Raw genomic sequence first — 57671 nt, forward strand, 5'->3', positions numbered from 1 at the left:
TTATTTTTCTATTCAGTCCTACCGATTTTACGAAACACATATACAGGGATAAAAAGTGTGAACGGCAATTTATTGGAGTCGGGAAAAGGAATCGGTATGACTGCATGGGAACAGATCCGCCTCGTGGAGCTGCCGCTGTCGGTTCCGGTGATTATGGCAGGAATCAGGACATCGGCGATTTATTTGATCGGCTGGGCGACTTTGGCATCTTTCATCGGCGGCGGCGGTCTTGGCGACTATATTTTCATCGGGCTTAATTTGTACCAGCCGGAATATATCATCGCAGGCGCCGTACCGGTTACGCTTCTCGCCATGATAACCGACGCTGTATTATCACGGACGGAACGAAAAGTGACGCCGAATGGGCTAAAAGGGCTGAAAGAAGTTTCATAAGGAGTTGGAAGAATATGATCATGACATATGTCAGGAGAATACTGATCGCCGCGTCTTTCATCATGCTCAGCGCCTGCGCGCTCCCAGGACTAAAAGGAGACGCCGGACAAACGATAAAGATCGGGGCGCAAAGCATGAGTGAATCGGAAATCATCGCAAGCATACTCGCTCAGCTGATCGAACACAACACAGGTTTACAAACGGAAACGATCAAAAACCTCGGGTCCAATGCGGTGCAGCAGCAGGCTTTACAAAAGGGCGAAATCGATGTGGCGGCAACCCGCTACACAGGGGATGCCTTAACGGGAACGCTGAGGATGAAGCCTGAAAAGGATCCGGAAAAGGCGCTCAAGCTGACGCAAAAGGAATTTGAAAAACGGTATCAAATGAAATGGTTTGATTCGTACGGGTTTGATAACACCTATACGTTCACCGTGACACGGGAATTGGCGGAAAAACATCACCTTGAAACGATATCCGATTTGAAAAGGGACGCATCCCATTATAAGCTTGGCGTCGACAACTACTGGATGAAAAGAGAGGGAGACGGATACAACGCTTTTATGAACGATTATCGCATCGCATTCGGCTCCACGTATCCGATGCAGATCGGCCTTGTCTATGACGCGGTAAAAAACGGGAAGATGGACGTCGTTCTCGCGTATTCGACAGACGGGCGGATTAAAGCGTACAATTTGAAAATGTTAAAAGACGATAAACGGTTTTTCCCGCCGTATGACTGCTCTCCCGTCGTTCCCGAGAACGTGCTGAAGGAGCACCCGGAGCTTGAAGGCGTTATCGATAAGCTGATCGGAAAAATCGACACGGAGACGATGCAGGAACTGAACTATGAGGTTGACGGAAAGCTCAAGGAGCCGTCTGTTGTCGCCAAGCAGTTTTTAGAAAAACATCACTATTTTGAGTGAAACGGAGGGATCGATGGCAATGGATGTCTTGCAGCAGCTTGGCATGTATTATGCGCATAACGGCGGCTATGTTCTTGAAGAATGTTACAGGCATTTTCTGATGTCAGCCTACGGCGTGCTGATTGCGGCAATTGCCGGCATTCCGGCGGGAATTTTCATCGCCCGCTATCAAACATTGAGCGGCTGGATTTTTACCGTAACGAATGTGATTCAAACGATTCCGGCACTGGCGATGCTCGCCGTTTTGATGCTTGTGCTTGGCCTCGGAGCGAATACGGTGATCGTCTCGCTGTTTCTCTATTCGCTTTTACCGATTATCAGGAACACTTATACTGGGATCAAAAGCATTGACCACGCCTATTTAGAAGCCGCAAAAGCGATGGGCATGACGAAATTGCAGGTGCTTCGGATAGTGGAGCTTCCGCTTGCCTTGTCCGTCATCATGGCAGGTTTGAGAACCGCGCTTGTCATCGCGATCGGAATAACGGCAATCGGAACATTCGTCGGGGCGGGCGGTCTTGGCGATATCATCATCAGGGGATCGAATGCAACAAACGGAACGGCGATTATTTTGGCGGGGGCGATCCCGACCGCCCTCATGGCGGTTATCGCCGATCTTCTCATGAGCTGGCTGGAACGGACACTTTCCCCGCTTAAAGGAAAACATTAAATGCAAAAGGATGATCTTAATACCTTCACAGGATCATCCTTTTGCGTGATCATAGCAGCTCCGCTATTGCGGCAGCGGTTTTCAAATCATCGGGAAGCGGGGCTTTGACGGTCAGACGTTCACCGCTGATCGGATGGGTGACGCTGATTTCTGCGGCGTGCAGCGCCTGCCTTTTCAGGAGGCCGGTTGAGCCGCCGTACAGCGCGTCTCCTGAAATGGGATGGCCGATATGGGAAAGGTGAACCCGGATTTGATGGGTTCTGCCCGTTTCGAGCCGCAGCTCGCACAATGAGACATCGTATTTTGGCCGGTAGCCTTTTACTTCATAATGGGTAACGGCCGGCTGTCCTGTCGGGGATACCCTTCTTCTGACAGGATGGTATCTGTCCCTTCCGATCGGGTTTGCAATGGTTCCTTTTTTGTTTTTGAAGGCGCCTTCCGCTATGGCGATATATGTTCTTGCCAGCTCTTTCCTTTGCAGCTGTTCGTCCAATAGTGCGTGGGCAAGGCGGTGCTTGGCGAATACGACCGCCCCGCTCGTATCTTTATCAAGGCGATGGACATGGCGGATTTTTCGTTCCGCACCGTATGTTTGATCGTAGAATGCGACAAGATTGCTGAGCGTTCCTGTCTGCCCCTTTTCGTTAGGATGCGTCGCCATGCCAGGGGGCTTATTCACGATCAGCATATGTTCATCCTCGAATAAAACGGACAGTTCGCCGTACTCGGGAATAACGCCGCTGTCTTCTTCTTCTCTAAGATCGATGTCGATTCTGTCCCCCTTTTTCAGCCGCACGTTGTCAGATACCGCTTTATGATTGATTTTTATTTTTTGATTGACGGTCCAATATTGAATGACCGGCTTGGAAGCTTTCGTTTCCCGCTTCAAAAACGTAAACAAATGGACGCCGTCGTGGCGGCTGTCTGCAAGGAAAGTCAAGCCGCGATATTGTTGGTTCATTTTTACTCTCCTTTCTGTCTAAAGCCTTTCAGCCGTCAGGAAACACTTACCTTCACAGCCCCGGGTTTTTGTATGCTATTCTGTTTGAAGAGATTTCAACAAGGGATGAAGGGTGATACATATGCGCATTGTGAAAGCAGCAACAGAAGAACAGGAAATCTATATTGAAGAACTTGTCTCAGAGCTTTATCAAGTATTTCCGATTTACTTTAGCAAACAACAATTGAAAGAGCTGAAACAGCAGGGTGTGCTCGATTTTAAGGAGCATGTATACAAGGGGACGCTCGATGAAGCATTTCAGATCATCACCAGCCTGCAGCTGATCCACACATTGCTTACAAAATCGAAACGACAATGGGTATTAAAAGACCGCGAGCTTTTTGATAAAAACAGCCGGAAGCTCAATACTTGCGGCCTGCACTTTCCGTTAACATCGTCCGACTTCCATATCCCGCACAGTGAAAAACAGGAATTGCTGATGTAATGAGCTTTCCCCCAGGGGAGAGCTCTTCTTTTTTATGAAAAGACTATAAAGGAAAAATACGAAAAACACAAGGATGGTTTCAACTTCCTTTGTAGCCTGTTCGTTGTCTGTGCATACTAACAACCGAAAGGGGTGCAGTCTATTGAATAAAGTCAGCAATGCGATGTCAAAGCAGGTGGTGACGGTTTCATCGAATCAGACGGTAAAAGAAGCGGCGGAACTGATGAGCCGGCATAATGTCGGAGCGATTCCGGTCGTTGACCAGGGTGTATTGAAAGGGATGATCACTGATCGCGACATTACGCTCAGAACCACGGCTCAAGGCCAGGACGGCCAGACACCGGTCTCTGATGTCATGACGACGGATGTTGTATCAGGCAATCCGAACATGAGCCTTGAAGAAGCGTCACACCTTATGGCACAGAGTCAAATCCGGCGTCTGCCGATTGTGGATAACAATCATTTAGTCGGCATTGTCGCGCTTGGGGACCTCGCGGTAAACGAGTTGTCAAACGAGTCTGCGGGACAGGCGCTCACGAACATTTCCACTCCGACTCAAACGCAATAAAGCAAAAAGAGCTTGCCGAAATGAGCAGGCTCTTCTTGTGTTTAACATAACATTTTTGAATGCTCCGGGCTTTTCAAGGGAAAGTAAGAAGGATACAATTAGTGTGCAAACAGGCAAAAGGAGTTGGACAAAGCACGATGATAAAAGCAGTGATCTTTGATTTTGACGGCCTTATTTTAGATACAGAAACACACGATTATGAAGTGCTTCAAGAAATTTTTGAAGAGCACGGCTCAGCTCTTCCGATGTCGGTATGGGGGAAGGTGATCGGAACGGCTGCAGGCTTTCAGCCTTTTGTTTACCTGGAAGAACAGGTGCAAAAGAAGCTTGATCAGGAAAGGCTGGAAAGCTTGCGGAAAGAACGCTTTTTGAAACGGCTTGAAAGCGAAAAAGCGCGCCCCGGAGTCGAGGCCTACTTGACGGCGGCAAAAGAACTCGGACTAAAAATCGGCCTTGCGTCAAGCTCTGATTATAAATGGGTATCACAGCATTTGAAGCAGATCGGCCTGTACGACGATTTTGAATGCATCAGAACGGCCGATGACGTTGAGGAGGTCAAGCCGAATCCGGAGCTGTACTTGCAGACAGCCGAGTGCCTCGGCGTACAGCCTGGGGAATGCCTCGCTTTCGAGGATTCCGTCAACGGATCGATGGCGGCAAAGCGCGCTGGAATGAAGTGTGTCATCGTGCCGAATAAAGTGACGAAAAGCCTGCTGTTCGAGCATTATGATCACCGCCTTGAATCGATGGCGGAAATGGAGTTGGAACAGCTTATCAAAAAAGTGTCTGATCAAGCTTAGCCAAGCGAGAGGAGGAAGAGACGTGTCTGAAAAATTGGATCTTTCCCGTTTTGAAAAAAAGATCGTCATCCGCAATATCGAAGAAAAAGACATTGAAAGCATCATTGAGCTTCAGGAGCTTTGTTTTCCGGGGATGGTTCCTTGGAAGCGGGAGCATCTGGAAAGCCATCTTCAGTATTTTCCGGAAGGGCAGTTCTGTGCGGAGCTTGAAGGGGAAGTGATCGGCTCCTGCTCCAGCCTCTTGATCAATTTTGACGAATATGACGACCGTCATACATGGCAGGATATCACAGATGACGGCTATATTACGAATCACAACCCCGACGGCCTGAACATGTACGGCATTGAAGTGATGGTTCATCCCGAATACAGAAGAATGAAAATCGGCCACCGCCTTTATGAAGCGCGAAAGGATCTGGCGAGGCGGCTCAACTTAAAGAGCATCATCATCGGCGGCCGGATTCCGAACTATCACAAATACGCCTCTGAGATGACGCCGAGGCAGTACGTCGAACAGGTCATTCACCATCAGATTTATGATCCGGTGCTGTCGTTTCAGCTGCTGAACGGCTTTACGATGATGAGGATCAATCCGAACTATCTGCCGGATGACAAGGCATCGAGCAAATATGCGACATTGATGGAGTGGAATAATGTCGACTATATGCCGCAAAGCAAACGCTACTACAAATCGGCCTTCCCGGTAAGGATTTGCGTGATTCAATACGAAATGAAGCAGATTCATTCGTTTGAAGAGTTCGCCAACCAAGTCGAGTACTATGCAGATGTCGCATCAGACGCGGTAGCCGATTTTGCTGTTTATCCGGAAATTTTCACGACGCAGCTGATGTCTTTTCTTGAGGAGCGTTCCCCGAGCCTTGCCGTTCAGCGGATTACCGAATATACGGAGGATTACATCAGCTTGTTCACAGACCTTGCCGTCAAATACAACGTCAATATTATCGGCGGCTCCCATTTTGTCGAAGAGGAAGGGAAAATCTACAACATTGCTTATCTATTCAGAAGAGACGGCACGATTGAAAAGCAATATAAGCTTCATATCACGCCGAATGAACGGAAATGGTGGGGGATCAGCAGGGGAGACGAGGTGCGTGTGTTTGACACAGATTGCGGAAAGATCGCGATTCAGATTTGCTATGACATCGAGTTCCCCGAGCTTGCCAGAATCGCAACGGAAAAAGGCGCGAAGATCATCTTCACGCCCTTCTGTACAGAAGACCTCCAAGGGTATTTGCGCGTCAGATACTGCGCTCAGGCGAGAGCTGTGGAAAACCAAGTGTACACCGTCATTTCCGGGACGGTCGGAAACCTGCCGCAAACAGAAAACATGGATATTCAATATGCGCAATCGGCGATTTTTGCGCCTTCCGATTTTGAATTTGCAAGGGACGGAATCGTCGGCGAATGCAATCCGAACATTGAAATGGTCGTCATCGGCGACGTCGATCTGGAAATTCTCAGAAGGCAGCGCCAAGACGGTACGGTCCGTCAGCTGAAAGACAGACGCCACGACATTTACCGGATTCATTATAAAAAATAACGTGTGAACAGCCGGCACCCTAGTGGCCGGCTTTTTGCGATTGACTTTCTGTTTTGTTTTTCATATATTGGATGTATGTGAAGGAGGTGGAAAAGATGAATCAAACTGGTAAGCGCATGACAGACGTGCAAGCCCACTTGTATATTTGTCGCGCAATTTTTTCCGGAGAATGCGTATTACGGGATCAGTCTGCCCTTTTTTACACATTCATGAGGAAAAAATACCAGTGAGAGACATCTGCCCACAATCGGATTTTAACTGCTTTTTGATCTTGACGGCAGCATGTTAGCTCTGCCGTTTTTTTTATGGCCGGATGTCTCTTCGCGAAACGGAGGAAGAGATTCATGGCAGTATGCAGTGTACAAAACGTGACACAGTCATATGGAGGACATGCGGTTCTCAGCGGAGTGTCATGCGAAATAAAACAAGGCGAACGAATCGGTCTGATCGGCCGCAATGGGGAAGGGAAAACGACGCTGTTGAGGCTGATGAGCGGGCAAGTGAAGCCTGATGAAGGACTTGTCACATGGAAGAAGGGAATATCGGCCGGTTTGCTGAAGCAGTCGGCGGCGCATGCCGGGGAACAAACGGTAAAAGAGCTGCTGTTTGATGTGTTTGCTTCATTATGGAATATACAGAACCAGCTGTCTGCCATCGAACGGCGGCTGGCAGAGGAACAAGACGCGGAAACACTCGAACGGCTGCTTGAACGCTATGGTGCGCTGCAGGACGAATTTCAGCAAAAAGGCGGTTACGAGATCAGCTCGCAAATCGAACGCGTCGCCGCCGGCTTGAAGATCAGCCGTCTGCTTGATGCAAAATGGCGGGATGTAAGCGGAGGAGAGCGGACGAAAGTCGGCTTGGCGAGGCTTTTGCTGTCGTCTCCCGATCTGCTTTTATTGGATGAGCCGACAAACCATTTGGATCTGGATGCGGTCGAATGGCTCACAACATTTGTCAAACAGTACAAAGGGACGGCGGTCATCGTTTCTCATGACCGGTATTTTTTGGATGATGTCGCAACGTCCATTTTTGAAATCGACCAGGGAGAGCTTCACGTATACCAGGGGGATTATTCCGGGTATACGATTGAGCGCGAAGAACGCCTGATCAGAGAGTTCCAGCATTATCAGGACCAGCAAAAAAAGATCAAAAAAATGAAGGAAACGATCAAGCGTCTGAAGGAATGGGCAAACAGGGCCAATCCTCCAAACGAGGGACTGCACCGCCGCGCCAAAAGCATGGAAAAGGCATTGGCGCGCATCGATGTTCTAAAAAAGCCCGCACTCGACCGAAAGAAAATCGATCTCGCCTTCAAAATGAACGACCGAAGCGGAAAAGACGTCGTCAAGCTTGAAAATGTGAAAAAGCGCTTTGGAAAACGGGAGCTGTTCAGCGGGTTGCACATGCATGTCCGCTTTCAGGACCGCGTTGCCATCGTCGGCGAAAACGGAAGCGGCAAAACGACGCTCCTTTCGATCATCAGCGGTACTGCGCCGGCTGACAGCGGCGAGGTGCAGCTTGGGAGCAGTTTGTCTGTCGCTCATCTGACCCAGCATGTCTCGGAAATGAATGAAGAGCACTCCGTCCTGGCTGAGTTTCGCGATCAAGTCACTGCGACCGAAGGCGAAGCCCGAATGATGCTGGCGAAGTTTTTGTTTTACGGACACTCCGTGTTTAAAAAAGTGAAGGACTTAAGCGGAGGAGAGCGCATGCGCCTTCGCCTGGCCCAGCTTGTCCATCAGCATCATAACGTGCTGATCCTCGATGAACCGACAAACCATTTGGACATCGAATCAAAAGAAGTGCTCGAAGAGGCGCTCGCCCGATTTCAAGGGACGATTATCGCGGTTTCCCATGATAGATATTTTCTGGACAGGATGTTCAATGTCACGTATTGGCTCAGCGGCGGCCGGCTGACGCGATATGAAGGCAATTATACGTTTGCGAGGGAGAAGCGGCGGAATGAAGGCGAAGATTGAGGAGAGAATGGCGGAGCCTGAATCGGCTCCGCACTTTCCATTGGCTGTTTTTGGTCATTCGTTCCATCTTCCCATTATGATCGTATTGTGGTATTTGCCGTCAGAAAACATTTTGTCATTTTTTAGGATGTCTTCTATCTCAAAACCGTATGTTTGATAGAGTTTAATCGCTTTCTCATTTGTTTCTAACACTTGAAGAGCTATTTTTTTGATTCCACTCGCGTCTGCCCAAAAAATAGATTGCTGCAATAGATTTTTCCCGATGCCGTATCCCCAAAAATCCTTTAACACGCATACCCCGAATTCGGTCTTGTGCGAGAATCTTTTCAAATCTGTTCCTTCGCACCTTGAAAAACCAACGGTCCGGCCTTGAACTTCCGCTACCAAAAATAAATTCCGGGCTTTTTTGCATCGGTTTGTATGATTTGTTCAAACCGCGGCGCATCGATGAACGCTTCTCCTTTTTCCCTGTCCAAATTTTCGGTTTCCCCGTCGATTCGCATCCTTAATTCTGATAATGCTCCTGCGTCTTTTTTTGGCGGCTGACCGAATCGTATAATGCATTCCTTTAACATAAAAATCCCGTTCGCTCATGACCATGGCGGGCTCCCTTCCATTTGATACGCTTATTCTGCTATATTGAAAATAGAGAGAATATTCTTTATCATTAAACATATCACTGAAAGCGGTTTATACATAAAAAGAAGGTGCATCATGGAATTTCTACTCGTTTTGCTCCCTGTTTTCGGAGTATTTGCCATCGGATATGCCGGGCAGAAGCTGCTTGGCTTTGACATTCAAAACCTGTCTAAAATGTCCCTTTATTTAATGTCTCCTTTTTTGGCGTTTGATACGTTTTATGAAAACAAGCTGACCATGGATTATTTGTATATGTCCGTTTTTGCCCTGGGCCTTTGCATCGCTTTGATTCTATTGGTCTATCTCATCTCCTATATGTACAAGTATTCCAATCAGGAACGCTGCGCCCTTATTTTGTCGTCAGCCTTCATGAATTTATGGGACGCCCGTCGTTTTGCTCGTCTACGGTGCAGCCGGACTTGACATTGCCGTTGTGCTGATGGTAATCCAGCAGCTCGTCATGAGTACGATCGGACTCTATTATGCGGCAAAAGGGAGCTCTGAACAAGACGGCTTTAAAACGGTGATGAGCAGGGTGACGCGGATGCCTGTCGCCTATGGGGCGCTGCTCGGAATCGCACTGCAGCTGAGTCATATTTCGATTCCCGAACAGTTCATGACGGCAATTAAATTGGTCGGGGACGCCGCGATTCCGACGATCATGATTATTCTCGGGATGCAGCTCGCGGCGATTTCGTTTAAACATATCGAATATCGAAAAATCTCTTACTCGCTTTTGCTCAAGCTCATCGCATCGCCGCTTATTGCTTTGGGATTTGCCCTTATCCTTCCTGTCAGCGATTTGGTCAAACAGATCATGATCCTGTCGGCGGCCATGCCGACTGCTGCGAATACAACGCTGATGGCCGTTCAATTTGGAACAAAACCGGAAATCGTATCAAGCGCGACCTTTATCAGCACGCTGCTCAGCATCGGCACGCTGCCTGTCGTACTGTGGATGCTTTCCGTATGGGTCTGACCTGAATGTTTCAGGCGGCCCTTTTTATCTTTGAAAAAGGAACTGCATTTCCGATGAAGAAATGAAATACATATAAAATGGTATGGTTTTTTAGATCATGAAATGGGGTGGACAAATGACGGTACAGGAAAATCGCGCGGATCTCAAAGCGAAGGATCAAAAATACCTTTGGCACGCCATGAGCGGGACGGCTTCCGATCCTGCCCGGCTTGTCGTGAAGAAAGCCGAAGGCGCCTGGATTACGGACATTGACGGCCGCCGTTATTTGGACGGAATGGCCGGGCTGTGGTGCGTCAATGCCGGCTACGGCAGAAAAGAGCTTGCAGATGCGGCGTATGAACAGCTGCTTGAGATGCCTTACGCCCCGTTGACGAACACTCATGTTCCCGCCGTCCGGCTGGCTGAAAAGCTGAATGAATGGCTTGGCGGAGATTATGTGATCTTTTTTTCCAACAGCGGTTCTGAAGCAAATGAAACGGCTTTTAAAATTGCGCGCCAATATCATCAGCAAAAAGGGGAACACGCGAGATATAAGTTCATTTCCCGCTACAGAGCCTATCACGGAAACACGATGGGAGCGCTCGGTGCAACCGGACAGGCGCAAAGAAAGTATAAATACGAACCGCTCGGCCAAGGATTCATCCATGTACAGCCTCCTGATCTGTACCGCAACCCTGCTGATCGCGATACGCTTGAAAGCGCTGAAGACATTGACAAGGTAATGATGTGGGAGCTTCCTGAAACAGTCGCCGGCGTAATCATGGAGCCGATCATTACCGGAGGAGGCATATTGATGCCGCCTGACGGGTATATGGCAAAAGTCAAAGATATATGCGAAAAGAACGGCGCGCTCTTGATCTGTGATGAAGTTATTTGCGGATTCGGGCGGACGGGCGAGCGGTTCGGCTTTATGAATTACGGCGTAAAACCCGATATCATCACAATGGCCAAGGGGATGACGAGCGGCTATCTTCCGCTTGCGGCAACGGCCGTCAAACGGGAGATATATGAAGCGTACGCAGGTGACGGCCCTTATGACCGTTTCCGCCACGTCAATACGTTCGGAGGAAGCCCGGCCGCTTGTGCATTGGCGATCAAAAACCTTTCCATCATGGAGGAAGAGCGCTTAATCGAGCGGTCGCGCGTGCTTGGCGAAAGGCTGCTCAGCGAGCTGAAGGAGATGGAAGACCGTCCGAAAGTCGGGAACGTCCGCGGTAAGGGGCTTCTTGTAGGGGTCGAACTCGTAAAGGATAAACAGACGAAAGAACCGGCCGATTTGGCGGACGTGAACAAAGTGATCGGGGAGTGCAGACAGAAAGGATTGATCGTCAGTAAAAATGCGGATACGGCGGCCGGATACAACAACGTCATCCAGCTTGCGCCCCCTCTCAGTCTGACGGAAGAAGACCTTTCCTTCATCATCGGCGTGCTGAAGGAAAGTCTGTGCCGTTTAGCTTAAAAGACGCGGGCGGCCGTCAGTCGGCCGCCGGCTTATAAAGGCACTTTACGCGTCTATGACGAGGGCGATTTTTCCGAACTGCTCTCCTTTCGTCATCCGGTTAAAGGCATTGCGTGCATCTGACAAAGGATACGTCTTATCGATGATCGGCCGAAGCGAATGGCGCTCCATAAACCGAAGCATCCCGCGGAACTCCTCAAGGCTGCCCATTGAAGTGCCGATGATGCTGAATTGCGGGAAAAAAAGCGAACGCAGCGGAAGTTCAATGCTGTCTCCGGAGCTTGCTCCAAAATTGACGATCCGTCCATTCGGCTTCAGAATGTCAAAGTATTTCGGAAATGTCGCCGGTCCGATACTATCAAGGACAAAATCGACTTTTTCCCCTTTGAGGCTTTCGTTCCAATCGCTGCTGCTGTCAATCGCGCGATCTGCGCCGTGATTCAGCGCTTCCTTTCTTTTTTCTTCGCTGCGCGACGTGACTGTGACCTGTGCGCCTGCCGCCTTGGCCATGAGCAGAGCGTATGTGGCCACACCGCTTCCGATGCCGGGGATGAAGAGGTGCTCGCCTTTTTTCAGCCGGCCTTTTGTGAAAAGAGCCCTGTAGGCGGTCAGCGCTGACAAAGGCAAGACTCCGGCTTCTTCCCAGGTAAGATAGGCCGGTTTTGGAAGGACGTTTTTTGCAGAGACAATTACATATTCTGCAAAGGTTCCGTCAGAAGGCCCGCCGAGAATGTCGGGAACTTGCGGGACGGAATCCGTGAATTCCCAAGTGATGCTCGGATTGATGATAACCTCAGCGCCTGCTGCGAGACCTGATACACCCTCGCCGGTTTCTTCGACTATGCCCGCCCCGTCAGATCCGGGAATGAAAGGCGCATCGCCTTCCTTTCGCGAGCGGAAGAGAAAAATGTCGCGGTGATTGAGTCCTGCCGCTTTCACCTTGATTTTTACTTCCCCGTATCCGGGGGATTGAACGGCTGCGTCTGTCATTTTCAATCCCGCAAGACCGTCCGTACCGCTATGGATGATCGCTTTCACGAAAATACCCCTTTCTTTTCTCAAATGATGGTAACATTATGGCTTGGCAAAGGATGAATGTAAAATGTTCTGCCTGGGGAACGATTAAACATAACAAGGGGATTGCAATAGAGGGGAATTTCCTTTAGTGTAATACAGGATGCAAACGAAGAAGGAGATGGAACATGAGTTTTCACGATCAGCAAATTTTACCGGCGATTCGCAATATGAAGCAGTTTGACATTTTCCTGGACAGCCCGTTTTTATACGGCGTTCTTCTTGATATTCACCTTGGACGGCTGGGAGGCGTGATCAGCGCGGCGAGGGCCAGGGGCAAAAATATGTTTGTTCACGTTGATTTAATCCAAGGGATTAAGCATGACGAATACGGAGCTGAATTTATTTGCCAGGAGATGAAGCCGGCCGGCATTTTATCAACGAGATCAAGCGTGATCGCCAAGGCGAAACAAAAGAAGGTGTATGCGATTCAGCGGATGTTTTTAATCGATACGAGCGCCATGGACAAAAGTATTGAACTGGTCAAAAAACACCGGCCTGATTTTATTGAAGTCCTCCCGGGGGTCGTGCCTGAATTGATCAGGGAAGTAAAAGAAAAAACAGGAATCCCGATATTCGCGGGCGGCTTCATCCGCTCCGAGAATGACGTGAAAAACGCCTTGGAGGCTGGGGCGTCCGCTGTAACAACGTCCGATACAGAGCTGTGGAAAAAGTATTGGATCTGAGCGAAAATAATGAAAAAATATTGACAACGCTTTCATTATACGATACGATCGTACCAAGTTGATACATTGTGACGGAGACCCGGAGACCACAGCAGTTCTTTACCTTATGTAAAGAAGTTTTGCTGTGTTTTTTTATGGTCTTTTAGACACAGTGAAAACTTATATTTATAAAGACTGATTTTCTTAGGAGGGGTAGCCTTGACAGCATTTTGGGGGGAAGTTATCGGAACGATGCTGCTCATCGTCTTTGGCGCAGGAGTTTGCGCCGGCGTAAATTTAAAAAAATCACTTTCTCATCAATCGGGATGGATCGTCATCGCATTTGGCTGGGGGCTTGGCGTGGCCATGGCCGCATATGCCGTCGGCAATATCAGCGGAGCCCATTTAAATCCGGCCCTAACATTGGGACTGGCGTTTGTCGGCGATTTCCCTTGGGAGCAAGTGCCTGCCTATATTTGCGGACAAATGCTTGGCGCTTTTTTAGGAGCCGTTCTCATTTTTCTTCATTATTTGCCGCATTGGAAAGAAACAGATGACCAGGGAGCGAAGCTTGGGGTGTTTTCGACAGGGCCGGCCATTCCAAATACATTTGCCAACCTGTTCAGTGAAACATTCGGTACATTTATTCTCGTACTCAGTATTTTGACTATTGGCGCAAATAAATTCACCGAAGGGCTGAACCCGCTGATCGTCGGTTTTTTGATCGTGGCAATCGGCCTGTCGCTCGGAGGAACGACAGGGTATGCGATTAACCCGGCGCGTGATTTGGGTCCGAGAATCGCCCATTTTGTCCTTCCTATACCGGGAAAAGGAGGCTCCAACTGGCGCTACGCATGGGTGCCAGTCTTCGGACCGATTCTCGGAGGATCGTTCGCCGGCGTTTTTTACAATGCCGTGTTTAAAGGGCACATGACAAACACATTTTGGATTGTAAGCGCTGCAGTAGCTGTGGTATTGTTAGGTTTCTATATATATTCGAAAAAGCAAACGGCAGAGAAATCATTTAATTTGTAACTTAAGGAGCAATAAGGGGGAGCTAAAATGGAAAAGTATATTTTATCTCTTGATCAAGGTACGACAAGTACAAGAGCGATAATTTTCAACAAAGAAGGAAAGATTGTGCATACCGCGCAAAAGGAATTCAATCAATATTTCCCGAATCCCGGCTGGGTTGAACACAATGCAAACGAAATCTGGGGGTCCGTTTTGGCCGTCATTGCTTCAGCGCTTTCTGAATCAGGAATTCAAGCCGGACAAATCGCCGGCATCGGCATCACAAACCAGCGGGAGACAACGGTTGTCTGGGATAAGCATACAGGTCAGCCCGTTTACAATGCGATCGTCTGGCAATCGCGGCAATCAGCAGACATTTGCGAGGAATTAAGAAACAAAGGATATGAAGACAAGATCAGGGAAAAAACGGGTCTGTTGATCGACCCTTATTTTTCAGGCACAAAGGTCAAATGGATTTTGGATCATGTAGAAGGAGCGCGGGAAAAAGCAGAAAACGGCGACCTGCTCTTTGGAACGATCGATTCATGGCTGATCTGGAAGATGTCGGGCGGCAAAGCTCATGTGACCGATTATTCAAATGCTTCAAGAACGCTGATGTTCAACATTTACGATTTGAAGTGGGATGATGAACTGCTAGACATTCTCGGCGTTCCGAAATCGATGCTTCCCGAAGTCAAGCCGTCTTCCCATGTGTACGCCGAAACCGTCGATTACCATTTCTTCGGGAAGAACATTCCGATTGCAGGGGCGGCAGGCGATCAGCAGTCCGCGCTGTTCGGGCAGGCCTGCTTTGAAGAAGGCATGGTCAAAAACACATACGGAACCGGCTGCTTTATGCTCATGAACACCGGCGAAAAAGCGATTAAGTCAGAGCACGGCCTGCTGACGACGATCGCCTGGGGCATTGACGGAAAGGTTGAATACGCCCTTGAAGGAAGCGTATTTGTCGCAGGCTCCGCCATCCAGTGGCTTCGCGATGGGCTGAGAATGTTTAAAGATGCGAAAGAAAGTGAAACATATGCTGTAAAAGCACAATCTGCTGATGGTGTATATGTAGTTCCGGCATTCGTCGGCTTAGGTACGCCGTACTGGGACAGCGACGTTCGCGGCGCAGTCTTCGGTTTAACCCGCGGCACGACGAAAGAGCACTTTATCAGAGCGACGCTCGAATCCCTCGCATATCAGACGAAAGATGTGCTCGATGCCATGGTGGAAGACTCGGGAATTTCGGTCAAAACGCTGCGGGTAGACGGCGGCGCCGTGAAAAACAACTTCCTGATGGAATTCCAGGGAGACATTCTTGATGTACCGGTCGAACGTCCGGAAATCAATGAAACGACAGCCCTCGGATCAGCTTATCTGGCGGGGCTTGCCGTCGGCTTCTGGGATGACCGTTCAGAGATTGAAGACCAGTGGAAGCTGGATAAACGATTTGAACCGAAAATGGAGGAAGAAGAGCGCGAAAGCCTTTACAGCGGCTGGAAAAAAGCAGTTAAAGCAGCTAGGGCTTTCAAATAAGCAGCGAGTATGTTACAATGAATGCAAGTTAATAGAAACGGTTGGAGAAGAGGAGAGACCACAGGCACCAAAGCAGTTGTATTGCTTTGGATGTTTGTGGTCTCTTTTTCTATTATTTGCCGTGACAACAAGGGAGGACTTTTAATGGATACAGTATTTTCAAGCCGCAAGCGGGATGACATCCTACAGCATATGACAAAAGAGAAGTATGATGTGTTTATTATCGGCGGAGGGATTACGGGTGCCGGCACGGCGCTTGACGCCGCATCGCGCGGGATGAAGACCGCTCTTTGCGAAATGCAGGATTTTGCCGCGGGAACATCAAGCCGTTCAACAAAGCTTGTTCACGGAGGGCTCCGCTATTTAAAGCAGTTTGAAGTGAAAATGGTCGCCGAAGTCGGGAAGGAACGGGCGATCGTCTACGAAAACGGTCCGCATGTGACAACGCCTGAATGGATGCTTTTGCCGATGCACAAAGGAGGCACTTTCGGCAAATTCACGACTTCAATCGGCCTCAGGGTGTACGACTTTTTGGCAGGAGTCAAAAAAGCCGAGCGGAGAAGCATGCTGACTGCAAGAGAAACGCTTGAAAAAGAGCCGCTCGTGAAAAAAGACGGCTTAAAAGGCGGAGGCTATTATGTCGAATACCGGACAGACGATGCCAGACTGACGATCGAAGTGCTGAAAGAAGCGGTTAAATTCGGGGCGGAAGCTGTCAACTATGCAAAGGTAAAAGAATTTATCTACGAAAACGGAAAGGTTGCCGGCGTCGTGATCGAAGACGTCTTTACGAAGAAAACGTACCGCGTCTATGCAAAAAAAATCGTTAATGCGACAGGCCCGTGGGTCGACAGCCTGAGAGAAAAAGACCGCTCAAAAGAAGGCAAGCACCTTCAGCATACAAAAGGCGTTCATCTTGTATTCGATCAGTCGGTCTTTCCGCTGAAGCAGGCCGTCTACTTCGATACGCCGGACGGCCGCATGGTGTTTGCCATTCCGAGGGACGGCAAGGCATACGTCGGAACAACCGACACCGTCTATAACAAAAACCTTGAACATCCGAGAATGACGACCGAAGACAGGGACTACGTCATAGACGCGATCAACTATATGTTCCCTGACCTGAACATTACCGCCAAAGACGTGGAGTCAAGCTGGGCCGGGCTCAGACCTTTGATTCACGAAGAAGGAAAAGATCCGTCTGAGATTTCCCGGAAAGATGAAATATGGACATCTGACTCAGGCTTGATCACGATTGCAGGAGGAAAGCTGACAGGCTACAGAAAAATGGCTGAACATATCGTTGACCTTGTCAGAACCCGGTTAAAAGAAGAAGGAGACAAAGACTTCGGACCTTGCAAAACAAAAACGATGCCGATTTCCGGAGGGCATATCGGCGGTTCCCAAAACCTTGAAGCCTTTATCGAGGAGAAGGCGAAAGAAGGAGCTGCACCGGGCTTAACAGAGCAAACGGCAAGACACCTTGCAGCAAGATATGGATCGAATGCGGACCGGCTGTTTGAACGGGTTCAAAAGCTGAAAGATGAAGCTGTCAAGCGCGGCATTCCCGTTCACGTACTGGCGGAAATCGATTACGCGATCGATGAAGAAATGGCCGCGGTTCCGGCGGATTTCTTCGTTCGCAGAACGGGCGCACTGTTTTTTGACATCAATTGGGTCCGCACCTATAAAGAAGGACTTACGGATTATATGAGCGATAAGCTGAACTGGGACGAAGACACGAAAGAAAAGCATCTGAAAACGCTGGATGAGCTTCTTCATGACGCGGTCGTTCCGCTGGAAAGCAAATAACCCTGTCAAGTACAAATGACACGGTCCGGCATGTTGAAAAAACGGGCCGGAATATCCGAAATGGCGCTGCCTTTATAAAGGCAGCACCATTTTTTATGTTGCGCCAACTTATTTTGGACAAAGACGCCGTTTATCGATAATATAAAAGCAGAACAGCTGCTACATAAGCTAGAAAATTGGGAGGTCTGACATGAGCTGGAAAACAAGCTATGAACGCTGGAAAAACACTGGAAATTTAGATCCTGAATTAAAATCCCTCCTTCTCAAAGCGGAAGGAAATGAGAAAGAACTAGAGGATTGCTTTTATAAAAAGCTTGAATTTGGAACGGCGGGAATGCGCGGAGAAATCGGACCCGGTCCAAACCGGATGAACGTCTACACGGTCCGCAAAGCATCGGCCGGCCTTGCATCGTATATAGCCGCAAACGGGGAAGAAGCAAAGAAGCGGGGAGTCGTCATCGCTTACGATTCGCGCCACAAGTCGCCTGAATTTGCGCTGGAAGCGGCAAAAACGCTCGCCGCAAACGGAGTGCAAACGTATCTGTTTGACGAGCTTCGCCCGACGCCTGAGCTTTCATTCGCTGTAAGACATCTTCACGCGTATGCTGGCATCGTGATTACAGCGAGCCACAATCCGCCGGAATACAACGGTTACAAAGTATACGGAGACGATGGTGCACAGCTTCCTCCCGCCGCAGCGGACAAGCTTATCGAGCAAGTCAATGCGATTGAAAACGAATTAGAGATTCCAGAGGGTAATGAGAAAGCTTTAAAAGAAAAAGGCCTTATCAGCATCATCGGAGAAGACATCGACAAGGCATATCTTGACAAGCTGACATCGATTTCCGTCAACCCGGACCTTGCGAAGGAAACGGATGTAAAGGTCATTTTTACGCCGCTTCACGGAACGGCCAACAAATCTGTCAGACGGGGACTTAAAGCCCTCGGCTATGAACACGTGACAGTCGTGCCCGAGCAGGAACTTCCAGATCCCGATTTTTCTACGGTTTCTTCACCGAATCCGGAAGAGCACGCCGCTTTTGAATATGCGATCAAACTGGGGGAAAAAGAGGGTGCCGATATACTGATCGGAACAGACCCTGATGCGGACAGGCTCGGTGTCGCCGTAAAGGATCACGAAGGCCGATATGTCGTCCTGACAGGCAACCAGACCGGAGCGCTCCTGCTTCATTATTTGCTTTCTCAAAAACAGCATAAAGGAATCCTGCCTGAAAACGGAGTCGTCTTGAAAACGATCGTGACAAGCGAAATGGGCCGCGACATCGCTTCTTCGTTCGGACTTGATACGGTCGACACGCTCACAGGCTTTAAATTCATCGGAGAAAAAATCAAGCAGTATCAAGCAACCGGCGAATATACCTTCCAATTTGGCTATGAAGAAAGCTACGGCTATTTGATCGGCGACTTTGCAAGGGATAAGGATGCTGTTCAGGCCGCCCTTCTTGCCGTCGAAGTATGCGCCTTCTATAAAAAGCAAGGCAAATCCCTTTACGACGGATTGCTTGAGCTGTTTAAAACGTTTGGCTATTACCGCGAAGGATTGAAATCCCTCACCTTAAAAGGGAAGGAAGGGGCCGAGCAAATTGCGGCGATTCTGAGCACGTTCAGACAGCAGCCGCCGCTTTCAATTGCCGGAAAAGACGTTGTATCTGCAGAAGACTATCTTGTCGGCAAACGGACGCTGTTTAAAGAAAACAAGGAAGAGGCGATCGATCTTCCAAAATCGAATGTGATGAAATATTTCCTCGAAGACGGCTCATGGTTCTGCCTCCGTCCGTCAGGAACCGAACCTAAAGTGAAATTTTACTTCGCCGTCAAGGGAGAAACAAGCAAAGACAGCGAAGCGCGTTTGAATACCCTGACTGACGAAGTCATGAAACAGATCGACTCGATCGTTAAAGCAAATGCATAAAAGTTGAAAGGCCGCCGCACACGCAGGCGGCTTTTTTTGTTTGAGTTGATTTGCGAATCCTTCTGATGTAATATATATTTAACGTAATGTAATGTATATATTGCATAATTCGTTTTCGGAAAGGAGACGGTTGTCATGAAATTTTTGAAAAGCGGAGATGAATACGTTGAAAAGAAAATGAACCAATTTTTTAACGAATCCGGTATGCTGGTCGCCTCTTTATTGCTTTTAGATGTGATCGTCAGAGGCATCATATTGGATAGAGAACCGTCAGAATACGTTGTGAGCGGAATCGGCTTTGGACTGTACGCTTGCTGGATCATTTTCCGGTATCTGTTTTCCGGCCTGGAATACCCGGACATTGCCAGCAAACAGGCTTATCGCAAAAAAAGAAAAGAAATGCTGGCGGTCAGCATGACGTCAGGTTTCATTTTTCTGTGTTTAACGATTGCGTTCACGGGAATACCCGGCCATGCGAAAGAATGGCTTGATCTTGTGATGATGGTCTTTCTGTTTGTTTTATTCTATTTTCTGGTCAATGTCATCTCTTTACGTATGTCTTTCAAGAAAAATAAAGATCTTTTGGATGACTGACGAAAGCTCTAGTTAAAACAGATACATCGCGGGAAGCAGGTGAGCAAATGGTAAACCGGGTCAAATTGGCCCGGATCGAAAAGTCATTCACACAAGCCCAGTTGGCAGAACGGGTTGATGTGACGCGGCAAACGATCGGGCTGATTGAAAAAGGAAAATACAATCCGACGCTTCAGCTATGCATCGCAATCGCAAAAGCGCTGGATAAAACGTTGGATGATTTATTTTGGGAGGAGGATAAAAGATGAGGAAGTGGTTTGCATCAGCGGATGAATACGTTGAAATTAAAAAACTTCAGTGAAGCAGGCATATTGACCGCTGCCCTGCTTATGGCAGACATCGTCATCAGGGGCGCCGTTCTGCACAGGTATTTGGCAATAAATTGTAAGGTCCTGCTGCTTTAAGCATTTATATATGCTTTTCCGTTGTTTGTTGTCAGGGATGGAGTATTTGAGGAAAGCCTGTCGCAAAAAAAGAAAACAAGTTCGGCAGCAAGGTCTGGGCCGTGATCGTTCTGCTTGCCGGCGTCATGTTCACCGGTCTGCCGAATAGCGCCGGGGAATGGGAAAAATGATTCTGTTCGGCCTGCTTGTCGTATTATTCTGTTGCTAATGTCCTTCAAAAGAAACAAAAACATCTTTGACGATAAACCTTTCAGCCAAAAGTCTTAGAAAAAATCAGGCGAATCAATCAGACTATTCCCTTCTAATGAAAGAAGCCGTTTTTAAAAAAGCGCGTGTATAATGAAGAATAACGAAGGGGCATGAAAGGCGGATGAACGGTTGAAAGAAGACACCCGTTTCGAAAAGTTGAAAACATTGAAAGAAATAGCAGAGACATTGAATGAAGGAAATGACCTGAAAGAAACGCTTGATGCCGTTTTGAAAAAACTGCTTCGTTTAACGGGCCTTCAAACGGCATGGATTTTCCTGATTGATGCGAAGGGCGGATTCGAGCTGACGGCCTCTGCTTTTTTGCCTGAAGCCCTGATGTACGATGAGAAGCGTTTAATGTGTGAAGGGGACTGCTACTGTCTTTACCAATACAGACAGGGAAGACTGGATAGAGCGACAAATATGATCCATTGCAAGCGGATCGATACGGCGATTGACATGAAAACGGGAGACCCCGAAGGCATTACCCAGCATGCGACGGTGCCCCTCACAGATCAAAACAAGCGCTTCGGGCTGCTGAATGTTGCGGCTCCGGGGAAGATTCATTTTGATAAAGAGGAGCTCGCTCTCCTGGAAGCTGTCGCCCTTCAGATCGGCACGGCGGTCAAGCGGATGAAGCTTGCCGAAAATGAACAAAGAAACGCGCTTCTGACAGAGCGGAACAGGCTTGCGCAGGACCTGCACGATTCGGTTAACCAAATGCTCTTTTCGGTAAGCCTTACGGCAAAAGCGGCCGGGGAGATGACGGACGATTCCGAGCTTCGCGAAATGCTTGAATTTATTCAAAGCCTCTCACATGAAGCGCTTCATGAGATGAGGGCGCTAATCTGGCAGCTTAGGCCGCAGGGGCTTGAAGAGGGGGTGGCGGCGGCCATTGAAAAATACGCCGAAGTCATCGGGCTCAATGTGAAGCTGACGCAAAGCGGCGTGCTCCGTCTTTCACAATCAGAGGAAGAATTGATTTGGCGCTTGAGCCAGGAAGCCCTCGCCAATTGTAAAAAACACGCCGAAGCCGAGCTGACGGAGGTGAGAATCAGCCGTTCTTCGTCATCCATCATGCTCGAAATCGAGGATGACGGAAAAGGGTTTAAATATGACCCGGATTCAAACATCCCGACGCTCGGCTTAAAGGGGATGAAAGAGCGGACAGAGCAGGCGGGCGGTTCGTTTTCGATCAGCTCGGAAATGAATAAAGGAACGAAAATCACGATTATTCTGCCCTGCAACGGGAAGGGGGAAGCCGAATGGAGAAAGTGAAAATCGTCATTGCCGATGACCATCATATCGTCAGAAAAGGTTTGCTGTTCTTTTTCAAAACGAAAAACGACCTGGCTGTCATCGGGGAAGCGTCGACAGGCAGAGAAGTATTGGACATCTTGGAAGAAAAGCGGGCGGACATCGTTTTAATGGATCTTTCCATGCCTGATATGGACGGCATCGAAGCGACAAAACGGATAAAAACGCTCTATCCTACCGTCAAAGTCATCGCTTTGACAAGCTATGCCGATCAGTCGCACGTCATTCCCGCCATCCAGGCAGGCGCTGAAGCATATCAGCTCAAAGACACGGAGCCTGATGAACTTGTCGAAACGATCCGGTCCGTTCACGCCGGACGCCATACACTGGATCCGAAAATCATGTCCCACGTATTCCGTCACATGGCACAGGCCGACGAAAAAGAAAAAATACACCAATTAACAAATAGAGAAAAAGACGTTTTATTTGAAATTGCCAAAGGTAAGAGCAACAAAGAAATTGGCGCAGCGCTTTTCATAACCGAAAAAACGGTGAAAACACACGTATCCAATCTGTTGTCAAAGCTTGGCCTGTCAGATCGTACGCAGGCAGCGCTGTTTGTCGTGAAACATAACATAGATCCAAAAACCGGGAGATGAAAATATGAACATAACCGTACTCAGCGGAACCGCAAGAAAAAAAGGAAGAACGAAAATCGCCGCTTCGTATATCGCCGATGCGTATCAGGCCCTTCTCATCGATTTAAGCGAATTCAGCCTGCCGATCCTTCAATGGAGAAGATGACCAGTTTCAGCTCGAAAATGTCCAAACGTTAAGAACGTCTGTTAAAGAAGCAGACGCTGTCGTTTTATTATCCCCTGAATATCACAGCGGCATGAGCGGAGCTTTGAAAAATGCGCTAGACTTTTTAAGCAGCGAACAATTCGCAAGCAAGCCGGTTGCGATTTTTGCGTGCGCCGGAGGCGGAAAAGGCGGGATTAACGCGTTGGCCAATATGCGCATCGTGGCGCGGGGTGTCTACGCAAACGTGATTCCCAATCAGCTTGTGCTCGATCCGGTTCATATAGACGATGAAAACAACACGGTCACAGAAGACGCAAAAGCGAAAATTAAAGATGTGATGGAAGAACTTCTAAAGTTCGCGAAATTTCAAAAAGCCTGACGCACAGGTGCGCCGGGCTTTTTTAGGTGAAAACAAGCACGCCGCTGTCTTCGCCGTGTCCGGAAAATGAGGCGTGGTCAATATACTGGAGCAGGTCATACAGCCTTTTCTCGACAATCGCATCGTCTCTTTCAAAATTGTAGGCATGCAGAAAATGTTCAATCCGCTTTGACAGTAAATCATCTTCCGTGCGGACCATGAGAATGAGAAGATTATCCCATTGTGACCGGTGTGTATAGTACAAAGCTTTATCATAATCAGCGTAATTCAATTCGCCACTCTCCCTTCTTTCTTTAGGAGTCTTGATTATTTTATGTACGGGGGATGTTTTTTTCTCTGGGCAAAAGTTGGTCTGCCTGATGCGGCAGCCTAGAAATATGAGGATTGCATAACGCAAAAATTCGAAAACTGTCTGCATGGCGCATCGTTTTCTGGTCATGATAAAACATGAGTACAATGACAATCGGAGAGGTAAACATGAAAAAACTTTTATGCGCGGTTTTTTTCAGCATTATCTTCATCGCGTCTTTCACGGCAAAAGGCTATAATGCCGCAGAAGAGCACGATTCTGTTGAAAGATGGGAACGAATCGCCTGGAGCGCGCTGGAGGAAAAGTATAAAGGCGCTTCTCTGAAGGATTATGAATATATAGGGCGGACAGAAATCAATGATGAAGAGACAAAAGACGTATTCCGGGTAACCGTCAATCGGAAAGGCAAATCGTTCCCCGCTCATGCCGAGGTATATTTCCATCCGGTCACCAACGCGATCATCAGCGTTCAGATTTTTCCTTTATAAAAAAAACGAAGGGCGGATGCCCTTCGATTAACTCAACAATTTACGTATATTGTCCTGATTAAAGATAACATCCTGGAGCGTATATTGATCCAACACGGCCAAATATGCGGAAAGCGCTTTGTTTAAGACGTGTTTCAACCCGCAGTTCGGCGACAGAATGCAGTTGTTTGTTTCTTTGTCAAAACACTCCACAAGATTAAAATCGTCTTCCGTTTTCCGGATGACTTCTCCGATATTGATCTGTTCAGGAGCCTTTCCGAGCCGGATCCCGCCGTTGCGGCCGCGGATCGTTTCAACATAGCCAAGCTTGCCGAGATCGTAAATCACCTTCATCAGGTGGTTTTTTGATATGGAGTAGGTATCGGCGATGTCTTTTATATTGACAAGCTTGTTTGAGTTTCTGGTTGCAAGAAAAATCAGCACCCTTAAAGAGTAATCGGTATAATTTGTTAATTTCATCGCATTTACCTCAATCAAACAAGTTTCCATTATCTTATCACATTTTCATTCGTTTATGATTGGTCTTAGTCAATTTGTTACAAAATTATAAAACATTCTTCTTAAATATTGCTTTAATCCTAATTGATGCCTAAGATAAAGATGTATCAAAAATACATCTTTAATTAAGAATAAGCAAATGATTTTCCTTAAAGATGACCGCATTGCACCTTTAAAGATGTATTTGAAATACATTTTTAAAGTGATCTGGAGAGGAGCAAACGATATGCTATCTGAGAAAACCATGCAAATTGTGAAATCGACCGCACCTGTATTAAAGGAAAGAGGAACTGAAATCACCGTTTGTTTTTACGAGAGAATGTTCAACGCGCATCCCGAATTGAAAAATATCTTTAACATGTCCCGCCAGAAAACGGGAGGACAGCCGAAAGCTTTGGCATTTACGGTGCTGCAGGCTGCCGAGAACATCGACCGGCTTGAGGCGCTGCTTCCGGTAGTCGAACAAATCGGCCACAAGCATAAAAGCCTGCAAGTAAAACCTGAGCATTACCCAATCGTCGGCAAGCACTTGCTGGAAGCGATTGAAATCGTCCTCGGGGAAGCTGCGACTCCGGAGATTCTCCAAGCCTGGGCAGAGGCTTATGAAGAAATCGCACGGGTGTTTATCGAAATCGAAAAACAAATGTACGAGAAAGCCAAAAAGGCAGGAAGCTGGGAGGGTTTCAAACCGTTCGTCGTCGTTGAGAAACGCCGGGAATCTGAAACGATCACTTCTTTTTATGTGAAACCGGCCGACGGATCGGACTTGCCTCCGTTCACTCCAGGCCAGTATGTATCAGTCCGCATCAAAATTCCCGGAGAGCAGTACTTCTTGACCCGGCAGTACAGCTTGTCAGATGTGTGGAATAAAGATTATTACCGGATATCGGTCAAATTGGAAGCCGAAGAAGGCAAGCCGAAAGGAAGAGTGTCAAGCTATTTGCATGAAGAAATGGAGGTTGGCGGCTCTCTTGAATTGAGTGCTCCGGCAGGAGACTTCGCCCTTTCCGAAGAATCGGACAAGCCGGTTTATTTCATCAGCGCCGGGTCGGGAATTACGCCGGTTATGAGCATGGCAAAAACGCTTGCCGCAAAAGACAGCGGACGCCGGATCACATTCGTTCACGCCGCAAAATCAGAAACGCACCACGCGTTCAAAGAAGAAGCCGAAAAACTCGTCAGCGGAAATCAGGATAACAGGCTGCTGTTTGTTTACAGCCGCGGAACTGAAGCCGCATCAGACCGCGTGATCAACGGCCGGCTTGATGAGGACCTTTTAAAATCGATCGTGAAAGATCAGGACGGCGAATTTTATGTATGCGGACCGCTTTCTTTCATGAAAAGCGTCATCAGAGGATTGCAAAAACTTGGAGTTCCGACGGAAAACATCCGCTACGAAAGCTTTGCTTCATCGCTTGATATGCAAATCGCTAATTAAAACAAAGGCAGCTGTCACTTTGACGGCTGCCTTAAAACATATTCCCGCACATTTCATCTTTTGACGCCCCCCCTCATACAATAAAGATAAGTCCAACCGGGGGGGATTCATTATTGAGCGTGCGGGAGCAGAAAGAACTGGAGCGGGCGATTGAAGAAATTACGGAGATCGCGAAAGGATTCGGCCTTGATTTTTATCCGATGAGATATGAAATATGCCCGGCTGAAATCATCTATACATTCGGCGCCTACGGGATGCCGACGAGATACAGCCATTGGAGCTTCGGCAAGCAGTTTCACAAAATGAAGCTTCATTACGATTTTGGTTTGAGCAAAATATATGAGCTTGTCATCAATTCAGATCCCTGTTATGCTTTTTTGCTTGACAGCAATTCGCTTGTCCAAAATAAACTGATTGTCGCTCACGTACTTGCCCACTGTGATTTCTTTAAAAACAACTGCAGGTTTCAAAATACAAAGCGCGATATGGTCGAAAGCATGGCTGCAACGGCGGAGCGGATCAAGCATTATGAGACGATCCACGGCGCAAAGGAAGTCGAAGCTTTTCTCGACGCGGTTTTAGCGATTGAAGAGCATATTGACCCGTCATTGGTGCGCCCGAAGCTTTCGTGGAGCATCGATGATGAAGACGACGAGGAAGAAGAAAGATCCTCATCGCCGTATGATGATCTGTGGGAATTGGACCGGAAAGAGCCGAAGCAGAACAAGAAAAAAGCGAAAAAGAAATTTCCGCCGAAATCCGAAAAAGACATTTTGCTGTTTATTGAAGAACATTCACGGGAACTTGAGCCATGGCAGCGGGATATTTTGACGATGATGAGGGAGGAAATGCTGTACTTCTGGCCGCAGCTCGAAACAAAAATTATGAACGAAGGATGGGCGTCCTACTGGCACCAGCGGATCATGCGCGAGCTTGACCTAACCTCAAGCGAGGCGCTTGAGTTTGCCAAGCTGAATGCCGACGTCGTCCAGCCGTCCAAAACCGGCATTAATCCATACTATCTCGGGCTGAAAATATTCGAAGACATTGAAGAACGGTACAACAACCCGACGGAAGAAATGAAGAAGATGGGGGTTCAGCCGGACTCGGGAAGAGAGAAAATCTTTGAAGTCAGAGAAATCGAATCAGATATTTCGTTTATCCGCAATTATTTGACGAAGGATCTCGTCAGGCGGGAAGACCTTTATCTGTTTCAAAAACAGGGAAGGGATTATAAAATCGTCGACAAGGACTGGAAGTCGGTGCGCGACCAGCTTGTCAGCATGCGGGTAAACGGAGGCTTTCCTTATCTGACCGTTGAAGACGGGGATTATATGAAAAATTACGAGCTGTATATTAAGCATTGGTATGAGGGGATCGAGCTGGATTTAAAATACCTTGAAAAAGTCCTTCCTTATCTCCATCAGCTCTGGGGAAGAAGCGTCCACGTCGAAACCGTGCTCGAGGATAAGCCCGTCATGTTTTCATATGACGGAAAGGCGGTTCACCGCAGATATTTGTAGGCGAAAAAAGAGGGGAAGCCCCCTCTTTTTTTATTTTCTGTTTTTTAGGATCTTGAAGATGTTTTTTGCTTGGTCTGTATTATCCAAGAGGCCTGTAAACTGCTCTTTTCCCGGGCCGAACGCATAGACCGGCACTTCCTCGCCCGTGTGGTCGCCCGTTGTCCAGCCTGTATGCGAACGGCTGTCAAAAATGGTTTTAATCGCTTTTTCAACGGCGTCCGCTTTTTTTGTCCCGGCCGATTTTTCAACGCTGTTGATTTCATCCTTCGTTAAGGCGAAGCCAATCCGGTTTTTTAGTACGCTTGAAACCGATTTGCCGCTTGCGATTTCATTCGCCATGAAGGCAGGGGTCTTTTTGGCTGCCAAAATCGGCTGAGGGAACCAGTTTTTCTGTCCGTCCGTTCCGACCGTCATTCCGCCAGTGGAATGATCAGCAGTTGCGATGACGAGCGTATGCTTGTCCTTTTTGGCAAAATCGACGGCAGCTTTAAACGCTTTTTCAAAATCTCTCATTTCGCTCATTGCGCCGACAATATCGTTGTCATGGCCCGCCCAGTCAATTTGGCTTCCCTCAACCATGAGGAAAAATCCTTTTTTATTTTGATTGAGCCTTTCGATGGCGGACTTGGTCATGTCTTGAAGAGACGGTGTTTCCGCGCTTCGGTCTATCGCCTTGTCAAGCCCGCCGTCCGCGAACAGACCGAGAACCTGCTCGTTTTTGTCCTTGAGCAGCTGTTTTTTATTTGTCACATAGCTGTATCCGTCTTTTTGAAAGGCCTTTGTCAAATCGCGGTCTTTCCGTACGAAATTCGTTTTGCCCCCGCCGAGGAGAACGTCAATCCTGTGCTTTCCTTTGATTTTGCCGTTGAAATAGTCATCTGCGATCTGGTCCATGTTTTTCCGCGATTCGTTGTGCGCCCCGTAAGCGGCCGGGGTGGCGTGGGTAATCTCTGATGTTGCAACAAGCCCTGTTGACATTCCTTTCGCTTTTGCTTCTTCGAGGACGGTTTTGACCGGCTTTTTATGTTTATCGACGGCGATCGCGTTATTATACGTTTTCACGCCTGAAGACATGGCCGTGGCGGCTGCCGCCGAATCGGTGATGTTGTATTCCGGGTCATCGGGATACGTCATTTGCAATCCGGTGAGGTATTTGTCAAATTCAGTCGGTGTGCCCTGTTCTTTGTTTTTAAATGAACGGTAGGCGGAAGTGTAGGAAACGCCCATCCCGTCGCCGATCAAGAAGATCACGTTTTTAATGTCAGGCTCCTTTTTTTTCGTCTGCTTTGCATATGCTTCGTCTGTTCCATTAAGTCCCGTGCCGATAACAGTTCCGATTGCCAAAGCCGAAATCCCGGCAAACGCAAAAATTTTGGACTTTAATCCCATTTGATATTTCCCCCTTATCGCATCAGCTTCATGTTTTATCGTAAAGGAACGATGTTTGCCGGGTTTTAACGGAACATAAAGATGATGTAAAAAAATTGTAAAATGGCAGATGCCGAGATTGGCAAACATTCACAAAACAGATCGAAATCCCTCGGAAAAAATAGTTGCAAACGATTGCTTTTATGTTAATATCAAGAAAAAGTGGGTGTTCTTGGTGATCTCGGCGAAAAAAGAATTGCGATATTATCTGCAACAAGACAAGAAGGCTTTAGGCATCTCAAACCGAAAACGGCCCAAACGGTTTGGCGATTACATATGGAAATATCAAATATGCCTGCGAAAGCATGAATACTACACGAATACGGGCTCAAGAATATGGAAGCATGTTTACAGGTACCTTCATAAGAAAAAAGGATTAAAACTCGGCTTCGACATCCCCGTGAACGTGTTTGGGCCCGGATTAAGAATCAACCATTTTGGCTTAATCGTAGTGAACAGCAATGCCAAAATCGGCGCAAATTGCGACATTCACCAAGGAGTCAACATCGGACAGAACCATGGCCAATATGATGTTCCCACAATAGGCGATCATGTATGGATCGGTCCGGGTGCGAAGCTGTTCGGCAAGATACAGATCGCAAACGGCGTCACGATCGGAGCCAACGCCATCGTCAATAAGTCGTTTACTGAAGAAAATATTACAATAGCCGGTGTGCCTGCTAAAAAGATTAAAGAGGGCAGTACTGTGAAAGATGAGCCTAACTGCCCGCAAAAAGGAGAACCTGTCCATCTGTAAACGCCGGTTCTTTCTTTTTGCCTCACAACTCCATGACTGAATTCTTCATAAATGCAATGATTTAACCATTTTGGCTTTGTCGTATTCCGGTTACGTTTGAAACACAAATGAAATATTTAATACCCTTAAAAACTTTTTTTAAAAACGAATATTTAAGCAATTTGATGCAGGAAGTCAAGACTATTTCTATTGGAATGTCCTCCTTATAATAGAAACAGAGGAAGGCTGAAGCGTCAGCCGTTTCGATGATTCTATCAGAAACTATTATTTTAAAATAATTCGTGAAAATCTGCTTATGGGAGGACAACATGAAGAAACAGGTTTTAACAGCAACAACGGCGATTGTTTTGGGAAGTTCATTGTTTGCAGGTGCGGCATCCGCACAGACGGTAAAGGTGAAAAAAGGCGATACATTATGGGGATATTCAAAAAAGTATGGAACAACAGTCAGCAAGATCAAAAAGGAAAATAAACTGACGTCAGATACCATTTACATAGGCCAAACGCTGTCCATCAATGGAAGCAGCAAACAATCAAAAGTATCCAGCTCTTCTTCAGCGACGCACAAAGTCGTCAGAGGAGACAGCCTTTGGAAAATTTCAAGGACCTATAACATGACCGTTAGTGAATTAAAAAAGCTGAACGGCTTAAAAACAGATCTCATCCGGATCGGACAAGTCCTGAAAGTAAAAGGGACAAGCAGCGTAAAATCGACATCCGGCAGCACAGCAAGCAAGAAGACAACATCCAGCAATAAAACAGTACAAAGCTCATCTAAGCTTAATACATCAAAGCTTGTCTCAGATGCACGCGCTCTGATCGGAACTCCTTATAAATGGGGCGGCACGACTCCTTCAGGCTTTGACTGCAGCGGATTTATCTGGTACCTGTTGAACAAGCAAACAAATGTGGCGAGAACGAGCACAGCCGGATACTGGAGCTCTATGACAAAAGTATCAAGCCCTGCGGTCGGCGATTTTGTCTTCTTTACGACCTATCAGGCAGGACCGTCACATATGGGTGTTTACATCGGAAGCAACAAATTCATTCATGCAAGCTCAGACGGCGTGATGATCAGCGATATGACATCAAGCTATTGGAAGCCGCGCTACCTTGGCGCAAAACGCTTCTAATCGCCCCTTTAGAAAACCCGTTCCCAGCTGAACGGGTTTTTTTGCGTCTCAAAACCGAAACTGTGACAAGAACGCCAGAAAGCTCTGTACTTTCTCATTGTCAATCAGGCTGACCGCATATCCTCCTGCAACCGGAAGCTGCATAAAGTCGCACGGAACCTCTATTAATCTTCCTTCCATCAGTTCGCGACGCACGGTCGATAACGGCAAAAATGAAATCCCGAGTCCTTCCGAAATCAATCGTTTCGTAATATGCGTCTGGGAAACGAGCATCGTTCTGACAAACGGAAATTTGAGCCTCAGCTGGCGGACCAAATCATCCCAATATTCGGGGTGGTTGTGGGTAAGCAGCAAATATTGTTCAAGCAGTTCCTCGACATCAAGCGGAGGAGCGCTTTCAGGTTCGCGCCCGTCGTGAGGGGCGACGAGAATAACAGGATCGCTGTACATCGAATAACAGGTCAGGTTTGACGATTGCACTTTTAAACAGCTTAATCCGACATCTGCTTCACCGGCTAATATTAAAGGCGCGATTTCCGCCGACTCGGCGATTTTGATTTTCATTTCCGAGTCTGGGTGCAATGACGTATATTTCTTCAGGATGAATGGCAGGATGGTATCGGCGATGAGCGGCGAGACTGCCAGGTTCAATGTTTGCAAGTATCCTTGCCTGATTCTGTGAAGCTCGGCCATGCTGGATTCGTAATCTTCCAAAAGCCGCAGGGCAAAAGGGAGATATGCTCTGCCTTCTTTCGTTAAGTGAATGCTTCTTCCTTTTCTGACGAATAATTGGCAGCCGAGCTCTTCTTCAAGCAGTTTGATTTGAACAGTGACAGTCGGCTGGGATATGAATAGCGTTTCTGCTGTCTTTCTGAAATTTTCGTATTTTGCAGCTGTAACGAAGGTGTGAAGCCATTTGAAATCCATATCGTTCCTCCTGATTAATTTTATTAATCAAAGACATCAATATAATTCAATATTTTTTAAATATTATATCAACTATAATGAAAATGACAAAGGAAAAAGGAGGAATCTCAGTTGGTATATCATGGATTAAAAGGGATTGCATGTGTTGAAACATCGATCAGTCATATTGACGGTGAAAAAGGAAAACTCATCTACAGGGGATACAACGCAGAACAACTGGCACTCACCTCAACTTTTGAAGAAGTCGCATATTTGATCCTTCACGGAACGCTCCCACAAGAAGAACACCTCAGACAATTCAACGAAATGCTTGCTTCTTACCGCCCATTGCCGGAATCGGCCGAACGATTGATAAGGAGCCTGCCGGCGCAAATGGACGATATGGCGGTCCTGCGTACGGTCATCTCTTCATTCGGAGAAAAAACGTATACATTCCGCCCGACAATGGAAGAGGCCGTTCGGCTGATCGCCGCCGCTCCATCTATCATCGCTTGCAGAAAACGTTTAATGGACGGACACGAGCCCGTACAGCCGCTTAGCGAACTGGGCTTCGTAGAAAACTATTTTTATATGCTGAAAGGGACACGCCCGACAGAAGCGCAAAAAAAGGCGCTTGAAACGTATATGATTCTCGCGATGGAACACGGCATGAACGCGTCAACTTTTTCGGCAAGGGTGACGGTATCGACGGAATCCGATCTTGTTTCAGCCGTGACGTCCGCGCTCGGCACGATGAAAGGGCCTCTGCACGGCGGAGCTCCGTCAGCCGTCACGGAAATGCTCGAGGACATTCGGGAAAAGGAAAATGCCGAAAGCTATTTAAGAGAAAAGCTTGAAAAAGGCGAAAGGCTGATGGGATTTGGGCATCGCGTGTATAAGACGCACGATCCGCGGGCGAAGGCCTTGAGGGTGAAGGCTGAGGAAATTGCCGGAGGCGACCGGGATATCGATCTGGCGCTTCATGTCGAAAACACCGCCATCCGCCTGCTGGAAGAATATAAACCGGGCCGGAAGCTTTATACGAACGTAGAGTTTTATGCGGCAGCCGTCATGAAAGCGATCGATTTTGACGCATCATTGTTCACACCTACATTTTCGGCAGCTAGAATGGTCGGATGGTGTGCGCACGTGTTAGAACAGTCTGAAAATAATACGATTTTCAGGCCGTCCGCTAAATATATCGGAGAAATGGCCGTTCCGTTGACACAATAAAAACGAAACAAGCTGACGCTGATGTTCAAGCGGCGTCAGCCCGTTTCGTTTTTTGCTCTTTTGTTTTACGTCAAGAAGCCTCATGACGCGCCAAGCATTTTCAGCGGTGCCTGAATCCCATGGGTGTTCCCTCAGACTGCTTGTATGACCCCACATACCAACTCTCCGCAAATTTTTCGCCTTCTGCAGCCCAGTAGCGGCCGCCGTCAAGCGATTCTGAAGCTGACGGTGACCGGACATTCAAATATAAAGAAATGAGACAAATTTGCTGTTTTCTAAGTCATGGGCGGTTTTAGAGCCGAATCAGGACGGTGCGAAAGAAAGGCAATGGGAAGTTCCATTGTGATTATTCTGTGAACATTTTGATTTGCCATTGCCGTTTTAAACATGCTGATCACGATTCCAGTTTGCAAGCTTCCGCGGCGATTCGCTCGAACGACTGGATAAACGGCTTGATTTCCGCTTCGTCAAGGACGACGAGCAGCCTCGTGAGCGCGTCGCGGAACTGTCTGCTTGCTTTCTCAAGGGCGGCAGCTCCTTTCTCGGTAAGCTTCAGAATCGTAACACGCCTGTCGCGCGGATCGTTCAAGCGTTCGACGAACCCGTTGTGAACAAGCCGGTCAATGCTGACCGTGATGGCGCTTGGCTTTACTTCCATTCGGTCAGCCAGAAGAGAGGACGTCATTCTTTCCTCATCGGCGATTTGTTTTAAAATGAAACATTGCTGCCCCGTCAAACCGTCTTCCAGCTTTGCAGTAAACCAGGTAAACAGCTTTTTATTCGTCGCGGCCAATGCCTTATGAAACCTCTCGGTGTAGTCGGTCCATTCTTTCGATGTATGGGAGATTGTCATTGTTGATTCACCTTCTCATTTTATTCCTCTTGTTAAAATTACTGTTTATTAACATTTAAATAAGTTAAATAAATGATAAACGAGAACGTCTGACACTGTCAAGGACAGCCCGTTTTATATGCAGTCTTCGCTGCGAGATTGGTGAATGTTTTGTGAAAACTAGCAAATGTATCGATATATAGGATTTGGATCTGTAAAACACTATTTCAAAAATTTAGATTGGTAGATTATTTTACGTATTTTTTCCTATAATACCAACTATGTGATAGAGTATAAAAAATATTTTTAAAATTTTGTTTTCTTTTTTCGTTTTTCCTATATAATAAGAACAGAAAGTGCGTAGTATTTTCGGATAATATTAACTGAAAATTCAGAATAAATTGATTTTTAGGGGGTGGTGCTTTAGCAATTCATGAGCTAAAACCGCAAACTCAGGTAAATTCATAATTCCATGGGAGTGAAGTCATAATGAAAGACGGACTATTCAGAAAAAAAGGGATTGACAGCTTAATTGCTGCGACAAAAGGGGAAAAATCTCTAAGGAGGGATCTCGGCTCCTTTGACTTAACGATGCTTGGAATCGGGGCGATTATCGGTACGGGCATTTTCGTATTGACGGGTACGGGCGCTTTGACCGCGGGACCGGGGCTTGTGCTTTCATTCGTTATCGCTGCATTCGCGTGTTTGTTTGCCGCTTTGGCGTATGCCGAATTCGCTTCAACCGTACCGGTCTCAGGATCGGTTTATACCTACACGTATGCGACGCTTGGGGAATTGATGGCGTTTATCATCGGCTGGGATTTAATTCTTGAGTATTCATTGGCTGTTAGTACGGTGTCTGCCGGGTGGTCCGGTTATTTTCAATCGTTTTTGAACGGGCTCGGCATTCAGCTTCCAGTTGAATTGACAGCCGCTCCGGGCGCAATAAAAGGAACTGCAACCTATTTTAACCTGCCTGCATTTTTAATTGTCATCTTAATTACTTTTTTGCTGTATCTTGGAATCCGCGAATCCAAACGGGTGAACAATATTATGGTCGTGATAAAAATCCTCGTCGTATTCGTATTTATCGCGGCTGCTGTCATGTATGTAAAGCCGGCCAACTGGCAGCCGTTTATGCCGTTTGGTTTTACGGGCGTATTCAACGCTGCGGCGCTTGTTTTCTTTGCCTTCATCGGATTTGATGCCGTGGCTTCCGCCGCTGAAGAAACGAAAAATCCGTCGCGCAATCTGCCGCGAGGCATCGTTTATTCATTGCTCGTTTGTACGGTTTTATATGTCGTCGTATCGGCAATCATGACAGGCGTCGTTCCGTTCATGCAGTTTAAAGGCATCGACCATCCAGTTTCGCTTGTCCTGCAAGTCACAGGCCAGAACTGGGCGGCGGGCATTATTGACGTAGGGGCCATCCTCGGGATGACAACCGTCATGCTGGTCATGCTTTATGGACAAACCCGCGTCATGTTTGCGATGTCCCGCGACGGTTTGGTTCCCCCGGCGCTGTCCAAAGTCCATCCGAAGCATAAGACGCCGTATATCAACACATGGTTCTTCGGTATTCTTTCCGCTTTAATGGGAGGATTCGTTCCTTTGGATGAGCTTGCAAAACTCGTCAATATCGGAACGCTGTCTGCGTTCATCCTGATTTCCATTGCCGTCATCGTGATGAGGAAGACACAGCCTGACCTGCCGAGGGCATTCAGATGTCCGGCAGTACCGCTTGTTCCGATTTTAGCCGTGCTGTTCTGCGGTTTTCTCATTCTGAACCTTGGCGGAGAAACGATCATGCGTTTTCTGATCTGGCTGGTAATCGGTCTTGCCGTCTACTTCCTGTATTCGAGAAAGCATTCAAAACTCGGACAAACGGAAAATGAGTCTTAAAAAGGATATGAAAAGAAGCAGCTGACAAGGCTGCTTCTTTTTGTCTATTCGGAAAAGTGGAAATACGGCAGAAAGCTTTAAAAAAAGCCGCAAAATAAGAGATAATAGAATCGAAACGGAAAGGAAGTGAATGAATGAGCGACCGAAATTTATCAGTGAAATGGGCATCCAAAATCGGATTTGTCCTCGCCGCCGCAGGGTCTGCCATCGGCCTTGGCGCTATTTGGAAGTTCCCTTATGTCGCAGGAACGAACGGAGGAGGCGCATTTTTTCTTGTCTTTGTTCTTTTTACGATCCTATTGGGATATCCCCTGTTATTGGGAGAATTTATTTTAGGCCGAAAAGCCCGGTCTGATGCCATCGGTACATATAAAACAATCGCGCCCGGCACGGCCTGGGTTGTAACGGGATGGGTCGGAATCGCCGCATGTTTTCTCGTGCTCACATTTTACAGCGTGATCGGCGGATGGATTTTGCTTTATATCTTGAAAGCCGTGACAGGTTCTTTATCAGGACTTACACAGCCTGAGTACGGGGAGCTTTTCGGCTCGATCATTCAGGATCCGCTGCAGACTCTGGCGGCGCAGCTCGCGTTTATCGTGATGACGATCATCGTCGTAGCCAAAGGGGTGCAAAAAGGAATCGAACGGGTCAGTTCCATCATGATGCCGCTCTTATTCGTTTTATTTATCACGCTCGTCGTGCGGGCGCTGACGCTCGATCATGCGATGGACGGCGTTCGCTTTCTGCTCGTACCCGACTTTGGCAGCCTCACGCCTCAAGCGATTCTTTTTGCGCTTGGACAAGCTTTTTTTACGCTGACCCTCGGCGTGTCAGTGATGGTGACGTACAGTGCGTATTTGTCAAAAACGCAAAATTTGCCGAAATCGGCATTGTCGATTGTGATCATGAACCTCGCCGTGACGCTCCTTGCCGGTCTGGCGATCTTTCCGGCTGTTTTTTCATTCGGGCTTAAAGCCGATGAAGGGCCGACGCTATTGTTTGCGGTGCTTCCGGCCGTATTCGACCGGCTGCCGTTCGGAATGCTGTTTTTCGTCGGATTTTTGATCGCGTTTTTATTTGCCGCGCTGACGTCTGCTTTTTCAATGATTGAAATCATCGTCGCGGCGATCACGAAAGGCGATGATACGGGAAGGCGAAAATGGACATGGTCGATCGGCCTTATGATATTCATCGTCGGCATTCCGGCATGTCTCTCTTACGGTGTGCTCGATCAGCCGCTGATTTTCGGCAAAACGTTTTTCGATGCGGCGGATTATGTCGTCAGCAATATCCTCCTGCCTCTGGGAGCGCTCTTAATGTCGCTTTTCATTCCTTTAAAATTGTCAAAAACGGATTTATACGATGAAATGAAAAGCGGAGCAAAAGCGGGGAAAGGGTTTTTTCTCGTCTGGTATTATCTCCTCCGTTTTCTCGTTCCGCTTGCTATTGTGCTTGTCTTTTTGAATTTAATCGGAGTGTTTACATTTTAATTGACGTGGAGATGAGGGAATATGATGAAACATATTCAAAGGATGTTTCCAAGCGAAGACGGCAACAGAGAAGCCCGGTATGAACTGCTTGGCCTGTTTGAAACAGTGCTTGCCGGAATGGACAAGAGAAAAGATCCAAAACGGCTCATACTCGGAAAAGAGGAACATGTGTCGGCCGATTATTATCAACGCATCATCAATCAGGCCGCACTCCCTGAAAAAGGACTCGGCGCAAAAAAAAGCGTTGAACAGCTGTTAAACCTGCTGGAAGGGCACCGCTTTTTAAACCGTCAATATGTTGCAAATGCCACTCCGCTTCCGAATAATGCAAGCCTGGCCGGGAATCTGATGATGGCGCTTTTAAACGGAAACAATTTATGGGATGTCGACGGCACGGCAGCTGCCAAAACGGAAGTGGAGATCACGGCGATGCTGTCTGACATCGTCGGCTATGACAGGCAAAAAAGCACCGGATTTACAACATGGGGCGGACAGGGAGCCGTCTTTCAATCGCTCAGGCTTGCGATCGCGAATGCCTGTCCTGAGGCAAACGAAAAAGGAACTCCGTCCCATTTGTACGCGTTTTGTTCAGAGCTTTCGCATTTCAGCCTCTATAAATCGATGCAGGCCGCAGGGATCGGGACAGATCATTTGATCCGGATAAAAGCGAATGACGACCATTCGATGAACCTTGCCGATCTGCGCGAAAAAATGGAGACGGTCATCGAAAGCGGCGGCCTTCCGGTTTATGTGCTCGCAACGCTCGGAACGACTGACACATTCGGGATTGACGATCTGGCGGGCATCAGGCGCACGGCGGAGGAAGTCGCAGCCAAAAACGGGCTGCCTCAAATATACATACATGCCGATACGGCGATGGGCGGAATGTACAGTTTTTTTAACGAATACCATTTTGAAGAAAATCCGCTCGGGTTTGAGGAAGAAGTACTCGGCGTGCTGGCGTTCTACCAGTCTCATTTTCGGAACCTCAGCCTTGCGGACAGCCTCGTGTTCGATTTTCATAAGCTCGGCCAAACACCGTATGCGACAAGCCTATTTTTAGTCAAAGACAGAACGGCATTGCGAGCGGTCGACCTTGATCCGGATGAAACGCCGTATGTCGGGAACAGAGGCTTTGGCAGCTATCATACAAGCTATACCCTTGAATGTTCGCGAATGGGAAGCAGCATTCCGATCTATGCGTCTTTGCTTGCCTTCGGCATCGAGGGCTATCAGGAGCTGTTGGCGAACTACATCAGGGTAAATGCGGCTTTTCGCAGGAAGCTGACAGAAGCGTTTCCGAACGCGGCCGTCACAAATGGGATTTCGCCGGTGACAACCTTCAGGTTTTACCCGGGAGTTGTCCGCTATCAAGATGAAATAAGCGGAAACATAACAGAAGAAGAGGTTCTGGAGATTAATCGGTATAATGAAAAAATCGCCGAAACATTGGGGCGCTTCCGCAGCGAAACTTATTTCGGCAGCACGAAAAAACAGCGGTATGTGTATCCGGCTGACAGCCGGTCGCCTGTACCGCTCTATGTGCAAAAATTTTACAGCGTTTCCCCCTATACGACGGTGGAATCGGTTGATGAGTATATCGATTTTTTAAAAGCCCGCATTGAGCCGCTTGATGTCATGATAGGGTGAACTTCGAAAAGCTATGGAAGTTTTTCCATAGCTTTTTCATGCATTTATCGCTTTTTCATAACCGGCACCCATATCTCGCTTTTGAAGGACGGCGAATCGGTATCTTTGCTTTCATTCCAAAGGATTTCCGGACCTTCCGTCTGTTCATAGTTCGATGAAGGGAACCATTCGGAATAAATCCGGCCCCATACGTTCTGCAAGGTGTCCGGAAATGGCCCGGCTGCCTCGAATACGGCCCATGTCAAGGCAGGAACCTCAAGCTGTTCGAAGTGATCCGGACATTCTTTTGTCGTGGCCGCGCCAATATAGTGATCAAGTTCTCCTTTCTCTTCTATCCGGCCTTCGGAAAAATTTGCGGACGCTTGAAGCAGTCCGATGGGCTCCGCATTAGACAGTCCTTTTAGCTGAGCGATCGACTCCTCATTCAACGTTTTCCACATAGCGGCGATTTCCGGATTGATTCCGCGGAAGACGATCGGGACTCTTTTTCGTATACCGACTATTCGAAACGCACATTTTTCTTCAATTCGATAATTCATTTCGCTTCCTCCTTTAATCGTTAGCTGGAAGGTCATTTTTGGATACGCTTTAAGCGTATGTGCGCCGCGTCTGGCTTCCGTCGGTGTAATGCCGTGCAATTTTTGAAATGCCCGGGTAAAAGCGTCAGGGGAATCGTATCCGTATTTCACGGCGATGTCGATCACTTTGGCGCCGCTGTCTTTCAATTCAAATGCTGAAAGAGAAAGCCGTCTGCGGCGGATATATTCAGAAAGCGGAATGCCTGCAATAAAGGAAAACATTCGTTTGAAATGGTATTCAGAGCAGAAAGCAAGCCTTGCTGCTTCTTTATAGTCAATGTCGTTCGTCAAGTTTTCTTCAATGTACGTCATTGCTTCGTTGAAGTGCTTAAGTGTATCCATCGTATGACCTCCTCATGTCTTACAATAGCAGAATCCCGGATGTGCCCATCCGACATTTCGTGCACGATCATGCAGGGTGTTTTTAGCGCCACGCTTTTTTCAGTTTCTTGATTCCGATTGCGATGTCTTCTTCGGAGAGTCCGCCGAATCCGAGAAGGACGGATGCCGATTCAGGAGGCTTCTCATAAGAAGCTGATACGGGATACACTTTCACCCCTTCTTCAAAAGCTTTCGAAATGAGCGATTCTTCGCTTACTGCACCGTTTGCTTCGAGAATGATGTGAAGGCCTGCATTTTCCCCTTTGATTGAGACGCTCTCCCCTAATTCCCGCTGGACAGCATCAAGGAGCGCTTTTCGTTTTTTCCGATAAAGCGTTCTCATTCGATTGAGATGTCTCTGCCAATCGCCGCTTTTCATAAATTGAGCGGCCGCATGCTGAACATGGAGGGAGACGGTTTGCTTATACAGCGATGCAAGCCTAAGTCCATCTTTGAGAAGCGGGGCAGGGAGAACCATGTAGCTGACCCTGAGCGATGGAATGAGCGATTTCGAAAACGTGCCCATGTAAATGATGCGGCTGTTTTGATCAAGGCCCTGAAGAGAAGGAATCGGCTGTCCGGCATAGCGAAATTCGCCGTCATAATCGTCTTCAATAATATAAGCGCCGTTTGAAGCCGCCCAGTCAAGCAGCTCCAGTCTCCGGCCGACCGGCATGATCATCCCGAGCGGAAACTGATGCGACGGCGTGACATAAGCGAGCTTCAGATCGTGCTGCCGAAGCTCCTCAACGGACAACCCGCTGTCATCTACCGAAATCGGGATCACTCGCAAACCGCCTGTTTGCAAAACTGTTTTTGACCGGTGAAAGCCGGGATTTTCAAATCCGACCCCTGTACCTTCTCTAAACAGCCTGCATAAAAGCTGGAGCAAAATCGGCGTACCTGCACCGACGATGACTTGCTCAGGCGTTGAGACGACGCCGCGCGACTCTCTAAGATAAGAGGAAATCATCGAACGCAGCGCAATGTCCCCGGCAGCGGGCCCGCCTTGAAAAAGGGAAAAATCATCAACCGCTTTGGCGAGCGTTTTTTTCCATATAGAAACGGGGAAATTCCCGAGATCGACATGACCGTGGTGAAAATCGATGATGCGCCGGGAGGGAGAAGCTTCGTCCTTCGCCTCTGTTTCAGGGGGAAGAGGAGGTGCCGTCTCGTGGAAGCGCCCTTCTGCTTCAGCCGCGTACCAGCCTTTTCTCGGCCTGCTGATCAAATAGCCTTCAGCTGTCAGCTGTTCGTATGCATGCTCAACCGTTGTTTGGCTGACATTTACATGCTTGGCGAGCGCCCGTTTTGAGGGCAGCTTTGTTCCTGCTTTCAGGCGCCCCGCAAGAATTTCGCGTTTGAAAAACGAGTAAAGCTGCTGATAAAGCGGTTCGCCTTTTTCATGCTGTAAAAACGGCGTGATGTCCATATTGTCCCCCTTTCTTACGAAATCTGGCATGCTTTATTTTATCAAAACTGACTATTTTAATCATGCCACTTATCGGGGTAAAGTAAATGAGAAAGGAGTGTTGATGGTGATTTATCATAAAGAGGTTCAATCTGAAAAAGAGCTGCTTGACGTTTATCCGATTATGAAACAGCTTCGGCCCCATCTCGATGAAACCGCGTTTTTGACGCTTGTCAGCAAAGCGCGGGCTTCTGAAAACTACAAGCTTTTCGCCCTCTACAGCGATGACGTGCCCGTATCTTTGGCAGGCTTTCTGCCGCGAGTGTCTTTGAGCCAGGGCGTGCATGTATGGGTGGCTGATTTGGTAACGTGTGAAAAGCACCGCTCAAAAGGATACGGAAAACTGCTTTTACGGATTGTTGAAGAATGGGCAAGGGAGCACGGCTGCCGATCTGTCGCTCTTTCCTCGGGAACAGCGCGGAAGAGGGCGCACCGGTTTTATGAAGAAAAGGTGGACTACGAAAAGGCGAGCTATCTGTACCGCAAGACGCTTGCATAAAAAAATCCCCGATCAACATCGGGGATTTTTTTCGTTTAAAAACCAAGCTGCAGATTCGTATCGATCGATACGATGGTCCATACGCATATGAGGATGAACAAATTGAGTATGACGCCGAGCAACCCTAAACCCGTTCGGCCTTTTTTGATGAACAGCTCGATGATTCCGAGCGGAACGGCGGCCATAGCAAAAGGTAGCATTTTATAGGAATAGGAGAGCGTATCGCTCAAGATCGCCAAATTTAAAATGAAAAGGGAAAGAATCGCCGTCGCGACAGATACCCATCCAAATACGTTATGTTCCTTAAAGATTCTTACCAATTCCATAGTTCCACCTCGCCTACTTTAGCTGCTTTGACAGGGCCTTTTTCAATCAGCCGTTCGATTTCTTTTGACGGACCGGTCACGACTGCCCCATACACATGAATGCCGTTTTGGTTTACATAGTCAAGCCGTTTTGCAAGTTTTAAATCTTTTCTTCCCGATATGGTTTCGGCCCATTTATGATGCCGCGCCATATAGGAAAGCGCTGATTTAAATTGTTCATTCTCATTTTGATCAGGATGCTGGAATTTAAAGATCCGGCCTGAATCCTTCCCGGGAAAACCGATCGGTTCGGCGTACGGGTGATCTTTTAAATCGTCTTCCGTTTCGATGGCATTCCAAAGAACGCGAATATCGTATCCTTTTAACTTATCATACAGCTCATCGGTCGGATAGGATCTTTCGAAAGAAAGGAAGGCTTCGGTGACGCTTCCGCCGGGCAATTGTTTAAGCATCGATTTGGCTTTTGACACTGATTTTCCTTTTATGCCGGCAGGATAGACAAAATACCGCTCCTCATTTGAAAGTTCCTGGTTGTATTGCTCGACCTCCGGAGGCTTCAGCTGGTCAAAGAACATATCCACTTCTTCATTTCCAACGATTTTGGTTACGTTTCCTATCTGTTTTTTTAACGGGAACTGGGCTTTCATTCCGAACAGTTTGACCTTGTTGACGAGCGCATCTGTATCCACTTGAATATTCGGCTGGGTGACGGCCACGGTCATTGATGCGGTCTGCACCAGCTCGTTCCCTTTGCTGTCATGTCCGCCCAAACCGTAGTATAAATAGCTGCCGAGCGTGCAGAGCGGCAGGATAATCAGCGTTGAAATGACGGCAAGCGTCGAGATTCGCAAATACGATTTGTTTTTCCCGTATCTCAAAATGGCTTTTTGTTTTTCCGGGCTGATGGAAAGATCCCAGTTTTCATCTTTCATTTCCTGATCAAGCATTTCCTGGTACGCTTCAAGCTTTTCAAGCTCTTCTTCCACCTGGATCATTTCCGCTTCGGAAAGCTCGCCGTTTTTATATTGTTCCCAACGTTTTTTGAAATCTTCATTCATCGTTAACACCTCTGTTGTAAAGTGCTTTCAGCCTCTGTCTGGCGCGAAATAAAACACTCTTGAAATTAGCCTCCGAGATATTCATCAAGCTTGACGCTTCCTTGTAGTTCAGTTCTTTCAAATAATACAGCGTCAGCGCTTCCCTGTAGTTGTCGGGCAGCTGGTTCATATATAACGTCAACACTTCCTTGATTTCGACCTGGTGGGCCGGACTTTGGACCGCGGTTTGAAAAAGGCTTCCGATCAGATCGTCAGAAATCGTCACTTCTTTTTTATGCTTTCTGACATAATCGATAAAAGCATTGCGCGCCACCTGAAAAAGCCATGGCTTCACTTTGCTGTGGTCGTAAGAGTGGATGTGTATATAGGCTCTCATAAAGGTTTCCTGAAGCAAATCCTCTGCCAGATGCTTATCTTTCGTCATGGAGAGCAGGAACCTGTAAACATCATTCATGTACATTTGGTAAATTTCGTCGATAGTCACTGCCTTTTCTCCCCTCTATGTTATAAACGCATAAGAAAGGTTTGAAGTTGCACTCATTATGCCCACGGCTGTCATTTCCTCCAATTTCTTACCCTTAAAAATCATCGCTATCCTATATAGTAACCAAAAATCATCCGGAAAGATAGAGAGAAGGGCGTTTTCATGCATAAGCTCCCGGGAAAACAAAACAGCAGAACAGGGCACATGGGCGATCGGCGGCTTGATCTGACGGGAGCGGGACGGGCAAGCCAAATCCGCCTGACGCTTGACGGATGAAAACAAAAGAATCGATTCCGAATTCATGGCTCAGCCGGGGAATGCCGCGGTTTTTTAAATGAAAAATTATTTTTTAGTACCAGGTAATAAAAAATATTGTTATAATAAAGAAAGGAAAACCTCATTTGACTACTACATAAAGGAAGTGCCATATGTATCAATTTATCGGTTATGCTGCAAAAGCGATTCTTTCTTTACGCGGCGGAATTAAAGTATACAATAAGGAAAATCTTCCTAAAGATAAGGGTTTCGTAATTGCCTGTACACATTCCGGTTGGGTGGATGTTGTCACATTGGGCGTCGGCATTTTGCCTCTTGAAATTCACTATATGGCGAAAAAAGAGCTTTTTGAAAATAAATTAACCGGTTCTTTCCTTTCCAGCATCAACGCTTTTCCTGTCGACCGCGAAAACCCGGGGCCGAGCAGCATCAAAACGCCGATCAAGCTCCTGAAGGAAGGAAAAATCGTCGGCATCTTTCCGAGCGGAACCAGAACGTCTGAAGACGTCCCTTTGAAAAGGGGAGCGGTCACGATTGCCCAGATGGGAAAAGCGCCGATTGTTCCGGCCGCATACAGCGGTCCTTCCAACGGAAAAGAGCTTTTCAAGAAAGGCAAAATGAAATTGATCATCGGCGAACCCCTCAATCAGGAAGATTTCGCCCAATATTCGTCAAAGGAAAAGCTCGCTAAAATGACTGAGGCTTTAAATGCCAGCATTAAGTCGCTTGAGAAAGAGCTGAAGCAGCTATAGAAAAACGGAAAAAACAGCTTCTAAGCGGGAACGCACCTCTGACATTCGGGAGGTGTCTTCCAGTCTAAAGAGGCTGTTTTTTTGCTGCTGTTATATCGCATCTTTTAAAAACTGAAGCAGCTCCCGCCAAAATGTTTCCGATGCCGCAGCATCTGCTTCAGTTTCTCCGCCGTACACGATGCTCCCGCTGTTTCTCGCCGTTGTTGGAAAATACGGGGGTCTGATGTGATGGCCGGCGTGTTTAAAGCATACATGCTTAAAAGAATGCGAAAAGCGATGCTTTTTCAAGCGTTCGACAACCATCCCGCTCATGTACGCCGACGGCCAAACCAAATCATCTGTACTCGATGTTAAAAGAATCGGCCCATTTATATGTTCTGCTTTTATGATCGAAGGATATCTTCGCGTACTTGATAGAGCGCATGTTTATAAAAATCGAGATAGGATTGCGGCTGCCTCTTTATTTTTTGTTTGAGCCATTTGGGCAGCATCGAAAGGCTGAAAAACGGGAGAGCGGTATAGGGCAGCGGAGAGCCCGAGACACTCCATGAAGATGTCTGGCGCAGGCGCTTCAGTCCCACTCCTTGAAAAACGATTCCCCCGCCCACGTGTGAGACGACAAAACGGATGTCCGGAAAATGAGAACCGATCAATAGGGCGAGCTCTCCGCCTTTAGACCGCCCGAATATACCGATCTTCTCATGGTTTAGTCCGTCCTGCTCAAAAAGCCAGGCAAGGGCTTTTTGAAAATATTCCAGCGGGATGTCAACGAGCTTTTTCGGAAGGTGCCCGTACCGAAAATAGGGGAGTGCCAATGTGGCGAGCCCGTAATTGGACAGCATCCCTGCCGTTGTTTCATCAAGTCCGCCGTCAGATCCGCCCAATACGATGATGACAGGGGGACGTTCGGCAGTGCGGGGGCGGAAAAAGGTTCCGACTACCCCGTCTGCCTCCACTTCTTCTCTTATGACCGATTCCGAAATCATCAATCGTTTGATTTTTTTCTTTAAGATGAAGCTGCCGTTTTGCTTCACCTCGATGTCAAAAACAGAGGGAGCAACCGTTTTTTTTCGAAATGAGCAGGAAGAGCCTTCGGCTTTCATTGACCAAAAAAGTCCCATTTGATCACAAACGCGGTATGTGCCTTCCAAAGGCGATGCCATTGCGGAGTCGACTTCTCCGGATTCGCCAGCTTGAAAAACCGCCCGGGATCTCCAGTTGACGCCTGCTTCATCGTTAACCAGGGCAGTGATTTCAGCTTTATCCCCTGGAGTCAAACCGCTTAATTTTATTTTGGTTTTTTCATCCCATAGCGATGTTGAAGGGATATCTAAAACAGGCTTCCGGCTCATCAAGACAGCTCCCTTTTTTCAAGCTTTGCCCGGAATAAATCGACGCACTCATGAATAAAAGCATCCGTGTTTTCATCTGCTGATTTGCCGAATTCGGGAGATGGGCGAAACAAAATATACTGGTTCAACAATCCAAAAAACATACTCGCCAGAAGATGGAAATTACCGCTCGAAATGCTGCCCCGGTCATGCAGCTGCGAAAAATAGGATGCCAAAAAGTCATGTAATTCGCGGGGAATTTCTGCGATTAATTCAGAAACTTCCGGATCTTGCTTTGCTTCATTGAAATACAGCCAAAACACGCTGTCCTTTTCCAAATTTTCTTCAAGGTACGCTTTGGCGATCAATATCAGGTCTTCCTGCAGTTTACCGGACAGCTTACCTTGAATTGCGCTCGTAAAATCGCCTGAGGAGACATGCTGAATGACGCTTTCACGAAACAGATTTCTTTTATTGCCGAAATGTCTAAAGAGGGTAAGGTGATTGACGCCGGCTTGTTGTGCAATGTCTCTCGTGGACGCCGCCGCATAGCCTTTTTCTTTAAAAAGGGTAAGTGCAGCCTGAATTAAACGTTCTCTTGTCAATTGTTTTGTCATTTGTTTCTCCTTTGTGTAACCACTTGATTACATTTTATGCGTAATCCAAAATGTAATCAAGTGGTTACATTGACTTTCATAAAAAGAGAATGCAGCTCATACTGCATCCTCTTTTCCATCAAGTTATCATCACGCTTCTTCAAGCAATTGTTCAGCGGCCCTTTTCACCTCAACATATGAGACGTGGTGGCCGTCGACTTCATTAATGATAAATTCAAATCCTTGGTCGGTGATCGTATCGCCTTTTTGAACTTCGTATTTCTGCGTCAGGAACCAACCGCCGATCGTGTCCACTTCTTCATTGTCCAGCTGAATGCCGAGCAGATCGTTGACCTGGTTGATCAACACTTTTCCGTCAAGAATGTAGTGGTCCTCGTCAAGCTTGCGGATTTCATTAATTTCGTCTATATCGAATTCGTCGCGGATTTCGCCGACGATTTCTTCAATGATGTCCTCAACTGTGACAAGACCGGCAGTGCCGCCGTATTCATCGGCAAGAATCGCCATGTGGACGCGCTCTTTCTGCATTTTGAGAAGCAGATCGTGAATCGGCACGGTCTCGATCACGTGAATGATCGGATTGATAAACCGTTCGATTGTGTCTTCTTTTGAGCATTCTCCGCTGATGCAGGCTGTCAGAATTTCTTTGACGTTGACGACGCCGATGATATTGTCCTTATCGCCGTCTTCCACGGGATAGCGCGTATACCCTTCGGCTTTTGTCACGTCGATCATGTCTTTGATTTTCATGTCATGCGGAAAGCTGACGACTTCCGTTCTCGGAATCATGATTTCCTTGGCAAGACGGTCATCAAATTCAAAAATTTTGTTCACATATTTGAATTCTGACTGATTGATTTCGCCGCTTTTATAGCTTTCCGACAGGATGATCCGCAGCTCTTCTTCAGAGTGTGCCATTTCGTTTTCAGAAACCGCTTCGAGTCCAAACGCTTTTGTCAACAGTCTCGCCGATCCGTTCAACGCCCAAATGAATGGGAACATGACGCGGTAAAACAAAATGAGAGGCTTTGCAAAAAGGAAGGAAATGGTTTCCGCCTTTTGAATCGCAAGCGTCTTTGGAGCGAGCTCCCCGACGACAACGTGGAGAAACGTAATGAAGCTGAATGCGATCACGACCGCAACAATATGCGAAGCCGAGCTTGGAATGTTCCACTTCACAAAGAGCGGTTCAAGCAGCCGGGCGACGGTCGGTTCCCCGAGCCATCCAAGTCCGAGAGCCGTCAAGGTGATGCCGAGCTGGCAGGCCGATAAATACTCATCCAAATGGGTGACGACTTTTTTTACAGAAATCGCCGTTTTGTTCCCTTCGGCTATCAGCTGATCGATCCGCGAGGTTCTGATTCTGATAATCGCAAACTCCGACGCTACGAAAAATGCTGTCAAAGCAATTAAAACAGCAACAAAAATCAAATTAACTATATCCAATTAGGACCTTCACTCTAACATGAGAATGAAGGTAACACCTCCTGTTTAGTAAAAGATTAACTAAAGCAGCATCATCAATGACTGGATGACCGCCAGTTTCTCGGAAGAAAGCCGGCTTTTCAAAGCAGCCCGTTCATCGGGATTCAGCCGGTTCAGCCGATTGACGATCACGGAGATCGTATCGTTGACATGGTCGATTTCCGATGTCAGGCTTCCGATTTCATCGTTAGCGGATGAAGAGGGAAACTGCTTTTCCAGCCGCAGTTTGATGTCGGACAGGGCCAATCTTTGCTGCTTACAGTCCGTAATAAACTTCAGCCGTTTGAGAGCGGCTTCATCATAATAGCGGTAGTTCGAACATGATCTGGCAGGCGTCAAAAGCCCCAGATTTGTGTAATAATCGACAGTGCGCTTTGTTACGCCTGCTGCAGCTGCTAACTCGCCGATGCGATATTTCTCTGCCCCATCTGCATCCCTCCTCAACCATCACGTTATAGTTAGTTAAAAATATTTTAATATATTAGAAGCTGTTTATACAAGTTAATTGATGAAAAAGGGGCATAAAATCCCCGTCATTTTTCTAAATATTCGCGAAAATATTGTCGGATTTAAAGTTTAGACATTTGACTGACCGTTTTTTAATAAAGTAAGATAATAGTATATATTGGCTTGGAGGTGGTATGATGGGGCCCTCTGTATAGTCATGAACACAGAACAAACATCAGCCTTATTACGGGAATTTGAATTCAGCAGGAGGTGACTCCTTATCCTTCGGGAAGGATAAGGTTAAATGGACGATATCGTTAGTCTGATGATCATTGGCGTTCTGATTGCTTTAACTGCTTTTTTCGTCGCATCAGAATTCGCTATTGTTAGAGTAAGAAACTCGCGCATCGATCAGCTTATAACGGAAGGAAACAAAAGGGCAGTTCGCGCAAAGCAGGTGATATCGGATTTAGATGAATACCTGTCAGCTTGCCAGCTTGGAATTACGATAACGGCATTAGGTTTGGGCTGGATGGGGGAACCGACGGTCAGAAAGGTTTTACATCCGCTCTTTGAAAGCCTGCACGTGTCAGATTCCATCTCACATGCGCTGTCGGTTGTCATTGCTTTTTGTGTCATTACATTCCTGAACGTTGTGGTTGGAGAACTGGCCCCTAAAACCATCGCGATCCAAAAAGCGGAGCAAATGACGCTTTGGCTTGCGGGACCGTTGCATTTTTTCCATGTTGTCATGTTTCCGTTCATCTGGATTTTAAATGCTTCAGCCAGAGTGCTGACCGGTTTATTCGGTTTGCGGCCCGCTTCGGAAAAGGGCGATTCCCATTCAGAGGAAGAGCTGCGCATCTTGTTATCAGAAAGCTATAAAAGCGGAGAAATCAATCCGTCTGAATATAAATACGTCAATAAAATCTTCGAATTCGATAACCGGATTGCGAAAGAAATCATGGTGCCCCGCACCGAAATCGCCTACGTCTCGGCCGATATGCCGATCGATGAGGCGCTTCAGCTCATGCTGAAAGAAAAATATACGCGCTGGCCGGTCTATAAGGGCGATAAGGACCACGTCATCGGCATGGTCAACACGAAACAGCTGTTTACGGATATGCTGTTTATGTCGGAGGAGGAAAAAAAGCGGCTTTCGCTTGAATCATACGTCCGCCCCGTCATTGAAGTTATTGAGACCGTGCCCGTCCAAAAGCTTCTGATCAAAATGCAGCGCGACCGGATCCACATGGCGATCCTGACGGATGAATACGGAGGAACGTCCGGACTTGTCACGACCGAGGATATTCTCGAGGAAATTGTCGGAGATATCAGGGACGAGTTTGACGAAGACGAAATACCGCTCATTCAGAAAATTTCCGATCATGAATACATCATGGACGGAAAAGTGAGGATCGATCAGGTGAATGAATTGTTTGAGGATGCGATCGAAGAAGAGGAGGTCGACACTGTCGGCGGACTCGTTCTGAAAGAAAATATAGACATCGCCGAAGGCCAGGCGGTTCATGTCGGTACTTATACGATTAAGGTCCTCGAGATGGAGGGACGGCTGATTAAGCACGTTGAAATCAAACAGGAACAAACGACAGAACACGTCGAGCTCGCGCCGGCCGACCCGGTGATGATAAACGAAGTTACCTTGAGCGAAAAATAAGCTCAAGGTTTTTTGCGTTTTTTTAAGAAAAAAGACCCGGCTGAAATAGAAAAAATGTCATTTGAACAGGAACATTCGTTCGTATATAATGAGAACAAATGTTCTGTTTGGAGGGAGATGCCCTTGCTATGGTATGAGACCATTTCCGAGGATGAGAAGAAGACCTGCATCAAGAGAATCGAATTTCATTTGCGGAACTGGAAAAATTACAAAGCCGCCGTTGTCAATTTGGAGAGGAGGATGGAGAAGGTGGAGACGGGCGGCTTTGTCAAAGAGACGGAAGCCCATTATCAACTGGACGCCGAAAAAAGGCTCTATCAATTTTTGCTGGACTCCATGGAAACGGCTTTGGCTGAATTGGATGAGACGGAGCGGATGCTTGTTGAATACCGCTATATCCGCAATTGGAGCATGGGAAAGTGCGCGATGGAAATCGGATATAGCGAAAAAACGTTGTTTTTATTGAAAAAAGCGTTATTGGACAAGCTTCTCGTCAGCCTGGCGGCGATCACGAATATGTAGCGACTTGTTTTAAACAAGTCCTTTTTTTAATGGCGGGATATGTTTTCAGTTTTTCTTCAGCTTCTTGACCGGATGATGACGCGGCTCAGGAGCGTTTTCCTTATAAGATGAACGTAACCTTTTAAAACAGGGGGGATTAAAACATGTAACCGAAGAAGAAAGGGAGGGGAAAGAGCATGGAATTTTCTGATGTGGCATTCGTTCCGTTGATTACAGGGCTGGTTCATACGGTCAGGCTGCTCGGCATTCAGAAACGATTTCTCCCCGTCTTTGCGATTGTTTTCGGAATTTGCATTTCGCTGCTGTTGACCACGGGAAACTGGAAGGAAGACATGGCGGTCGGAATCTGCCTCGGATTGTCATCAGTCGGTTTTTATTCAGGTTCAAAAAACGTCTTAACAACGAATAAGGAGGAATTCGAACATGAAAATTTATTTGGATCCGGGACACGGCGGAAGTGATCCGGGAGCTACGGGAAACGGTTTGTCGGAAAAAAACGTCACATTGGCCATCGCATTAAAGATCAATGACATCCTTTTGCAGGAATACAGCAATGCGGAGACGAGGCTCAGCAGGACGACAGACAAAACGGTCTCGCTTCAGGAGCGGACCGATGACGCCAATTCGTGGGGGGCCGATTTGTTTGTGTCCATTCATATCAACGCTTTTGACGGCACGGCCTACGGTTATGAGGATTATATTTACAGCGGCTTGTCCGACGAGTCTGTCACCGCGCTTTACCAAAGAATCATTCACGAAGAAGTCATTAAACAAAACGGTTTGCGGGACAGAGGGATGAAAAAAGCGAATTTTCATGTGCTCAGGGAAACGGTGATGCATGCGATTTTAACGGAAAACGGCTTTATCGATCACCCGGACGATGCAGCGAAGATGAAGAGCTCGGCTTGGATCGAACAGACGGCAAGAGGGCATGTCAACGGAATTGCCAAATGCCTCGGCCTCGCCAAAAGCGGCGCCTCATTATATAAAGTGACGATGGACGGGGGACAGATCGGGGCTTATCAGGAAAAAGACGACGTGCTGCAAGTCGTTTCTTCAAATTGGGAGGCCTTTCAGACGGCAACGATTGAAAAAGGGTAAATGGGGAAAAGAATCCATTTTGAGCTTTCAAAATGGATTCTTATGATTTGACCCCGGGATCCCCCGCCCGGCTTAATCTGCCTGTTTGTGTGCGGCCTTCTTTGATATGTTTTAAAAGCGCAACGATCAGAAAGCTGACAATCACGAGCAACAGCCAGGAACTGACTTTTCCGACGTGAACCATTTCCCATTGCCTGTGCTGGTTCGGGTATTGCCAGGCGCCGAAAAACGTCGCGATATTTTCGGCCACCCAAATGAAAAAGCCGATCAATGCAAACGACAGCGGCAGAGGCATCGCATATGTACGGTGATTGACCGTAAAATGCACAAATGTACGATAAAAGATAAGCAAGGTTGCGATTTTTAATATCCAGCGAAAATCGTAAATAAAATGGTCTGTATAAAAATTAATATAGATGGCGGCGCTGAGGACAAACACGCTCCAAGTAGGAGGCCAATTCGTCAGTTTTAACTGAAGCCTCCTCCACGCCTGGCACATATAGCTTGCGACGCTGGCGTACATGAAGCCGCTGTACAAAGGAACCCCAAACCATTTCGTAACCGCCTCCTCGGGATAGCTCCACGACCCCATATGTACTTTGTATAACTCCAATGCGAGTCCGATCAGATGAAACACGCAGATCACTTTCACTTCGTCCAACGATTCGTACTTGAATGCGATCATGAGAATTTGCGTCAGCAAACAAATCAATAGAATCGCATCATAACGGGAGATGAAAGGCACTTCAACTATCTTTGTTATGGCGAGAGCCAGAAAAATAACAACGGGAAACAGGCACGATTTTGCCTGTTCAAAACCAAACAAGAACAATTGCTTCATCAAAACACCCTATCATCTCATTTTTTTGTTAAAGAAGGCTTCCAGCCCAAAAGCCTCCGATGCAGCATATCATTGTCATTAGTATGTAAGCTGCACCCGCCTTCAGCCGTTTTTCTGCCAGAAGCTGGACGGCTTCGACGCTGAAGGTTGAAAACGTGGTAAACCCTCCGAAAAAACCGGTTCCTATTATAATAGAAAGCATTTGATTTTGCATGTCGAGAGCCGTGAAGATGCCGAGCATTAAAGAGCCGAGGATGTTGATCAGCATAATGCTGACCGGAAACGGCGCGCCCTGCGATCTCGAGCTGATAAAATGCCCTAGCCAAAACCTCAGAACGGAACCGAGGCCTCCCGCTATCACAAAACCCGCTGTCATCATGATCCATATCGCTCCTTTTTTTGGCTGATCCGGGTCCCCGACACAATCCCTATAAAAGCGAGGCAGAGCCCGGTGGCAAGGGAGGCAGCCAAATAGAATACCCCGATATGAGGCGAAGAGGAGTGAAGGATCAGCGCCGTTTCCTTTGAAAACGCGGACATTGTCGTATACCCTCCGCAAAAACCCGTTCCTAACATGAGCTGGATAAGCTTATTTTTCTCTCTTGACGAAAAAAAGCCTGTCAAGAGACCGAGAAGCAGGCTTCCTGAAGCATTTTCTATAAAAGTCGGCCAAGGAAAAAAGGCGCCCCCGACACTCATGTTTACCGCATAGCGGAACAGCGAACCGAGTGCACCCCCAATGAATACAGCAACATATGGTTTCATGCTTTTCCTTCTTTCACAAAATAATCTGGATAGTCAGTAATGATTCCGTCGATCTTCCAGCCTTGCAGGCGGAGCCCGGTTTTCAGCCCGTTTACCGTCCAGGCGAACACCTTCAGATTATGGCTGTGAGCGGATTTAATCAAAAAAGGGCTGAGCATTGTATGTTTCAGGCTGACATAGCGCGAAAATGAAGCAATGTGCCGAAGGCGGCCGTGCGGCAGCATTCCAAACCTCGGCCTCATCAATACGGCGCCCGGTATGGAAGGGTACAGGCTGTGCAGCGTCATGATCGCATCGGCGTCAAAGGATTGAACGATCGTGTTGTTTGAAAAGCCGAACCGTTCAATCAGCCGGCCGATCGCTTGTTCAATACCGGGCTGTGTTCTGGATGACTTGATTTCGATGAGCAGCCCTATTTTTTTGTGATATTTGTGAAGAACGGTTTCGAGGTCCGGGATTTTTTCGCCTTGAAAAGAAGGGCCGAACCAGCTTCCTGCGTCAAGCTTTTCCAGCTCTTTCATCGTAAAATGACGGACAAAGCCCGTTCCGTTTGTCGTCCGGTCCACTTTGTCATCGTGGATGACTGCAAGCTTCCCATCCTTTGTCAATTGTACATCCAGCTCAATAAAATCGGCCCCCAGCTCTCGCGCTTTTTCAAAAGCGGCAAACGTATTTTCCGGGGCGTAAGCTGAGGCACCGCGATGTCCGATGATGTGCAAACATGTCAGCTCCTCTTATAAAAAAATCTATTCCATAACAAGGATACCCGAATAGATGACGCAAGTAAATCGGCTCAAATTCGAATCGAAAAAAATAAGATCTGACAAGAGACGCCGGCATTGAATGCGACAAAATTCGGCAAAAATAGTTCTTAAGGTCCATTTGCGAAAAATTCAGATACTTTAAAATGGAGCAAAGGAGGCGAGATGATGGGTAAAGGGAGAATTAGAGTGGAAGAACGGATCAAGGCCGAAACCGATGCCGAAATGTTTGAAGCGACTCTCCTGGATCAAACGAAGTCTGCGAAGGAAAAATAGCAGCGTACCCCGAATCATTTGTCTCGTGGAACAACTAAATACAGTCAACCAAAGGCTGCCGAAACGATCGGCAGCCTTTTAAGCGTCTAGCGCCGGCTGTCTGCGGGCGCCAAAGGATATCCTGACACATTTTCCCGCGCAATAAAATGAGAAATTTTTCGAAGCTTTTAGTATAATAAATGCTTGACAGCGATATAAGGAGAGAAAGCGATGTTCACACAGTACATGACAATGGAGTTTGCCGGGCAAATCGGAATCAGCATCGGCATCCTGCTTTTATTTTTCTTATTGAGAAAAATTTTTACGAAGTATTTGTTTAACCTGATTTTAAAATTAACGCATAAACCGAAAACCGATTTCTTCAATCAAGTGGTGGTCGCATTTGAAAAGCCGGCCAGATGGTTTTTTGCCATTCTCGGTATTTATTTGGCCATTATCTATTCACCGTTTTTCGATGCGCATATGGCGATCGTTCACAAGCTGTACAGAGTTTCCCTCGTCATTCTCGTTGTGACCGGGCTCTACAATTTAACGGCTTCGTCTTCGGTGCTCTTTCATAAAATCAACAAACGGCTGGAGCTTGACATGGACGATATTCTCGCTCCGTTTTTGTCAAAGATTCTCCGCTTTGTCATCGTGGCCCTTGGAATCAGCGTGATTGCCGGAGAGTTCCATTACGATGTGAACGGTTTTGTCGCCGGACTCGGCCTTGGAGGATTCGCGTTTGCCCTTGCCGCGAAAGATACCGTTGGGAACTTTTTCGGAGGAATTGTCATCATCATGGAGAAGCCTTTTACGATAGGAGACTTTATCGAAACGAAAATCGTAATCGGAACGGTCGAAGATATTTCTTTCAGAAGCACGAAGATCCGCACGTCGGGAGAGGCTCTCGTTACGGTGCCAAATTCGGTGCTCGCCAATGAAGCGATCATGAACTGGACGAAAATGAGAAAGCGCCAGATCACATTCTCGCTTCATATCGATCCGTCAACCCCGCGGGAAAAGGTCGAAAGGTGCATCCAACGGTTCAGGGAAATGCTCGAAACGCATGAAGGCGTTCATCCCGAGGTGATTATGGTCAACCTTGATGTATTGCAGGATACGTATTTAAGCATCTTTTTCAACTTTTATACGAATACGACTGTTTGGGCCGAAAATTTAGACATCAGACAGGATATCAACTATCGGATCATCGATATCATGAACGAAGAGCAAGTTGAGTTTGTTTCTCCCGGTCACAGCCTGTTTGAGCTGAAAGATATGAAAGCCGCTCTGGAAAACCAAGCGTGATGAAAAAGGGGGACTGATCATGCACGGAGAAGCCGAAACGTTTATAAAAGCAATCGAAAACGCGCAGTGCATCACCGTTTTAACGGGTGCCGGAATGAGCACTGAATCGGGAATTCCCGATTTTCGTTCAGCCGGCGGGATATGGACGGAAGATATGTCAAGGATGGAAGCGATGAGCCGCGACTATTATGAGCGTTATCCAAAGCTTTTCTGGCCCAAGTTCAAAGAGCTTTTCCAAATGAAGATGACCTGTACGTTTCAGCCGAACGCAGGGCATCTGTATTTAGCCGGCCTTGAGAAGCGGGGGAAAGACGTCAGGGTGTTCACACAGAATATCGACGGGCTTCATATCAAGGCGGGCAGCCGCCGTGTCTACGAGCTTCACGGTTCCATCCAAACGGCTGCATGCCCGAAATGCGGCGCGCGCTACGGACTGGAACACATTCTCAAGGATGATGTGCCGAGATGCAGCCGCATCAACCGGAAGGGCGAGGAGTGCGGGTTTATTTTGAAGACGGATGTCGTGCTGTTCGGTGACGCCGTTCAGCATTTTGACACCCTTTTTGAAAGCCTTGATGAATCCGACCTTCTTCTCGTAATCGGCACCTCGCTTGAAGTGGCGCCTGTCCGGTTTGTGCCGGGAGAAGCCCATTTGATCCCGGGGTTAAAGAAAATCATGATCAATCTTGACGACACCCCGTTTGACCATTTGTTCGATGTAGTCATTCACCGCAAAATCGCCGAGTTTGTCAAAGAAATCAGCAGCTGAAAAGGCGTCCCGGAGGGGGCGCCTTTCATATTTGCCGCAGCGTTTTTCCATTGCTGCAATAGCAATCTTGCCGAACCGAGCGGAACGCCGTCTCCAAAACATAAAACGCCTTGCTCCGGTTTGAAGAGCTGTTTTTAATGTTTCCGCGGTTTTTGTCAATGCGCTTGACGGGACGCCAGGAAAGCGGTATTCCCAGAAAGCTTCGATCTGAGCTGGTGAAAGGCAGGAACGTCTTTTTCAGCAGCTATTTGAATTTTCAGGTTCAAGGAGATGTCTCCTCAGCAGCCAAGTTTTTATAATAAATAACTGTTGCATCAAGCCGTCCGTCCGCCGATTCGGCGTAATGAGGGATTCGTCCCGCCTCGGCAAACCCGAGCGATGCGTAAAGAAGGTTGGAAGGATCTCCTTCTCTTGTATCGAGAACGACCAAAGACCTGCCTTCATGCTGTGCCCTTTCCAGGATGTTTTCCATCAATGAACGGGCGATGCCTTGCCGCCTGAAGGAGGGTGACGTCATTAATTTGCAGATTTCGGCTCTATGGCGCCCGTTTTGTTTCATGTATAAATGCAGTTGAACGGTTCCGGCAATCTCGCCGTCCCGTTTGGCAATCAGTAAAATCACGCCGGGCTCCAGCACGTTTTCCCAATATGCTCTTGCTGCCGACAGGTCAAGCGGAGACAGAAACCCGATCGACGCCCCGCCGTCTGTGACTTGGACGAGGAGGTCGGCCAGTTGATCAAGATGGCCTTCAATCGATGTCACGTCTTCAATCTTCATCTGAACACCTCATTTGATATCAATCTATCTTCCCAATATAGTCAAACGGTTTTAAGATGCAACGAGTGTGTCAGATAAACTGACCAAAACCGCTTTGGCAATAAAAAAATCCCCTGTCGTCAGGGGATCAAGCAGATGGGCTATTCGTGAACAGGCGTCATTGACTCATCAAGCGTTGCGAATGAATATCCCATGTTTTTTAGATTGGTGATCAACAGCGGCAGTGAATGAACAGTTGAAGGAATGTCATGCAATAAGATGACAATCGGCTGTTTCGCGTGCCGGTTTTTGATCATGTTCAGCTGGTTCATGACTTCGGGGACATATCGTTGATTCCTGTATTTCCAGTCAAGGCTGTCAATATTCCAGTCCCAATAAATAAACCCGTTTTTTTTCAGTTTTTCCTTTTGTGCGTCGGTGAGCGACGGCTTGCTTCCATACGGCGTTC

At 47.4% G+C, this 57671-nt stretch carries 60 protein-coding genes and 3 pseudogenes (1 of these 63 running past the window's edge); 39 read left to right on the plus strand and 24 right to left on the minus strand.

Annotated elements, in window-relative coordinates; all coding sequences use genetic code 11:
• The 3 genes from V7126_RS05190 to V7126_RS05200 form a co-directional block, all read left to right on the plus strand.
• Positions 1-393, plus strand: a 393-nt coding sequence (locus tag V7126_RS05190; RefSeq protein ID WP_335497052.1) for an ABC transporter permease, incomplete at its 5' end; no start/stop codon positions are given.
• A 14-nt stretch (positions 394-407) separates the two neighbouring features.
• Positions 408-1319, plus strand: a complete 912-nt coding sequence (locus V7126_RS05195) for an osmoprotectant ABC transporter substrate-binding protein (RefSeq protein ID WP_046129692.1) — start codon at positions 408-410, stop codon at positions 1317-1319.
• 19 nt (positions 1320-1338) lie between these two features.
• A complete protein-coding gene (locus V7126_RS05200; RefSeq protein ID WP_335497127.1) occupies positions 1339-1989 on the plus strand; it encodes an ABC transporter permease in 651 nt (216 codons plus the stop codon).
• A gap of 49 nt (positions 1990-2038) precedes the next feature.
• Here the strand turns inward: V7126_RS05200 and V7126_RS05205 are convergent, their stop codons facing one another.
• Positions 2039-2950, minus strand: coding sequence for an RluA family pseudouridine synthase (locus tag V7126_RS05205; RefSeq protein ID WP_046129693.1), 912 nt, complete (start codon positions 2948-2950; stop codon positions 2039-2041).
• Between the two features lie 121 nt (positions 2951-3071).
• Between V7126_RS05205 and V7126_RS05210 the strand changes: the two genes are divergently transcribed.
• The 5 genes from V7126_RS05210 (at position 3072) to abc-f (ending at position 8345) form a co-directional block, all read left to right on the plus strand.
• Positions 3072-3434: a DUF5365 family protein gene (locus tag V7126_RS05210; protein ID WP_046129694.1), complete on the plus strand. Its 363-nt coding sequence runs from the start codon at positions 3072-3074 to the stop codon at positions 3432-3434.
• Between the two features lie 163 nt (positions 3435-3597).
• Complete coding sequence (locus V7126_RS05215) at positions 3598-4002, plus strand: CBS domain-containing protein (protein ID WP_373688041.1); 405 nt, start codon at positions 3598-3600, stop codon at positions 4000-4002.
• Positions 4003-4139: 137 nt separating this feature from the next.
• Entirely contained in the window at positions 4140-4802 is a 663-nt protein-coding gene (locus tag V7126_RS05220) for an HAD family hydrolase (RefSeq protein WP_046129765.1), read from the plus strand.
• Between the two features lie 22 nt (positions 4803-4824).
• Positions 4825-6363: a GNAT family N-acetyltransferase gene (locus tag V7126_RS05225; RefSeq protein ID WP_335497057.1), complete on the plus strand. Its 1539-nt coding sequence runs from the start codon at positions 4825-4827 to the stop codon at positions 6361-6363.
• A 344-nt stretch (positions 6364-6707) separates the two neighbouring features.
• Positions 6708-8345 carry a ribosomal protection-like ABC-F family protein gene (gene abc-f / locus V7126_RS05230; RefSeq protein WP_046129697.1) on the plus strand — a complete coding sequence of 546 codons (1638 nt, stop codon included), beginning with the start codon at positions 6708-6710 and terminating at the stop codon, positions 8343-8345.
• 54 nt (positions 8346-8399) lie between these two features.
• Here abc-f and V7126_RS05235 read toward each other — a convergent pair.
• Positions 8400-8945, minus strand: a pseudogene (locus V7126_RS05235) (GNAT family N-acetyltransferase).
• Between the two features lie 114 nt (positions 8946-9059).
• On the opposite strand from V7126_RS05235, the pseudogene V7126_RS05240 reads away from it, so the two are divergent.
• Together V7126_RS05240 and V7126_RS05245 are read left to right on the plus strand one after the other, a co-directional pair.
• A pseudogene (locus V7126_RS05240) lies at positions 9060-9963 on the plus strand (AEC family transporter).
• A 115-nt stretch (positions 9964-10078) separates the two neighbouring features.
• Complete coding sequence (locus tag V7126_RS05245; protein ID WP_046129698.1) at positions 10079-11422, plus strand: aspartate aminotransferase family protein; 1344 nt, start codon at positions 10079-10081, stop codon at positions 11420-11422.
• Positions 11423-11467: 45 nt separating this feature from the next.
• Here the strand turns inward: V7126_RS05245 and V7126_RS05250 are convergent, their stop codons facing one another.
• Positions 11468-12460 (minus strand): quinone oxidoreductase family protein, encoded by a 993-nt coding sequence (locus tag V7126_RS05250; protein ID WP_046129699.1) that lies wholly within the window; start codon positions 12458-12460, stop codon positions 11468-11470.
• Positions 12461-12624: 164 nt separating this feature from the next.
• Here V7126_RS05250 and V7126_RS05255 point away from each other — a divergent pair, with 164 nt between their 5' ends.
• The 11 genes and pseudogenes from V7126_RS05255 (at position 12625) to V7126_RS05305 (ending at position 23146) form a co-directional block, all read left to right on the plus strand.
• Entirely contained in the window at positions 12625-13182 is a 558-nt protein-coding gene (locus V7126_RS05255; protein ID WP_046129700.1) for a glycerol-3-phosphate responsive antiterminator, read from the plus strand.
• Between the two features lie 198 nt (positions 13183-13380).
• On the plus strand, positions 13381-14196 hold the full coding sequence (locus V7126_RS05260) for an MIP/aquaporin family protein (RefSeq protein WP_046129701.1): 816 nt from the start codon (positions 13381-13383) through the stop codon (positions 14194-14196).
• 27 nt (positions 14197-14223) lie between these two features.
• The gene (gene glpK, locus V7126_RS05265; protein WP_046129702.1) at positions 14224-15714 is read left to right on the plus strand and encodes a glycerol kinase GlpK; all 1491 of its coding nucleotides are present in this window, start codon (positions 14224-14226) and stop codon (positions 15712-15714) included.
• Between the two features lie 144 nt (positions 15715-15858).
• Positions 15859-17526 (plus strand): glycerol-3-phosphate dehydrogenase, encoded by a 1668-nt coding sequence (glpD, locus tag V7126_RS05270; RefSeq protein ID WP_046129703.1) that lies wholly within the window; start codon positions 15859-15861, stop codon positions 17524-17526.
• Between the two features lie 190 nt (positions 17527-17716).
• Positions 17717-19459: a phospho-sugar mutase gene (locus tag V7126_RS05275; protein ID WP_175077108.1), complete on the plus strand. Its 1743-nt coding sequence runs from the start codon at positions 17717-17719 to the stop codon at positions 19457-19459.
• 135 nt (positions 19460-19594) lie between these two features.
• Positions 19595-20053 (plus strand): DUF6773 family protein, encoded by a 459-nt coding sequence (locus V7126_RS05280; protein ID WP_046129705.1) that lies wholly within the window; start codon positions 19595-19597, stop codon positions 20051-20053.
• A 47-nt stretch (positions 20054-20100) separates the two neighbouring features.
• On the plus strand, positions 20101-20301 hold the full coding sequence (locus V7126_RS05285; protein WP_046129706.1) for a helix-turn-helix transcriptional regulator: 201 nt from the start codon (positions 20101-20103) through the stop codon (positions 20299-20301).
• 30 nt (positions 20302-20331) lie between these two features.
• A complete protein-coding gene (locus V7126_RS05290) occupies positions 20332-20457 on the plus strand; it encodes a hypothetical protein (protein ID WP_269082005.1) in 126 nt (41 codons plus the stop codon).
• A 378-nt stretch (positions 20458-20835) separates the two neighbouring features.
• A complete protein-coding gene (locus V7126_RS05295; protein WP_046129708.1) occupies positions 20836-21984 on the plus strand; it encodes a GAF domain-containing sensor histidine kinase in 1149 nt (382 codons plus the stop codon).
• Positions 21972-22622: a response regulator gene (locus V7126_RS05300; protein WP_046129709.1), complete on the plus strand. Its 651-nt coding sequence runs from the start codon at positions 21972-21974 to the stop codon at positions 22620-22622. The genes V7126_RS05295 and V7126_RS05300 overlap by 13 nt, the downstream gene beginning before the upstream one ends.
• A 4-nt stretch (positions 22623-22626) precedes the next feature.
• Positions 22627-23146: pseudogene (locus tag V7126_RS05305) on the plus strand (NADPH-dependent FMN reductase).
• Positions 23147-23168: 22 nt separating this feature from the next.
• Here the strand turns inward: V7126_RS05305 and V7126_RS05310 are convergent.
• Positions 23169-23417, minus strand: coding sequence for a YhdB family protein (locus V7126_RS05310; protein WP_046129710.1), 249 nt, complete (start codon positions 23415-23417; stop codon positions 23169-23171).
• 206 nt (positions 23418-23623) lie between these two features.
• Here V7126_RS05310 and V7126_RS05315 point away from each other — a divergent pair, with 206 nt between their 5' ends.
• On the plus strand, positions 23624-23944 hold the full coding sequence (locus tag V7126_RS05315; RefSeq protein WP_046129711.1) for a DUF3889 domain-containing protein: 321 nt from the start codon (positions 23624-23626) through the stop codon (positions 23942-23944).
• A gap of 27 nt (positions 23945-23971) precedes the next feature.
• Here the strand turns inward: V7126_RS05315 and nsrR are convergent, their stop codons facing one another.
• The gene (nsrR, locus tag V7126_RS05320) at positions 23972-24403 is read right to left on the minus strand and encodes a nitric oxide-sensing transcriptional repressor NsrR (RefSeq protein ID WP_046129766.1); all 432 of its coding nucleotides are present in this window, start codon (positions 24401-24403) and stop codon (positions 23972-23974) included.
• 265 nt (positions 24404-24668) lie between these two features.
• Between nsrR and hmpA the strand changes: the two genes are divergently transcribed.
• Both hmpA and V7126_RS05330 read left to right on the plus strand, forming a co-directional pair.
• Positions 24669-25880, plus strand: a complete 1212-nt coding sequence (gene hmpA, locus V7126_RS05325) for an NO-inducible flavohemoprotein (protein WP_335497070.1) — start codon at positions 24669-24671, stop codon at positions 25878-25880.
• Positions 25881-25993: 113 nt separating this feature from the next.
• Entirely contained in the window at positions 25994-27403 is a 1410-nt protein-coding gene (locus V7126_RS05330; protein ID WP_046129712.1) for a SpoVR family protein, read from the plus strand.
• A 30-nt stretch (positions 27404-27433) separates the two neighbouring features.
• Here the strand turns inward: V7126_RS05330 and V7126_RS05335 are convergent, their stop codons facing one another.
• Positions 27434-28792, minus strand: a complete 1359-nt coding sequence (locus V7126_RS05335; protein WP_175077110.1) for an alkaline phosphatase — start codon at positions 28790-28792, stop codon at positions 27434-27436.
• Between the two features lie 214 nt (positions 28793-29006).
• Here V7126_RS05335 and V7126_RS05340 point away from each other — a divergent pair, with 214 nt between their 5' ends.
• Positions 29007-29588, plus strand: a complete 582-nt coding sequence (locus V7126_RS05340) for a serine O-acetyltransferase (protein WP_046129769.1) — start codon at positions 29007-29009, stop codon at positions 29586-29588.
• 308 nt (positions 29589-29896) lie between these two features.
• Positions 29897-30721, plus strand: a complete 825-nt coding sequence (locus V7126_RS05345; protein ID WP_046129713.1) for a C40 family peptidase — start codon at positions 29897-29899, stop codon at positions 30719-30721.
• Between the two features lie 48 nt (positions 30722-30769).
• Here the strand turns inward: V7126_RS05345 and V7126_RS05350 are convergent, their stop codons facing one another.
• Positions 30770-31648, minus strand: coding sequence for a LysR family transcriptional regulator (locus V7126_RS05350; RefSeq protein ID WP_046129714.1), 879 nt, complete (start codon positions 31646-31648; stop codon positions 30770-30772).
• A gap of 111 nt (positions 31649-31759) precedes the next feature.
• Here V7126_RS05350 and V7126_RS05355 point away from each other — a divergent pair, with 111 nt between their 5' ends.
• Complete coding sequence (locus V7126_RS05355; protein ID WP_046129715.1) at positions 31760-32860, plus strand: citrate synthase/methylcitrate synthase; 1101 nt, start codon at positions 31760-31762, stop codon at positions 32858-32860.
• A gap of 394 nt (positions 32861-33254) precedes the next feature.
• Here V7126_RS05355 and V7126_RS05360 read toward each other — a convergent pair whose 3' ends face one another.
• The gene (locus V7126_RS05360; protein WP_052948501.1) at positions 33255-33713 is read right to left on the minus strand and encodes a MarR family winged helix-turn-helix transcriptional regulator; all 459 of its coding nucleotides are present in this window, start codon (positions 33711-33713) and stop codon (positions 33255-33257) included.
• Between the two features lie 468 nt (positions 33714-34181).
• Between V7126_RS05360 and V7126_RS05365 the strand changes: the two genes are divergently transcribed.
• The 3 genes from V7126_RS05365 (at position 34182) to V7126_RS05375 (ending at position 38737) form a co-directional block, all read left to right on the plus strand.
• Entirely contained in the window at positions 34182-35594 is a 1413-nt protein-coding gene (locus V7126_RS05365) for an amino acid permease (protein ID WP_175077111.1), read from the plus strand.
• Between the two features lie 134 nt (positions 35595-35728).
• A complete protein-coding gene (locus tag V7126_RS05370; RefSeq protein ID WP_046129717.1) occupies positions 35729-37087 on the plus strand; it encodes a sodium-dependent transporter in 1359 nt (452 codons plus the stop codon).
• A 24-nt stretch (positions 37088-37111) separates the two neighbouring features.
• Positions 37112-38737, plus strand: a complete 1626-nt coding sequence (locus tag V7126_RS05375; RefSeq protein WP_046129771.1) for a pyridoxal phosphate-dependent decarboxylase family protein — start codon at positions 37112-37114, stop codon at positions 38735-38737.
• A gap of 44 nt (positions 38738-38781) precedes the next feature.
• On the opposite strand, the gene V7126_RS05380 is transcribed toward V7126_RS05375, so the two are convergent.
• Both V7126_RS05380 and V7126_RS05385 read right to left on the minus strand, forming a co-directional pair.
• On the minus strand, positions 38782-39657 hold the full coding sequence (locus tag V7126_RS05380; protein ID WP_175077112.1) for an AraC family transcriptional regulator: 876 nt from the start codon (positions 39655-39657) through the stop codon (positions 38782-38784).
• Positions 39658-39739: 82 nt separating this feature from the next.
• Positions 39740-41128, minus strand: a complete 1389-nt coding sequence (locus tag V7126_RS05385) for a PLP-dependent aminotransferase family protein (RefSeq protein WP_175077113.1) — start codon at positions 41126-41128, stop codon at positions 39740-39742.
• A gap of 103 nt (positions 41129-41231) precedes the next feature.
• Here V7126_RS05385 and V7126_RS05390 point away from each other — a divergent pair, with 103 nt between their 5' ends.
• Positions 41232-41666 (plus strand): GNAT family N-acetyltransferase, encoded by a 435-nt coding sequence (locus tag V7126_RS05390; protein ID WP_175077114.1) that lies wholly within the window; start codon positions 41232-41234, stop codon positions 41664-41666.
• Between the two features lie 35 nt (positions 41667-41701).
• Here the strand turns inward: V7126_RS05390 and V7126_RS05395 are convergent, their stop codons facing one another.
• From V7126_RS05395 to sigM, 3 genes are read right to left on the minus strand one after another with little or no spacing between them, the layout of a single operon-like run.
• Complete coding sequence (locus V7126_RS05395; RefSeq protein ID WP_175077115.1) at positions 41702-41992, minus strand: anti-sigma factor; 291 nt, start codon at positions 41990-41992, stop codon at positions 41702-41704.
• Positions 41980-43050, minus strand: coding sequence for an anti-sigma factor (locus V7126_RS05400; RefSeq protein ID WP_175077116.1), 1071 nt, complete (start codon positions 43048-43050; stop codon positions 41980-41982). Before V7126_RS05400 ends, V7126_RS05395 begins: the two co-directional genes overlap by 13 nt.
• Positions 43043-43534, minus strand: a complete 492-nt coding sequence (gene sigM / locus V7126_RS05405; RefSeq protein ID WP_006636629.1) for an RNA polymerase sigma factor SigM — start codon at positions 43532-43534, stop codon at positions 43043-43045. The genes V7126_RS05400 and sigM overlap by 8 nt, the downstream gene beginning before the upstream one ends.
• Before the next feature lie 428 nt (positions 43535-43962).
• On the opposite strand from sigM, the gene V7126_RS05410 reads away from it, so the two are divergent.
• On the plus strand, positions 43963-44562 hold the full coding sequence (locus V7126_RS05410) for a lysophospholipid acyltransferase family protein (RefSeq protein ID WP_175077117.1): 600 nt from the start codon (positions 43963-43965) through the stop codon (positions 44560-44562).
• Between the two features lie 90 nt (positions 44563-44652).
• On the opposite strand, the gene V7126_RS05415 is transcribed toward V7126_RS05410, so the two are convergent.
• The 5 genes from V7126_RS05415 to V7126_RS05435 all read right to left on the minus strand — a co-directional run bounded on the left by V7126_RS05415 (position 44653) and on the right by V7126_RS05435 (position 48439).
• The gene (locus V7126_RS05415) at positions 44653-44952 is read right to left on the minus strand and encodes an acyl-CoA thioester hydrolase/BAAT C-terminal domain-containing protein (protein WP_335497131.1); all 300 of its coding nucleotides are present in this window, start codon (positions 44950-44952) and stop codon (positions 44653-44655) included.
• Entirely contained in the window at positions 44946-45914 is a 969-nt protein-coding gene (locus tag V7126_RS05420) for an acyl-CoA thioesterase/bile acid-CoA:amino acid N-acyltransferase family protein (RefSeq protein ID WP_236809851.1), read from the minus strand. The genes V7126_RS05415 and V7126_RS05420 overlap by 7 nt, the downstream gene beginning before the upstream one ends.
• Positions 45914-46510, minus strand: a complete 597-nt coding sequence (locus V7126_RS05425; protein ID WP_175077118.1) for a TetR/AcrR family transcriptional regulator — start codon at positions 46508-46510, stop codon at positions 45914-45916. Before V7126_RS05425 ends, V7126_RS05420 begins: the two co-directional genes overlap by 1 nt.
• A 129-nt stretch (positions 46511-46639) precedes the next feature.
• A complete protein-coding gene (locus V7126_RS05430; protein WP_175077119.1) occupies positions 46640-47956 on the minus strand; it encodes a hemolysin family protein in 1317 nt (438 codons plus the stop codon).
• 60 nt (positions 47957-48016) lie between these two features.
• A complete protein-coding gene (locus tag V7126_RS05435) occupies positions 48017-48439 on the minus strand; it encodes a MerR family transcriptional regulator (protein ID WP_175077120.1) in 423 nt (140 codons plus the stop codon).
• A gap of 307 nt (positions 48440-48746) precedes the next feature.
• Between V7126_RS05435 and V7126_RS05440 the strand changes: the two genes are divergently transcribed.
• From V7126_RS05440 to V7126_RS05455, 4 genes are all read left to right on the plus strand, one after another.
• A complete protein-coding gene (locus V7126_RS05440) occupies positions 48747-50120 on the plus strand; it encodes a hemolysin family protein (RefSeq protein ID WP_175077121.1) in 1374 nt (457 codons plus the stop codon).
• A 123-nt stretch (positions 50121-50243) separates the two neighbouring features.
• Complete coding sequence (locus V7126_RS05445) at positions 50244-50642, plus strand: transcriptional regulator (protein ID WP_175077122.1); 399 nt, start codon at positions 50244-50246, stop codon at positions 50640-50642.
• Between the two features lie 176 nt (positions 50643-50818).
• Positions 50819-51103, plus strand: coding sequence for a hypothetical protein (locus V7126_RS05450; protein WP_175077123.1), 285 nt, complete (start codon positions 50819-50821; stop codon positions 51101-51103).
• Positions 51066-51743, plus strand: coding sequence for an N-acetylmuramoyl-L-alanine amidase family protein (locus V7126_RS05455; protein WP_175077124.1), 678 nt, complete (start codon positions 51066-51068; stop codon positions 51741-51743). The genes V7126_RS05450 and V7126_RS05455 overlap by 38 nt, the downstream gene beginning before the upstream one ends.
• 40 nt (positions 51744-51783) lie before the next feature.
• On the opposite strand, the gene V7126_RS05460 is transcribed toward V7126_RS05455, so the two are convergent.
• The 4 genes from V7126_RS05460 to V7126_RS05475 are packed head-to-tail and all read right to left on the minus strand — an operon-like array spanning position 51784 to position 54068.
• Positions 51784-52584, minus strand: a complete 801-nt coding sequence (locus V7126_RS05460) for a DUF817 domain-containing protein (RefSeq protein WP_216899313.1) — start codon at positions 52582-52584, stop codon at positions 51784-51786.
• Between the two features lie 28 nt (positions 52585-52612).
• Positions 52613-52963, minus strand: coding sequence for a fluoride efflux transporter CrcB (crcB, locus tag V7126_RS05465; RefSeq protein WP_175077126.1), 351 nt, complete (start codon positions 52961-52963; stop codon positions 52613-52615).
• On the minus strand, positions 52960-53349 hold the full coding sequence (locus V7126_RS05470; protein WP_175077127.1) for a fluoride efflux transporter FluC: 390 nt from the start codon (positions 53347-53349) through the stop codon (positions 52960-52962). The genes crcB and V7126_RS05470 overlap by 4 nt, the downstream gene beginning before the upstream one ends.
• Positions 53346-54068, minus strand: a complete 723-nt coding sequence (locus V7126_RS05475) for a glycerophosphodiester phosphodiesterase (RefSeq protein ID WP_175077128.1) — start codon at positions 54066-54068, stop codon at positions 53346-53348. The genes V7126_RS05470 and V7126_RS05475 overlap by 4 nt, the downstream gene beginning before the upstream one ends.
• Positions 54069-54278: 210 nt before the next feature.
• Here V7126_RS05475 and V7126_RS05480 point away from each other — a divergent pair, with 210 nt between their 5' ends.
• From V7126_RS05480 to V7126_RS05490, 3 genes are all read left to right on the plus strand, one after another.
• Positions 54279-54386, plus strand: a complete 108-nt coding sequence (locus V7126_RS05480; RefSeq protein ID WP_175077129.1) for a YhdX family protein — start codon at positions 54279-54281, stop codon at positions 54384-54386.
• Positions 54387-54596: 210 nt separating this feature from the next.
• Positions 54597-55676 carry a mechanosensitive ion channel family protein gene (locus V7126_RS05485; protein WP_335497103.1) on the plus strand — a complete coding sequence of 360 codons (1080 nt, stop codon included), beginning with the start codon at positions 54597-54599 and terminating at the stop codon, positions 55674-55676.
• 19 nt (positions 55677-55695) lie between these two features.
• Positions 55696-56445, plus strand: coding sequence for an NAD-dependent protein deacylase (locus V7126_RS05490; RefSeq protein WP_335497106.1), 750 nt, complete (start codon positions 55696-55698; stop codon positions 56443-56445).
• Between the two features lie 262 nt (positions 56446-56707).
• On the opposite strand, the gene V7126_RS05495 is transcribed toward V7126_RS05490, so the two are convergent.
• Together V7126_RS05495 and V7126_RS05500 are read right to left on the minus strand one after the other, a co-directional pair.
• Complete coding sequence (locus V7126_RS05495; RefSeq protein ID WP_335497108.1) at positions 56708-57223, minus strand: GNAT family N-acetyltransferase; 516 nt, start codon at positions 57221-57223, stop codon at positions 56708-56710.
• 140 nt (positions 57224-57363) lie between these two features.
• Positions 57364-57671, minus strand: the 3' end of a protein-coding gene (locus tag V7126_RS05500) for a polysaccharide deacetylase family protein (RefSeq protein WP_335497110.1). 592 nt of this gene lie beyond the right edge of the window; the window shows 308 of its 900 coding nt (coding positions 593-900); its start codon lies off the right edge, out of view; it ends in the stop codon at positions 57364-57366.

This window comes from Bacillus sp. JJ675, from assembly GCF_036963165.1.
In the GTDB taxonomy this organism is placed as follows: Bacteria; Bacillota; Bacilli; order Bacillales; family Bacillaceae; genus Bacillus; species Bacillus glycinifermentans.

Excerpts from the sequence above, each read along its gene's own strand:
- V7126_RS05495 (WP_335497108.1), bottom strand. The coding sequence starts at position 57,223 with ATGAAGATTGAAGACGTGACATCGATTGAAGGCCATCTTGATCAACTG.
- V7126_RS05370 (WP_046129717.1), top strand. The coding sequence starts at position 35,729 with ATGAGCGACCGAAATTTATCAGTGAAATGGGCATCCAAAATCGGATTT.
- V7126_RS05460 (WP_216899313.1), bottom strand. The coding sequence starts at position 52,584 with ATGAAGCAATTGTTCTTGTTTGGTTTTGAACAGGCAAAATCGTGCCTG.
- V7126_RS05285 (WP_046129706.1), top strand. The coding sequence starts at position 20,101 with ATGGTAAACCGGGTCAAATTGGCCCGGATCGAAAAGTCATTCACACAA.
- V7126_RS05365 (WP_175077111.1), top strand. The coding sequence starts at position 34,182 with ATGAAAGACGGACTATTCAGAAAAAAAGGGATTGACAGCTTAATTGCT.
- hmpA (WP_335497070.1), top strand. The coding sequence starts at position 24,669 with ATGCTATCTGAGAAAACCATGCAAATTGTGAAATCGACCGCACCTGTA.
- V7126_RS05205 (WP_046129693.1), bottom strand. The coding sequence starts at position 2,950 with ATGAACCAACAATATCGCGGCTTGACTTTCCTTGCAGACAGCCGCCAC.
- V7126_RS05470 (WP_175077127.1), bottom strand. The coding sequence starts at position 53,349 with ATGAAACCATATGTTGCTGTATTCATTGGGGGTGCACTCGGTTCGCTG.
- V7126_RS05420 (WP_236809851.1), bottom strand. The coding sequence starts at position 45,914 with ATGAGCCGGAAGCCTGTTTTAGATATCCCTTCAACATCGCTATGGGAT.
- V7126_RS05195 (WP_046129692.1), top strand. The coding sequence starts at position 408 with ATGATCATGACATATGTCAGGAGAATACTGATCGCCGCGTCTTTCATC.
- V7126_RS05280 (WP_046129705.1), top strand. The coding sequence starts at position 19,595 with ATGAAATTTTTGAAAAGCGGAGATGAATACGTTGAAAAGAAAATGAAC.
- V7126_RS05390 (WP_175077114.1), top strand. The coding sequence starts at position 41,232 with ATGGTGATTTATCATAAAGAGGTTCAATCTGAAAAAGAGCTGCTTGAC.
- V7126_RS05255 (WP_046129700.1), top strand. The coding sequence starts at position 12,625 with ATGAGTTTTCACGATCAGCAAATTTTACCGGCGATTCGCAATATGAAG.
- V7126_RS05300 (WP_046129709.1), top strand. The coding sequence starts at position 21,972 with ATGGAGAAAGTGAAAATCGTCATTGCCGATGACCATCATATCGTCAGA.
- V7126_RS05360 (WP_052948501.1), bottom strand. The coding sequence starts at position 33,713 with ATGACAATCTCCCATACATCGAAAGAATGGACCGACTACACCGAGAGG.
- V7126_RS05480 (WP_175077129.1), top strand. The coding sequence starts at position 54,279 with ATGGGTAAAGGGAGAATTAGAGTGGAAGAACGGATCAAGGCCGAAACC.
- V7126_RS05440 (WP_175077121.1), top strand. The coding sequence starts at position 48,747 with ATGGACGATATCGTTAGTCTGATGATCATTGGCGTTCTGATTGCTTTA.
- V7126_RS05455 (WP_175077124.1), top strand. The coding sequence starts at position 51,066 with ATGAAAATTTATTTGGATCCGGGACACGGCGGAAGTGATCCGGGAGCT.
- V7126_RS05395 (WP_175077115.1), bottom strand. The coding sequence starts at position 41,992 with ATGGAATTGGTAAGAATCTTTAAGGAACATAACGTATTTGGATGGGTA.
- V7126_RS05385 (WP_175077113.1), bottom strand. The coding sequence starts at position 41,128 with ATGGACATCACGCCGTTTTTACAGCATGAAAAAGGCGAACCGCTTTAT.
- V7126_RS05450 (WP_175077123.1), top strand. The coding sequence starts at position 50,819 with ATGGAATTTTCTGATGTGGCATTCGTTCCGTTGATTACAGGGCTGGTT.
- V7126_RS05315 (WP_046129711.1), top strand. The coding sequence starts at position 23,624 with ATGAAAAAACTTTTATGCGCGGTTTTTTTCAGCATTATCTTCATCGCG.
- glpK (WP_046129702.1), top strand. The coding sequence starts at position 14,224 with ATGGAAAAGTATATTTTATCTCTTGATCAAGGTACGACAAGTACAAGA.
- V7126_RS05345 (WP_046129713.1), top strand. The coding sequence starts at position 29,897 with ATGAAGAAACAGGTTTTAACAGCAACAACGGCGATTGTTTTGGGAAGT.
- V7126_RS05200 (WP_335497127.1), top strand. The coding sequence starts at position 1,339 with ATGGATGTCTTGCAGCAGCTTGGCATGTATTATGCGCATAACGGCGGC.
- V7126_RS05490 (WP_335497106.1), top strand. The coding sequence starts at position 55,696 with ATGCACGGAGAAGCCGAAACGTTTATAAAAGCAATCGAAAACGCGCAG.
- nsrR (WP_046129766.1), bottom strand. The coding sequence starts at position 24,403 with ATGAAATTAACAAATTATACCGATTACTCTTTAAGGGTGCTGATTTTT.
- V7126_RS05220 (WP_046129765.1), top strand. The coding sequence starts at position 4,140 with ATGATAAAAGCAGTGATCTTTGATTTTGACGGCCTTATTTTAGATACA.
- V7126_RS05275 (WP_175077108.1), top strand. The coding sequence starts at position 17,717 with ATGAGCTGGAAAACAAGCTATGAACGCTGGAAAAACACTGGAAATTTA.
- V7126_RS05380 (WP_175077112.1), bottom strand. The coding sequence starts at position 39,657 with ATGGATACACTTAAGCACTTCAACGAAGCAATGACGTACATTGAAGAA.
- V7126_RS05215 (WP_373688041.1), top strand. The coding sequence starts at position 3,598 with ATGTCAAAGCAGGTGGTGACGGTTTCATCGAATCAGACGGTAAAAGAA.
- V7126_RS05410 (WP_175077117.1), top strand. The coding sequence starts at position 43,963 with ATGTATCAATTTATCGGTTATGCTGCAAAAGCGATTCTTTCTTTACGC.
- V7126_RS05485 (WP_335497103.1), top strand. The coding sequence starts at position 54,597 with ATGTTCACACAGTACATGACAATGGAGTTTGCCGGGCAAATCGGAATC.
- V7126_RS05210 (WP_046129694.1), top strand. The coding sequence starts at position 3,072 with ATGCGCATTGTGAAAGCAGCAACAGAAGAACAGGAAATCTATATTGAA.
- V7126_RS05400 (WP_175077116.1), bottom strand. The coding sequence starts at position 43,050 with ATGAATGAAGATTTCAAAAAACGTTGGGAACAATATAAAAACGGCGAG.
- abc-f (WP_046129697.1), top strand. The coding sequence starts at position 6,708 with ATGGCAGTATGCAGTGTACAAAACGTGACACAGTCATATGGAGGACAT.
- glpD (WP_046129703.1), top strand. The coding sequence starts at position 15,859 with ATGGATACAGTATTTTCAAGCCGCAAGCGGGATGACATCCTACAGCAT.
- V7126_RS05350 (WP_046129714.1), bottom strand. The coding sequence starts at position 31,648 with ATGGATTTCAAATGGCTTCACACCTTCGTTACAGCTGCAAAATACGAA.
- V7126_RS05425 (WP_175077118.1), bottom strand. The coding sequence starts at position 46,510 with ATGACAAAACAATTGACAAGAGAACGTTTAATTCAGGCTGCACTTACC.
- crcB (WP_175077126.1), bottom strand. The coding sequence starts at position 52,963 with ATGATGACAGCGGGTTTTGTGATAGCGGGAGGCCTCGGTTCCGTTCTG.
- V7126_RS05245 (WP_046129698.1), top strand. The coding sequence starts at position 10,079 with ATGACGGTACAGGAAAATCGCGCGGATCTCAAAGCGAAGGATCAAAAA.
- V7126_RS05375 (WP_046129771.1), top strand. The coding sequence starts at position 37,112 with ATGAAACATATTCAAAGGATGTTTCCAAGCGAAGACGGCAACAGAGAA.
- V7126_RS05335 (WP_175077110.1), bottom strand. The coding sequence starts at position 28,792 with ATGGGATTAAAGTCCAAAATTTTTGCGTTTGCCGGGATTTCGGCTTTG.